The sequence below is a fragment of the Streptomyces sp. NPDC088812 genome, assembly GCF_044750285.1.
GTDB lineage: Bacteria > Actinomycetota > Actinomycetes > Streptomycetales > Streptomycetaceae > Streptomyces.
Map to the genome: position 1 here is coordinate 1 of NZ_JBIVJP010000017.1, position 57,101 is coordinate 57,101.

The following is a 57,101-nucleotide window of genomic DNA, read 5'->3' on the forward strand; positions in this document are numbered from 1 at the left end:
GAACCGAAAACCATCGGGCTCGCCGCATAACCGCGACGAGCCCGAACTACCCCAAACCCGACGAGGGTGCCTTGACGAAAGACATAGAGGCACCCCCCCCCAAAGCCCCCCGCCACAGGCGGCACGCGCCACCCAAAGCCCCCCGCCACAGGCGGCACGCGCCACCGAAGGCACCCCCGGGCGGGACGCGGCTCGAAAGGATCCGAACATGTCTTTACTCATGCGTTCCGCACGGCGATCTCGTGACAGGCGGGACTGTCCGCCGCCCGCGCCCCGCTGGAAGTCTCGTGGCCGGGCCACGAAGGGAGGACGCGATGGACACGCGGTACGAGGTGTACGCGCTGGCGGACGCGCACTTCTACGAGACGCCCGACCGGCTCGCCGGTGCCGGGGAGGCCGCGCCGCTGTACGCGACGGCGCGCCGGGCGGTGCCCGAGGGCTGGGAGTCGGCGCGGATCGGCGACTGGCTGGTGCTGACCCCGCTCGGCCCGGACGGGACACCGGCCCCGGCGCCGGCCCAGGGCTGGAAGATCCACGCGTCGGCCACCCGGGCGAACGCGGAGGAGATCGCGGCGGCCGTGTGGGACTACTGCGTGCCGCGTCGCGTCCCGTTCAAGTTCGTGCCGGGCCCGCACCTGCTGCACCTGCGCAACACCAAGTACGCGGCCCGTGACGGCAGCGGCAAGTTCGTCACCGTGTACCCGGCCGACGAGGAGCAGCTGCACACGGTGCTGGTCGAGCTCGGCGCGCTCCTGAAGGGTTTCGAGGGGCCGTACGTCCTCACCGATCTGCGCTGGGAGGACGGCCCGCTCTACGTCCGCTACGGCGCGTTCGCCCGGATGTTCGTCGTGGACGAGCGCGGCTCGCTGGTGCCCGCGGTGCGCGACGGCGGGGGACGGCTGGTGCCGGACCGGCGGGCGCCGTCCTTCCAGGTGCCCGAGTGGGTGACGCTGCCCGCGTTCCTGGAGCCGCACCTGGCGGCCCGCAACACCACGACCGTGGGCGAGCTGCCGTACCGCATCGAGAAGGCGCTGCACTTCTCCAACGGCGGCGGCGTCTACGCGGGCACCGACACCCGCGACGGGCGCAAGGTGGTGCTCAAGGAGGGGCGCCCGCACGCGGGGCTGGCCTCGGACGGCGCCGACGCGATCGCCCGGCTGGAGCGCGAGAGACAGGCGCTGGAGGCGGTCGCGGGAACCGGGGTGGTACCCGAGGTGCGGGACTGGTTCGCGCTCGGCGACCACCGCTTCCTGGTCATGGACTTCGTCGAGGGGCGGCCGCTCAACTCGTTCTTCGCCGAACGGCACCCGCTCCTCACACAGGACCCCGATCCCGCGGCCGTCGCCGCGTACACGGCGTGGGCGGTGCGCGTCCACCGGGCGGTGGAGCGGGCGGTGGAGAAGGTGCACGCACGGGGGATCGTCTTCAACGACCTGCACGTCTTCAACATCATGGTCGCCCCCGACGAGGAGTCGGTGTTCCTCATCGACTTCGAGGCGGCGGCCCCGGCCCACGAGCGGGGCCGCCAGGTGGTGGCGCACCCCGGCTTCTTCGCCCCGCCGGACCGCCGGGGCGCCGAGGTCGACCGGTACGCGCTGGCCTGTCTGCGGCTGGCCCTCTTCCTGCCGGTCACCACGTTGTTCGTGGTCGACCGGGGCAAGGCGGCGCACCTCGCCGAGGTGATCGCGCGTCAGTTCCCCGACGTGCCGGGGGACTTCCTGGCCGAGGCGGTCGCGGAGATCACCCGGGCACCGGCCGGCGGCGGGCCGGTCACGGGTACGCCCGCGGCCGGCGGACCGGTCACAGGTACACCCGCGGCCGGCGGACCGGTCACAGGTACACCCGCGGCCGGCGGACCGGTCACAGGTACACCCGCGGCCGGCGGACCGGTCACGGGTGCGCCCGCGGTCGGCGGACCCGCGTCGGCGGCGCCGGCCTCGCGGGTCGAGCCCGGTGACTGGCCGCGCAGCCGGGACTCCATGGTCGAGGCGATCCTCGCGTCGGCGACCCCGGACCGCGACGACCGGCTCTTCCCCGGGGACGTCGCCCAGTTCTCCGACGGCGGCGGGCTCGGGCTCGCCCACGGCGCCGCGGGCGTGCTGTACGCGCTCGCCGCGACCGGTTCCGCACGCTACGAGGAGGGCGAGCGCTGGCTCCTGAAGCGCACCGCGCCCGCCCCGGCGGGCACACCGCTCGGCCTGTACGACGGGCTCGCGGGCGTCGCCCACGTCCTGGAGCTGCTCGGCCACCGGCAGCGCGCCCTGGACCTGATCGAGGGCGTCCTGCGCGAGCGCTGGCAGCGCCTCTCCCCCGACCTGCACGGCGGGCTGGCCGGCCTCGGCCTGGTCCTCGGACACCTCGCGGACCGGACCGGCGAACCGGAGCTGCGTCAGCGGGCCGCCGACGCCGCCGCCATCCTCGTGGAACGCCTCGCCGAACCGGCCGCGCCCCGGCGCCGGGCCGGACTGCTGCGCGGCGCGAGCGGCCCCGCGCTGTTCCTGCTGCGGCAGTACGAGGCGACGGGGGACCGCGCGCTGCTGGACGCGGCGGCGGGCGCCCTGCGCCGGGACCTGGAACGCTGCGTGCGGCGCGACTGCGGTGCGCTGGAGGTCGACGAGGGGTGGCGGACCATGCCGTACCTCGGCGACGGCAGCGTGGGCGTGGGGGCGGTGCTCGACGAGTACCTCGCGCACGACGCGGACGCCGCGGACGGTTTCGCGCCGGACCGGGACGGCATCGTCACCGCCGCCACCTCGCGCTTCTACGCGCAGCCCGGTCTCTTCCAGGGCCGCGCCGGAATGATCCTGCACCTCGCCCGCACCACCGCGCCCGGCGCGACGCGGGACCGGCTGGACCGGCAGATCGAAGGGCTGGGCTGGCTCGCCATGACCTACCGGGGCCGGCTCGCCTTCCCCGGACACCAGATGATGCGGCTGTCCATGGACCTCGCCACCGGCACGGCCGGCTGCCTGCTCGCGCTCTCGGCCGCCCTCGACGAGGGCACCGGCGCCCACCTGCCCTTCCTCCCGCCGCCGCACCGGCGGCCCACCTGACGCGGCTCCGCTCCGACGGAGTCGTGACCCCACCCCGTCCCCACGGGACGATCATCCGATCGAACGGACGAAAGGAAACCCACCATGGCCCTGCTCGACCTTCAGACGATGGAATCCGACGAGCTCACCGGCAGCACCGACGCCAGCACCGTCAGCCTGCTGTCCTGCGTCAGCGCGGCGAGCATCCTGCTCTGTCTCTGACGGGCACCGCATGACCGGCGCCCCGGGCGGCTCCCCCGTGAGGGAGGGCCGCCCGGGGTCCGTCCGCCCGAGGAAGGACACCCCGGTGAAGCCGACCGAGCCGGCGAGGCCGACCACCACGCCGACCACCCGTGAGCTGCTCGGTGCGGCGACCCGGCACAGCGGGCCGCACTGCGTGGCCCTCTGCCTGGTGAGCGTGACGGCGACGGGTGCCGGACTGCTGCTGCCGACCGCCCTGGGCCGCGCTCTCGACCTGCTGCTCGCACACGGACCGGCGACCCGCTGGGTCCTGGCCTGCGCGGGCCTCGTCCTGCTGCTGACCCTGCTCGACGGGTGCGAGACCGTGCTCGGCGGCACCGTCGACGCCCGCAGCACCGCCTTCCTGCGCGGCCGGACGACCGGCCACGTCCTGGCCGTGGGGCCCCGCCTCACCCTCCGCTTCGGCTCCGGCGACCTCGTCGCCCGCCTCGTCGGCAACGCCGCCCAGGCCGGCACGGCGCCCACCGCCCGCGCGGCACTGCTGGCCTCGCTCGCCGGACCCGTCGGCGCGGTGGTGGCGCTGGCTCTGATCGACCCGTGGCTCGCGGCCGTGTTCCTCACCGGCGCCCCCGTCCTCGCCCTCCTGCTGCGCGGCCTCGCCCGCGACACCGCCTCCTGCGTGGCGGACTACCAGCGCGTCCAGGGCCGGATCGCGGCCGCGCTCGCCGAGGCGGTCGCCGGCGCGCGCACCATCCGCGCGGCCGGTACGGCGGACCGGGACACGGCACGTGTCCTGCGGCCGCTGCCCGAGCTGGGCCGGGCGGGCCGGCGCATGTGGCACGTGCAGGGGCGGGCGGCGGCGCAGGCCGTCGCCGTGGCCCCGCTGCTGCACCTCGGGGTCGTCGCGGTGGCAGGCCTCCTCCTCGCCCGGCACCGCGTCTCCGCGGGCGACGTCCTCGCCGCCTCCCGCTACGCCGTCCTCGCCACCGGCGTCGGCGTGCTGGTCGGCCGGGTCTCCGGCCTGGTCCGTGCCCGTACGGCGGCCGACCGCCTGGCCGAGGTACGGGCGCACCCGGCGCCCGGGTACGGCGAGCGGAGCCTCCCGCCGGGCGGGCCGGGCCGGCTGGAGCTGCGCGGTGTGACCGCCCGGCGCGGCGGGCGCACCGTGCTCGACTCCGTCGACCTCGTCGTGCCCGGCGGGACGACCCTGGCCGTCGTGGGCCGCTCCGGCTCGGGCAAGTCGCTGCTGGCGGCGCTGGCCGGCCGGCTCACCGACCCCGACGCCGGGGAGGTCCTGCTCGACGGCGTCCCCCTGCCGGCCCTCTCCCGGTCCGGCCTGCGCACCGCGATCGCCCACGCCTTCGACCGCCCCGCCCTCCTCGGCACGACCGTCGGGGACACCATCGGCCTCGGCCTGCCCCGCCCCTGCCCCGCCCGGGTCCGGGAGGCGGCGCGCACGGCCCGCGCGGACGACTTCGTCCGCCGCCTGCCCGACGGCTACGCCACCCCTCTCTCCCGGGCCCCGCACTCCGGCGGCGAGGCCCAACGCCTCGGTCTGGCCCGCGCCTTCGCGCAAGGAGGCCGTCTCCTGGTCCTCGACGACGCCCTCTCCAGCCTCGACACGGTCACCGAGCACCAGGTCACCGAGGCGGTGTTCGGCACCGCCGACGGCGGCACCCGGCTGGTGGTCGCCCACCGCGCGGCCACGGCCGCCCGCGCCGACGCGGTGGCCTGGCTGGACGGGGGACGGGTGCGGGCGGTCGGGCCGCACACGGAGCTGTGGCGGGACCCCGCCTACCGGGCGGTGTTCGGACCGGCCCCGGCGCAACCGGACGCCGCCGGGACAGCCGACGGTACGGAGGTGATCCGGTGAGGGCGCGGGGGACGGGCGACCGGACGCCCCGGGAGCCCAGCGGCGGCGCGGGCGCTCCGACACCAGGCGAGCCCCGCCACGCGGCGACAGCACCGCAGCAAATCCCCCACCCCGACACCCCGACACCGCAGCACGCGACCAGCGCGGGCACCCCGACACCACGGGAACCCCGCCACGCGGCGACAGCACCGCAGCAAATCCCCCACCCCGACACCCCGACACCGCAGCGTGCGCGCGGCGCGGGCGCCCCGGCGCCGCACGCGCCTCGTCCTCCGGCCACGGCACCGGAGGAATCACGCCCCGCGGACACGGCGGCGCGGGCTCACCCCGTGGCTGACCCCGCACCGCGCCGGACCGTTCCCCCCGGTCGCCGGACCGTTGCCTCCGGTCGCCGGACCGTTGCCTCCGGTCGCCGGACCGTTGCCCCCGGTCGCCGGACCGTTCCCCCCGGTCGTGGTGGCCGGGACGGCCCGCTCCGTCGCCGGGCGGTGCGGTTCCTGCGGGCCCGCCCCCGGGCGCTGCTGCGGCTCGCGGGCTGGTCCGTGCTGGAGGCCGGGCAGACGTTCCTGCTCGGGTACGCCCTGGCGCGGGCGCTGGACGACGGGTTCCTGAGCGGGCGGGCCGCCGTGGGGCTCGGCTGGCTGGCGGTGGCCGGCGCCGGGGCGCTGGTGGGCGCGTACGGGACCGGGCGGGTGTACCGGGCCGTCGCGGAGCTGGTGGAGCCGCTGCGGGACCGGCTCGTCACGCGAGTGGTGGGGCGCGGGGTGCGGGAAGGGCACGGCGGGGCACTGTCCGGCCTCACCCAGCAGGTGGAGATCGCCCGGGACACCTTCGCGGGCCTGGTGATGGTCTCCCGTTCGTTCCTCTTCACGTCGGCGGGCGCCCTGGCCGGCCTCTTCGCCCTCGCTCCCCCGCTGCTCCTGGTGGTCCTGCCCCCGCTCGCCGCCGGAGTCGGCCTGTTCGCGGCAACGCTCCGGCCACTCGCGCGACGCCAGGAGGAGTTCCTGGCCGCCGACGAGGCCCTCGCGGAGCGCCTGGGCGCCGTCTGTCCAGGGCTGCGGGACGTCTCGGCCGCGGGCGCGGAGGAACGGATCGCCGCGAACCTCGCCGAGGCGGCCGACGCCGAGCTGCGGGCGGCCCGCTCGCTGGCCCGCTGGGGCGTCACCCGTGTCGTGTGCCTGGCGCTCGGCGGCCACATGCCCGTCGTCCTGCTCCTGGCGGGCGCCCCTTGGCTCCTCGCCCACGGCACGACCCCCGGCGCCCTGGTCGGCGCCCTCGCCTACGTCACCCAGTCGCTCCTCCCGGCCCTCAGCGGCCTGATCCACGGCCTGGGCACGAGCGGCTCCCGGCTGACCGTGGTGCTCCGACGGCTGGCACCACCCGGTGAGCCGGCCGGATCCCCGGGCGAGCCGGCCGACCGCCCGCACGCTCTCCCCTCCCCGCGGCCGGCCGCCCCCGCGGACGTCACGCCCCCGCAGCCCGCCGCCCCCGCCCTCTCCCTCACCTCCGTCACCTTCGCCTTCGGCCCCGCCTCCGCGCCCGTCGTCGACGACGTGAGCCTCGAACTGCCGGCCGGCGGCCATCTGGCCGTCGTGGGGCCGAGCGGGAGCGGCAAGTCCACGCTGGCCGGGCTGGTCGCCGGGCTGCTGGAGCCGGGTCGGGGCGAGGTGAGGGTGGGAGGCCGGCCCGCGGCGGAGGCGGCCGGATGGCGGGTTCTGGTACCTCAGGAGGCGTACGTGTTCAGCGGGACCCTCGCCGAGAACCTCGCGTATCTGCGGGCGGACCCGGTGCCCCGGGACGAGATGGTGGCCGCGGCCGAGGCGGTGGGGCTCGCCCCGCTGCTGGAAGGGGTCGGCGGGACGCAAGGCGTCGTGGACCCGGCGGCGCTGTCCGCGGGCGAGCGCCAGTTGATCGCGCTGACCCGCGCCTATCTGTCGCACGCCCCGCTCACCCTGCTGGACGAGGCGACCTGTCACCTGGACCCGGAGGCGGAGGAACGGGCGGAGCGGGCCTTCGCCGGGCGGCCGGGCGGCACGCTCGTCGTCGTGGCGCACCGGATCAGCTCGGCGCGGCGCGCGGAGCGGGTGCTCGTCATGGACGGGCCGCGCTCGGCGTACGGGACGCACGCGCAGGTGCTGCGGCGGTCCGCGCTCTACCGTGAGCTGGTCGGCCGGTGGGAGCCCTCCTCACAGCCAGCCCTGGCCCTGCGAGATGCGGATGGCGTCGATGCGGTTGCGGGCCCCGGTCTTGCGGGTGATGGCCGCCATGTAGTTGCGTACGGTCCCGTGGGACAGGTGCAGGCTGCCGGCGATCTCCGCGACGGAGGCACCCTCGGCCGCGAGGGTTAGCACGCTCAGCTCCCGCCGGGTGAGCGGCATCTCGGCGGCCCTGAGGAAACCGAAGCCGAGCGACTCACTGACGAATCGTTTCCCCAGTGCGACCTCGCGGATGGCGCGCAGCAGCTCCTCCGGTGCGCCCGCCTTGTCGACGTAGCCGAGCGCCCCCGCTTCCAGGGCCCGTTTCAGCAGGCCGGGCCGGTTCGCGGTGGCGAGGACCAGCAGGCGCGGCACCGTCTGGCCGGTGCCGCGGGGACACAGGTCGCCCAGGGGCGGTATGCCGTACGTGTTTGGGCAGTCCAGGTCGGCCGCGCACAGATCGGGCCGCACGGACCGGACGCGGCCGGCCGCGCTGCGCCACGGTGTGTCGTCCACCCGCAGGTCGGGCTGCCCGGACAGCCACTGTGCGAGGACCGATCGCACCAGACACCCGTCGTGCACGAGAAGTAACCGGATCACTGCCCGTCCCTTCGCTCGGCTGTTCCGCCGGTTCCGTGGTGGTGTGAGCGTGCCCATTGTTGGGTCCCGGGACCGTTTCCCGGCTGCGGAGAACCGGCCACGGGGAGGCGCGGGGGCGCACGTACGGCGCCTTTACGCCGCCGCGCGCATCGATCAGGGGGGCATGATCGTCCTCGGACGGGGTACAGGTGGGCGCCGGTCGGGGGTCCGCTCGCCGTGCGTGCCGGGCCGTCCGGGGGCAGATTTGGTTCCTGGTACCGCGCGTCCGGGCGAGGAGGTGGTCGCCGTGTCCGACGGACAGCGGTCCGGGCCTCCACCCACACCCGTCGGGGCCTTTGCCGGCCGGCCTGTGATGTCGTCGGCGCTGACGGCGATGCTGAACGCCGTCGGGGCCCACTCGGGCGCCGTCTACCTCTGCCGCGGTGACGAACCGGTGCTGGAGATGGCGGTGATGGCGGGACTGGCCCGGTCGTTCGCGGCGCCCTGGGAACGCGTCGGGCTGAGCGCGCCGATCCCGGTCGCCGAGGCGGTGCGCGAGCGGCGGCTGGTCTGGGTGGGCGGCGAGGAGGAGATGGCCCGCCGCTATCCGCGGATCGCCGTCGTCCTGCCCTACCCCTTCGCGCTGGCCGCGCTGCCGGTGGCGACCGACGCGCAGGTGTACGGCGCGGTCTTCGTCACCTGGCCCGGCTCCCATTCCCCGGAGCTGTCCGACCGGGAGCGGCAGCGGCTGGAGGTGGCCTGCGACCGGCTCGCGCTGCGGCTGGAGCGGGCCGCGGCGCAGAACCGGCCGGTGCGCGCCGAGACCCGTCCGCTGGACACGGGGCCGGTCGGCGGCGTCGCCGACTCCCTGGGCTCGGTGGAGGCGGCGCGGATGGTGGCGCGGCTGCCGTACGGGCTGGTCTCGCTGGATCTGCACGGGCGGGTGGCGTTCGCCAACGCCGCCGCTGCCGACCTGCTGGGCGTTGCGGTGAGCGACCTGCTGGGCGTGCAGCTGTGGGCGTCCGTGCCGTGGCTCAACGATCCCACGTACGAGGAGCGGTACCGGGCGGCTCTGCTCAGCCAGGGCGTCACGTCGTTCGTGGCGCTGCGGCCGCCCTCCGAGTGGCTGTCGTTCCGGCTGTACCCGTCGACGACCGGCCTCAGCGTGCGGGTCAGCCGGGCGCGCGGGACGGCGCAGACGCGCCCGGCCGGACGCGGGCCGGGGGACGCGCCGGCCCGGCTGGTGTCGATGTCGCAGGCGCTGAGCCTGGCCGGGGCGCTCACCGAGACGGTGAGCGTGCAGGACGTGGTGCGCCTGGTGGCGGACGAGATCGCCCCGGCCGTGGGCTCCCGGGCGCTGGCCCTGCTCGCTGCGCGGGCGGGGCGTCTGCAGGTGCTGGGACACCACGGTTACCGCGACGCGCGGGTGGTGGAGCGGTTCGACGGGATGCCGCTGTCCGCCCCGGTGCCCAGCGCGCACGCCGTGTCGCACGGGGTGCCGGCGTTCTTCGACTCGCGGCAGCACTTGGAGCGCCTGTACCCGGCGCGGTACGCCACCCCCGACGGTTTCGCCGCCTGGGCCTATCTGCCGCTGATCGCCTCCGGCCGGCCGGTGGGGGTCTGTGTGCTGGCCTACGCCGAGCCGCGCACCTTCCCCACGCACGAGCGCGCGGTGCTGACCAGCATGGCCGGGCTGATCGCGCAGGCTCTGGACCGGGCACTGCTCTACGACGCCAAGCACCGGCTGGCCCACGGGCTCCAGGCGGCGCTGCTGCCGCACTCGCTGCCGCGGCTGCCCGGTATCGAGGCGGCCGCCCGCTATCTGCCCGCCACGCGCGGCATGGAGATCGGCGGCGACTTCTACGACCTGGTGCCCTCGCGGCCGCTCCCGGCGGCCGTGATCGGGGACGTCCAGGGCCACAACGTGACGGCGGCGGGACTGATGGGCCAGCTGCGGACCGCCGTACGCGCGTACACGACGGTGGGTCAGGAACCGGCGGAGGTCATGAGCAGCACCAACCGGCTGCTGACCGACCTGGGCGCCGACCTGTTCGCCAGCTGCCTCTACCTGCGGCTGGACCCCGGGCGCGGGCGGGCGGTGATGGCCAGGGCCGGGCATCCGCCGCCGTTGCTGCGGCGGCCGGACGGGCGGGTGCGCGTCCTCGACCTGGCGGGCGGTCCCCTGCTCGGCATCGACGGCGGGGCGACGTACACGACCACGGAGGTCGACCTCTCCCCCGGCTGTGTGCTCGCCCTTTACACGGACGGGCTGATCGAGTCACCGGGAGTGGACATCGAGGACGCGGTCGCCGGGCTGGGCCGACGGCTCGGCGAGGCCGGGGACCTGCCGCTGGAGGAGCTGGCCGACGGGCTCGTGGGGCACTACGCGGCGGCGGAGGAGCGGATCGACGACGTGGCACTGCTATTGCTGCGGGCGAGCGGGGACTGCTGACGGCGGGGGCCTGCCGCCCGGCAGAGCGACGGGAGGCCGGGCGCGGGGTGAGTGACGGGATGCCGGGCGGGGGGTGAGTCACGGGATGACAGGCAGCCCGGTGAGTGACGGGGTGTCAGGCGCCCGTAAACGCGCCGGTCCGGCCCTCCCGCCGGAGGGCCGGACCATGCCACCGATCGGCCGGGAACCGCTGGTGAGGCCGATCGGCGGTCCGTGCCGGGAGCCCGGAGCCGTGGGTCCACGCCGGAAGCCCAGAGCCGTGGGTCCACGCCGGAAGCCCAGAGCCGTGGGTCCACGCCGGAAGCCCAGAGCCGTGGGTCCACGCCGGGAGCCCGGTGCCGTGGCCGGTGCCTTGGACCAGCACCGGCGGCCTGGTGCCCGCGGCGAACCGCGAGGCCGGTGCCGTGGCTGCCGGACTCAGCGGTTCCGGCCCGGCCACCGGACTCCTACGGCCCCTGCGGTCGCCGGCCTCCGCGTCGCCCGCCCGGCCACCGGGCGGCCTCCGCGTCGCCCGCCCGGCCACCGGACTCGTACGGACCGGGCGGCCGCCGGCCGGACGCGGCGGCTCCCGCTCCGCTGCCGGGGTCAGTGGGTCTCGGTCAGCCCGGAGTCCCCGGCGCCGGCCTCCTCGTCGCCGGCCCCGTACCCGGTCTCCTGACCGGCTTCCTCGCCCGTCTCCTGACCGGCGTCCTCGCCGCCGGCCTCATCACCCGCTCCGGCCTCCTCACCGGCCCCGGCTTCCTCGCCGGCACCGGCCTCTTCCTCACCGGCGCCCGCACCGGCCTCGTCACCGGCACCGGCCTCCTCACCCGCGCCCGCTTCGTCGCCCGCGCCCGCGTCGTCGCCGGCGGCCGCGTCGCCGAGGGTGGCGCCGACCGCCTCCAGGGCGGTGGTCACCGGCTGGAAGAAGGTCTCGCCGCCGACCGTGCAGTCACCGCTGCCGCCCGAAGTGAGGCCTATCGCGAGGCCGTCCTGGGTGAAGAGGGAGCCGCCGCTGTCGCCGGGCTCGGCGCAGACGTCGGTCTGGATCAGTCCGGTGACGGTGCCCTCGGGGTAGTTGACGGTGGCGTCGAGTCCGAGCACCTGGCCGTTGGCGAGCCCGGTCGTGCTGCCCATGCGGAAGACCTCGGCACCGACCGTCGCCTCGGCGGCCTCGGTGATCTGCACCGTCTGCTCACCGATGTCGACCTCGCTCGGGGCGACCGTGGCGGGGTCGTCGTACTTCACCAGGGCGAAGTCGCCGTCACCGGGGAAGACCGCCTGGTCGACGGTGGCGATGGGCTCGCCGGCCTCGTCGTCGGACCACTGCTCGGCCGCCACCCCGCAGTGACCCGCCGTCAGGAAGGCCGGGGTGCCGTCGCCCGCGGTGACGTTGAAGCCGAGGGAACAGCGGGCTCCGCCGCCGAAGATGGCGTCGCCGCCGGAGGCGAACGTTTTGAAGGTGCCGGCCGACTTCTTGATGGTGGCCGTGTCCGCGCCGAGGCTCTGGACGGTGGTCTCGAGCTGGTCCCACTTGCCGCCGGTGACCGTGGAGTCGGCGGTGACGAGGATGCGGTTCGTCCGGGGGTCGACCGCCCACGAGGTGCCCGCGATGGTCGCCTCGGCCTTCAGGGTCTGGGCCGCCGACTCGAGTTCGGCGGTGCTGTTCTCCACCTCGCGGACCTTGGCGCCGGCCTTCTTGGCCTGGATGATCACGTTGTTGTCGTCGCCGGAGACGTTGACGACGTTGACGACGAGCTGCTGCTGGTCGGAGTCGTAGTACGAGCCGGCGAAGGCGTCGCCGAGCAGGTCCGCCAACTGCGCGGCGAGGTCGGAGGCGTCGGACGCCTTCAGGGTGGTGGGCGCCGCGGTGGCGCCGGTGTCGCCGTCCTGGGAGGCGTTGGCGTAGGGGATCAGGAGCGCCGCCGCTCCGAGCGCCGCGACGCCGCCCACCGCGAACGCGGCCTTGCGCTTCGGAATTCGCTTGTGACTCAAACTACTCGACCTCCTGGGGGACGGGGTCTGGCTGCCGGGGGTCGGCAGCTCCGTACAGCGGCGCCTGGTTGCCGGTTGGTACGCAGGGGGCGCGTGGCGCGTTCAACTCCGTGCGCCGGCTTCCGCTCGGTGGCCGTGAATCGGCCATGACCGGCTTCCGGGAGCCAAGTCCGGGGAAGAGTCGCCCATATGACGACTACGACCGCCGAAGCCCGCAAGATCCTTTCCATCGGCTTCGCGCCCCGGGGAGCCCACGCCGGACGGGCCGTCAAAGTCCCGGGCGGCGAGCGGGCGACGCCGCGTCCTCCCTGGTCACGGGGATGGACTCAGGGGCGGAGGGCTGTCGGGGCCGGGCGCCGCCAGCGGGCTGCCGATCCCATCGCCGTGATCGCCGGGCCGGCCGCCGGGGGGCGTTCGTGACGGTGACGGCGGTGCGGCGGTCCGCGCCGTCGCGGCGGGCGGCTTGGGCGCGGATGGCTTGATCGAAGCGGTCCCGGCGGCACCGGGCCGCCGGGCGGCGGGCGCGGACGGCGCGGCGGCGGTCGGGCGGCCGGGTGGTTCACCCGGCGCGGGCGGACACGGCCCGCGCCGGCGCCGGGCTGCTCACCGCCACCCCGCCGGCACGGTGAGTGACCGGTCGGCCGCGTTCCATGGCGCTCCGTAGCGGAATCCTCGCTTCAGCAAATCTGCACATCGACTGCCCGAGTGGGCCACGCGGAGCGGGGGTTCTGCACAACTGCGCGGGGCCGCGCACGTCATTGGGGCGGGAGTGTCTGATTCGCCTCGCCGGCCCCCGCCGGTCGTCCGGGCGAACCCCGCCCGTGGTGTGAAGAAGTCGCCGACAAGCCGTGCCGGAGCCTGCACGGTTTCCCTCGGCTGTGACGCAAGATGCCTGGTGGGACAGGTGAGTGACTGGATGTGTCGGCGTCGTACCTGCTTTGATCCATCGCACCGCAGGGCCGCGAAGGGCCGCCGGAGACGGCGCCCGGCAACCCGGCACCCGCGGGCCGCGGCCGTCATCTGTCCCCAGAGGGGGCCGCTCCCCCCTTGTGAGATATCCATATGAAGGGAAGTTCCACCATGAACTCCACCCCCCAGGTTGAGACCGTCGAGATCTCGGACGCGGACCTCGACAACGTCTCCGGCGGCCTGTCCGTGAACGCCCTGGGCACCGTCACCGGCCTGGTGGACGGCGTCGCCCCGGTCACCGGTCTGGTCGACGGGGTCGTCGGCACCGTCGAGGGTGTCACCGGCCTGAACACCGCCCCGGTCACCAACCTGGTCGCCGGTCTCTGATCGCACCTTCGTGATCCCCTTGAGTCCCGGAGCCGTCCCCCGGCTCCGGGACTCTCGGACGTTGAGGGAAGTCCCTTGCAGTTCCGCCAACAGGCCCTCGCCAAGCTCCAGTCGCCGGAGGAACTCGACCTGCCGGTGCGTTTCGCCCGCCCCCAGGGCTGGCTGGTGCTGTCCGTGACCGTGGCCGCCCTCGCGGCGGCGTCCGTGTGGGCCGTGACCGGCTCGGTGGCGTCCACGGTGAGCGCACCGGCCGTCCTCACCCACGGCGAGGGCAGCTACATTCTGCAGAGCCCCGCGGCCGGCCAGGTCACCGCGGTCCTCGCCGAGGAGGGCGAGCGGCTGGCCGCCGGCTCCCCCGTGCTGAAGGTCCGGACCGCCGAGGGCGACACCGTGGTGCGCACGGTCGCCGCGGGCCGGATCACCGCGCTCGCCGCCAGCATCGGGCAGATCATCTCCACCGGCACGAACGTCGCCGCCGTGGAGAAGGTCGCCCACGCCGACGACCCGCTGTACGCGACGGTGTACGTCCCCGCGCAGAACGCCGCCTCGATCCCCGAGGACGCGGCCGTCGACCTGACGGTGCAGACCGTGCCGTCACAGCAGTACGGCGTGTTGCGCGGCCATGTGGAGTCGGTGGACCGCGCCGCCCAGTCGGCGCAGCAGATCGCCGCGTTCCTGGGCGACAGCCAGCTCGGCGAGCAGTTCACCGAGGACGGCCGCCCGGTGGCCGTCCTGGTCCGCCTCGACACCTCCGCGTCGACCAAGAGCGGTTACCGCTGGTCCTCGGCGGACGGGCCGCCGTACGCCCTCACCTCCATGACCATGGCCACGGGTTCGATCCGGCTGGCCGATCAGCGTCCCGTCGATTGGCTGCTCCCGTGACCACCGCCCAGGACACCCCGCCCCGTGGCAGGCGCCGGGCCGCGCCGCCGCGGCGTACCGTCCCCAAGGGGCGGGCGAAGACCGTCCGCACGCCCACGGTGCTCCAGATGGAGGCCGTGGAGTGCGGGGCCGCCTCCCTCTCCATGGTCCTCGCCCACTACGGCCGGCACGTCCCCCTGGAGGAACTGCGGATCGCCTGCGGCGTCTCCCGGGACGGCTCGCGCGCGAGCAACCTGCTGAAGGCGGCCCGCAGTTACGGTCTGACGGCCAAGGGCATGCAGATGGACCTGGCCGCCCTCGCCGGGGTGCGGGCACCCGCCATCCTCTTCTGGGAGTTCAACCACTACGTCGTCTACGACGGCATGGGCCGCCGCTTCGGCCGCCGGGGCGTCTTCGTCAACGACCCCGGCAAGGGCCGCCGGTTCGTGTCCGTGGAGGACTTCGACGGCAGCTTCACCGGCGTGGTGCTGGTGCTGGAGCCGGACGAGGGCTTCGAGCGGGGCGGACGCCGGCCGGGTGTGCTGGGCGCGATGCCGGCCCGGCTGCGCGGCACCGCGGGCACCCTGCCGGCCGCCGTCCTGGCGAGTCTGCTGCTCGTCCTGGTGGGCGCGGCCGTCCCGGCGCTGAGCCGCACCTACATCGACATGTTCCTGATCGGCGGCCAGACCTCGCTGCTGGACGTGCTGTTCACGTCCATGGGCGCGTGCGTGCTGTTCACGGTCGCCCTGACCTGGCTCCAGCAGGCCAACCTCCACCACGGCCGGATCATCTCCTCGACGCTGTCCAGCGCCCGCTTCCTGCGCCACCTGCTGCGGCTGCCGGTGACCTTCTTCTCCCAGCGCAGCCCGGCCGACCTGGTGCAGCGCCTCCAGTCGAACGACGCCGTCGCCGAGACCCTGGCCCGCGACCTGGCGTCGGCGGGCGTGGACGCGGTGGTCGTCGTGCTGTACGCCGTGCTCCTCTACACCTACGACCCGGACCTGACGTTCGTCGGCATCGGCGTGGCCCTGCTCAACATCGCCGCCATGCGCATCGTCATCCGGCTGCGCGCGACCCGTACCGCCAAGCTGCGCGCGGACAACGCGCGGCTGACCAACACGGCGTACACCGGGCTCCAGCTGATCGAGACGATGAAGGCGACCGGCGGTGAGGACGGCTACTTCCGCAAGTGGGCCGGGCAGCACGCGACCACGCTGGAGGAGCAGCAGCGGCTCGGGGTGCCGAGCGCCTGGCTGGGCGTGGTCGCGCCGACGCTCGCCACGCTGAACAGCGCGCTGATCCTGTGGATCGGCGGGGTCCGGGCGATCGAGGGGCACATCTCGGTGGGCCTGCTGGTCGCCTTCCAGGCCCTCGTCACCCGGTTCACCGCTCCGCTGACCCGCCTCAACGGCGTCGCGGGCCGCATCCAGGACTTCGCGGCGGACGTGGCCCGGCTGAAGGACGTGGAGAACTTCCGCACCGACCCGCTGTACGAGCGCCGGACCGGCGCCGACTCCACGCGCCGGCTGCACGGCCACATCGAGCTCCAGGACGTCACCTTCGGCTACAGCCCCCTCGACAAGCCCCTGCTGACCGGCTTCGACCTGAGCGTCGGGCCCGGACGGCAGGTGGCGCTGGTCGGCGGCTCGGGCAGCGGCAAGTCGACGGTGTCCCGGCTGATCTCCGGGCTGTACACGCCGTGGGAGGGGGTGATCCGCATCGACGGACAGCGGCTGGAGGACATTCCCCGCGGGGCCCTCGCGGCCTCCGTCTCCTTCGTCGACCAGGAGGTGTTCCTCTTCGAGGGCAGCGTCCGCGACAACGTGGCGCTGTGGGACCCGTCCGTCCCGGACGACGCCGTCGTCGACGCGCTGCGGGACGCGGCCCTCTACGACGTCGTCATGCGCCGGCCGGGCGGCATCCACAGCAGGGTCGAGCAGGACGGCCGCAACTTCTCCGGCGGGCAGCGCCAGCGCCTGGAGATCGCGCGGGCGCTGGTGCGCCGGCCCAGCATCCTCGTCCTCGACGAGGTCACCAGCGCGCTCGACGCGGAGACCGAGCTGGTGGTCATGGACAACCTGCGCCGGCGCGGCTGCGCCTGCGTGGTGATCGCCCACCGGCTCAGCACGGTGCGCGACAGCGACGAGATCGTCGTCCTCCAGCACGGCACGGTCGTGGAGCGCGGACGGCACCAGGAACTCGTCGCACGGGGCGGCGCGTACGCGGCGCTGGTCAGGGAGCGGTGAGATGACGTCCATCGACGAAGGCGACATAGTGCTCGCCGCGCTGGGGCAGCTGGGCACGCGGCTGGACCTGGCCGGCTCCGGCCGCCTGGAGCTGGAGGGTCCGCAGGTGCTGTGGCTGGTCGCGGCCGGGGCGCTGGACCTGTTCGCGGTGGACGCCGGGCAGCAGGGCCACTGGCACCACCTCGGCCGGCTGGAGGCGGGCGCGCTGCTGCTCGGCCCGGTGACGGGAGCGCAGCACACGCTGGTGGCGCGCCCGGTCCGGGACTGCGTGGTGCACCGCATCGGGCTGCGCGAGCTGTACCAGCCGGCGCACACCCAGACCTGGTCGTACGACGAGTACGGCACCCCGCAGTACGTACCGCCGGCCACCAGCCCGCTGGAGTACGCGCTCGCGCTGGGCGTCGGCCGCGGGCTGTCGGTCCTCTTCCAGGCGCCGGCCGCCGGCGAGCAGGCCGCGCAGACGACCGACGACGACGTGTTCTGGATGCAGGTGCCGCCCGGCAGCGTCCAGTACGGCTCGCTGTACGGCGCCGAGGCCGCCGCCGACCTGTTGATGGACCCGGCGGTGTGGCAGTCCATGGTCGACCAGCAGTACCGCCTGCTGACCACGCTGGACCGCTGGATCGAGCAGCTGGAGCGCACCCACGAGACCCGGACGGCCGCCGGGATCAAGGCCGGCGAGGCGGTCCGCGCCCAGGCCGACCGGACCCTGCTGGCGTCGATCGGCCGCAAGGGGGGTCCGCGCGCGACGGCCGCGGACGTGGACGCCACCTACGCCGCGTGCCGTCTGGTCGCCCGGGCCGCCGGGATCGCCCTGGTGGAGCCCACGCGGTCCGGCGCCGGCCACGACCGGCTGGACCCGGTCGAGCAGGTCGCCCTCGCCTCCCGGGTGCGCACCCGCGCCGTCCGCCTGGACGGCCGCTGGTGGCGGGACGACGTCGGCCCGCTGGTGGGTCACCGGGCGTTGTCGGGGGCGCCGGTCGCGCTGCTGTGGCGGCGCGGCGGCTATGTCGCCGTCCATCCCGCGACCGGGCGGGAGACGCCCGTCGAGAAGGCCAACGCGGAGGAGTTCGAGCCGCGGGCGGTCATGTTCTACCGGCCGCTGCCCGAGCGGAGCCTCGGGCCGCTCGGGCTGCTGCGGTTCAGCATCCGCGGCACCGGCGGCGACCTGGCGAAACTGCTGCTCAGCGGGATCGTCACGGTGGCGATCGGGGCGCTGGTGCCGATCGCCACCGGCAAGGTGCTCGGCGAGTACGTGCCGAAGGCCCAGGAGGGCCCGATCGTGCAGGTCTGTCTGGCCGTCATGGTCAGCGCCGTGGTGACGGCGGCGTTCCTGCTGTTGCAGAACCTGACCATCCTGCGCCTCGAAGGGCGCATCGAGGCGACGTTGCAGCCGGCCGTGTGGGACCGGCTGCTCAGGCTGCCGACGAAGTTCTTCACCGAGCGCTCCACCGGTGAACTGGCCGGCGCGGCCATGGGCATCAGCGCGATCCGCCGTCTGCTGGCGGGCCTCGGTCCGTCGGTGGCGCAGTCGGTGACCGTCGGGGCCGTGAACCTGGGGCTGCTGCTGTGGTACAGCGTGCCGATGGCGCTGGCGGCGATCGGGATGCTGGTGGTGGTCGCCACGGTGTTCCTGGGACTGGGGCTGTGGCAGGTGCGCTGGCAGCGGCGGCTGGTGACGCTCTCCAACAAGCTGAACAACCAGGCGTTCCAGACCCTGCGGGGCCTGCCGAAGCTGCGGGTGGCGGCCGCCGAGAACTACGCCTACGCGGCCTGGGCCGAGCGGTTCGCCCGCAGCCGTGAGCTCCAGCAGCGGCTCGGCCGGATCAAGAACCTCAACAGTGTGCTGGGCTCGGTCTACCTGCCGCTGTGCTCGCTGCTGATGTTCATGCTGCTGGCCGGCCCGGCGCGCGGGGCGCTGTCGGCGGCGGAGTTCCTCACCTTCAACACCTCGGTGACGATGCTGCTCACCTCGGTCACCTCGCTGACCGGCGCGTTCGTGTCGGCGGTGGCCGCGCTGCCGCTGTTCGAGGAGATCCGTCCCGTGCTGGAGGCGACGCCCGAGGTGCGTGCGGCGAGCACCCGGCCGGGCCCGCTGTCCGGCGCGGTCGAGGCCCGGCGGCTGTCGTTCCGCTACTCCGACGACGGCCCGCTGGTCCTGGACGACGTGTCCTTCGAGGTGCGCCCGGGCGAGTTCGTGGCGATCGTCGGGCCGAGCGGCTGCGGCAAGTCCACCCTGCTGCGGCTCCTTATCGGCTTCGACCGGCCGGTCTCGGGGAGCGTGCTGTACGACGGGCAGGACCTGGCGGCCCTCGACCAGTCGGCCGTGCGCCGCCAGTGCGGGGTCGTCCTCCAGCACGCGCAGCCGTTCACCGGTTCGATCCTGGACGTCATCTGCGGCACGGGGGCGTACACGCCGGAGGAGGCGATGGCGGCGGCCGAGATGGCGGGGCTCGCGGAGGACATCAAGCGGATGCCGATGGGCCTGCACACGATCGTCGCGGGCAGCGGATCGGTCTCGGGCGGCCAGCGCCAGCGGCTGATGATCGCCCAGGCGCTGATCCGCCGGCCGCGCATCCTCTTCTTCGACGAGGCGACCAGCGCCCTGGACAACGACACCCAGCGCACGGTCATCGAGAGCACCCGTAAGCTGCACGCCACCCGGATCGTGATCGCCCACCGGCTGTCGACGGTCATGGACGCCGACCGGGTCGTCGTCATGGAGAACGGCAAGGTCGCCGAGCAGGGCCCGCCCGCGCAGCTGCTCGCCGACGCGGGCGGGCGGCTGCACGAGCTGGTGCGGCGGCAGCTGACCTGAGCCGGCGCCGACGGCCGCCGCGCACCCGCCGGGCCGCGCGCGTCCGCCCGCCCCGGGACCGTTCGCGGAACGGCTCCCGCAGGGCGGCGTGCGCCCCCCGGCGCGGCGTGCGCCCCCCGCGCGCGCGGGAATGAGGGCGCGCCCCTGGGTACTCGCCCGTCCATGAGAATCAGCGTGCTGGACGTGGGATCCAACACTGTGCGGCTGGTCGTCGCCGACGCCGAGGACGGCGTGCCGTTGCCGGTGCACACGGCCAAGTGGCGGCTGCGGCTGTCCGAGCAGGTCAAGCCGGGCGAGCCCATTCCCGAGGAGGCCGTCGACCAGCTCGTGGGGGCGGTCGCCGCCGCGAGCCGCACCGCGGTCCGGTGGGGGGCGAGCAGCCCGCTGGCGTTCGCGACCGCCATGGTGCGCAACGCGCCGAACCGGCGGCAGGTGCTGCGCACCGTCCGCGCGGGCACCGGTGTGCCGCTGTGCACCCTGCCGGGCGAGGTGGAGGCCGAGCTGAGCTTCCTCGGCGCCCGGCGCTGGATGGGCTGGCGTTCGGGGCCGCTCGCGCTCATGGACATCGGGGGCGGCTCGTTCGAGGTGGCGTTCGGCCGCGGCCGGCTGCCTGACTTCGTGGCCTCGCTGCCGCTCGGGGCCGCCCGGCTGACCCACGAGTTCTTCGGGGACCAGGACCCGCCGGCCCCCGAGCAGGTGCGTGCGCTGCGCCGCAGGGTGCGCCACCAGCTGCGGGACGTGGCCGCCCGGATCCGCTGGGAGGGGCCACGCACCGCGGTGGTCACCTCGCGCACGTTCCAGCAGCTGGGGCGGCTGTGCGGGGCCCCGCCCGGACGCCACGGCCCGTTCGTCGCCCGCACGCTGGACAGCCGCGACCTGGGCCGGGCGGTCGAACAGCTCGCCGCGCTGCCCGCGGCGGAGCGGGCCCGGCTGCCCGGCATCTCCGCGCCGCGGGCCGCGCAGAGCCTGGCGGGCGCGCTGGTCGGGCACACGGCGATGAAGCTGATCGGCCTGCGGACGGTCACCGTCTGCCCCTGGGCGATCCGCGAGGGCGTGATGCTGCGCCACATCGAGGACGGCGCGTCCTGGTGGGCGGAGGTCGCCCGGCTCGGCGAGGAGGCCGCTCCACCGGATCCGGTGCCCCTGCTCGTCGCCGCCGCCCACTGATCCGGCGTACCACCGGTACCGAAACCTGTGAGGAAGGGAGCCACCATGTCCGACGACTCCGAGCGCCACCACGACCGTCCCGCGACCGCACTCCAAGAGGTGATGCGGGAGATCGAGGAGGCCGAACTCCGCGCCGACGACCCCCGGGCCGAGCACCGCCCGCGCGGCGAGGCCGGCGAGGCCATCACGCCCAACACACGCGCGGAGGAGGAGTCCCAGGGGGAGTGATCCTGGGGTGACTACGGGGACCGGCCCCGGGGCTGGACAGATGCCCCGGGGCCGGTCCCGACCGGGTCCCGACCGTAGGGGGGCGCAGGGGGCTGTAGCAGGGGGCTGTAGGGGGCTGACGTTCGACCGTACGAGGTCAGATTGCGACCATGCGGAGGCCGGATTTTGACCGTACAACGGCCGCGAGGCCGCGAGGCCGCAGGGCCGCAGGGCCGCAGGGCCGCGAGGCGCCTCACCCGGGCGGCGCGCCCAGCGGCCGTTCGGACAGGGCGCGTGCCACGCCCAGCAGATTGGCGGCCATGGCGCGGCCGGTGCGGTGGGACCAGTCCCGGCCGCGTTCCTCGTCGAGGTAGTCCGGGCCGGCTCCGGGGCCCAGGTGCCAGTACGTCCAGGCCTGGCCGGGGATGGTGTAGCCGATGTCGGCGAGGGCGCGAGCGGTGGTACGGCCGGGGATGGCCCGCTCACCTCGGGGTACACGGCGCGCATGGCATACGAAGGACCACGACTGCCGGCCGCCCGGGGCCCGCTCTCCGGGGCCGTCCGGGCCCACCTGCTGGGCACCGGTCTGCTGCCGCCCGCCGAGGCGGCCGCGGACGCGCACCCGTACGGCGACGACCTCCAGCTGGCCCTGTACCTCTGCTACGAGCTGCACTACCGCGGGTTCGCCGGGGTGGGCGCCGACCTGGAGTGGGACCCGGCGCTGCTCGGCGTGCGGGCGGCGCTGGAGCGGCGCTTCCTGGCCGCCCTGCGCGCCGACACCCCGGTGCACGACAGCGTCGACGACGCGCTCGCGGAGCTCCTCGTCGAGCCCGTGGAGGGCAGCGGCGTGTCGCACTTCCTGCGGGACGAGGGTGAGTTGTGGCAGGTGCGTGAATACGCGGCGCAGCGCTCCCTCTACCACCTCAAGGAGGCCGACCCGCACGCGTGGGTGCTGCCCCGGCTGTGGGGCCGGGCGAAGGCCGCCATGGCGGCGGTGGAGTTCGACGAGTACGGCGGCGGCCGCCCCGACCGCGTCCACGCCCGCCTCTTCGCGAACCTGATGACGGACCTGGGCCTGGACACCGCCTACGGCCGCTATCTCGACGCCGCGTGCACCGAGACGCTGGCCACGGTCAACCTCATGTCCCTGCTCGGCCTGCACCGCTCCCTGCGGGGCGCTCTCGTGGGGCACTTCGCGGCGGTCGAGATCACCTCCTCCCCCGGCTCCCGGCGGCTCGCCGAGGCGATGCGCCGCACCGGCGCCGGTCCCGCCGCGGCGTACTTCTACGACGAGCACGTCGAGGCCGACGCGGTGCACGAACAGGTCGTCCGGCACGAGGTGATCGCGGGCCTGCTGGACGAGGAGCCGCAGCTGGCCCCCGACGTCGCCTTCGGCATCGACGTCACCGGCCTGCTGGAGGACCGCCTCGCCGCACGTCTGCTCGCGGCCTGGCGCTCGGGACGCTCCTCTCTCCGCACCCCCCTCAACGCCGAAATGGCCCATATTTCCTGATTGTCAGGGTACTTGGTCGTCGTGAATCCGCTGGTACTTCCGGGCGTGTACGCCCCTCAGGAGGACACCGACCTGCTGGCCGGGGCGCTGTCCGAAGAACCGCTCGTGTCGGGTGCGGACGTCCTCGACGTGGGGACCGGATCCGGTGCGCTCGCGCTGGAGGCGGCCCGGCGCGGGGGCCGCGTGACCGCCGTCGACGTGTCGTGGCGGGCGGTGTGCGCGACCCGCTGCAACGCGTGGCGGGCCCGGCTGCCGGTGCGCGTGCGGCACGGCAGCCTCTTCGAGCCCGTCCGCGACCTGTCCTTCGACCTGATCCTGACGAACCCGCCGTACGTGCCGGCGCCGTCCGGCGGCCGTGCGCCGCGGGGCTCGGCACGAGCCTGGGACGCGGGCGGGGACGGCCGGCTGGTGGTGGACCGGATCTGCCGGGAGGCGCCCGCGCTGCTGCGGCCCGGCGGGGTGCTGCTGATGGTGCACTCCGCACTGAGCGACCCCGACCGCACCCTCGCCCACCTGCGCGCGACGGGCCTCAAGGCCGCGGTGACCCGGCGTCGCCGCATCCCCTTCGGGCCGGTCCTGCGCTCACGCGCGGACTGGCTGCGCGAGCGGGGACTGCTGTCCGCCGGCGAGAACGACGAGGAACTGGTGGTGGTCCGTGCAGAACTCCCCCGCTGAGCCGGGCCCGACGACCGCGCCCGGCTCCCCCGCCGAGCCACACCCGACGACCGGACAGCCCCCACTCACCGCACCGCACGCAGAGGCCGGGCCGCGCCCACTCACCGCACCGCACGCACCGGCCGAGCCGGGCCCACTCACCACACCGCACACAGAGGCCGGGCCGCGCCCGCGCACGCCACCGCACGCACCGGCCGAGCCGGGCCCACTCACCACACCGCACACAGAGGCCGGGCCGCGCCCGCGCACGGCACCGCACGCACCGGCCGGTGGGCAGCACCCACCGGCGGCCCCGCACGGACCGGCCCGGCAGGGCCCGCCCACCGAGCGCCACCCACCGGCCGGGCCGCCCCCGGCGGATGAGTCGTCCCCGCCCGGCGAGCCGCTCCCGGCGAGCGCCACACCGCTCCCGGCCGAGAAGCCGCCCCCCGCCGACGGGCCCGACCCGACCGAGGAGCCGCCCCCCGCCGACGGGCCCGTCCCGGCGGACGAGCCGCCGCCTGCCGACGGGCCCGTCCCGGCGGACGAGCCGCCGCCTGCCGGCGAGCAGCGCTCCTCCGCCGCCCCGCCCCGCCGGATCACCATGCGACGCCGGGGGCCCCTGCTCGTGGAGGGGCCGGTGGAGGTGGAGCTGGAGGACGGCTCCACGGTCGCCTCCGACCGGTTCCGGGTGGCGCTGTGCACCTGCCGGCGCAGCCGCCGGTATCCATGGTGCGACACCAGCCATCGGGACCGGGCCTGACGCCGCACCCCGGGCGGCGCACGCCCCGCCAGCCGCGGCCGTACCAGCCCCGCGCCCGCGGTGATGCGCGGGCGCGGGGCGGTTCCAGGGGCCGGCGGGTGGCCCCACTCCGCCCGGCCGGCCCCTGGTGCGAGATCACGGTGGTCCCGTGTCAGTGGCCCGCGCTCCCCACGTCACGGGCCTGTCGCGGCGTCCACGGGGCCACGCGATCCCGGTCTTCAGAACGCGAAGAGAGCGCTCCCGGAGGAGTTCTTCACGCACTCGTTGGCGAACAGGCGCTCGTAGGAGACGCGCTTGCCGTTCCAGACCCCGTCGACGGTGACGACCACGGGGTCGTAACGCTTGGTGCACATCGCGTCGCCCGGGACCGTCAGGGCCTCCAGGTCCCCGTCGGTGGCGTGCAGTTCGGCGCAGGCCGGGGCCGGCGCCGGATGGCTGCCGGAGGGTGTCGGCGCGCAGGTGAGGGTGACGGCACGGGCCGGGCTGACGGCGGCGGCCCTCTCTCCGTGCGCCAGCGTCAGCACCAGGGCCGACGGGGCGTAGAGCGAGGCCGGGGCGGCCGGGGCGGCGAGCGCGGACCCGGCCAGGGGTCCGCAGACGGTGGCGGCCGTGAGGCCGAGGGTCGCCGCCCAGCGCGCGGTGTTCCGCATTGTGTGCATCCTTCCGCTCGATTCGGGGTGGCCGCTCCGGCGCGATCGGAGCCGGGCGCGGCGAGGGCGAGTCTGCCGACTCCGCGCCCGGAACTCACCTCGACCCCACGCGTTTCGGTAACCTTGCGTGTTGAATCAGTGGCGCGAAGTCACGGAGTTCGAACGTTCCGACGCCGCAAGCAAGCGCTTCATGATCCGCCGCTCCGCCGGAGTGACCGATTCTCATAGGCTCGGCAATCGTCCGGAAACATTCCGCTTCCGCGTCGCGTCCCACTCCGCAGGGCCGGTGCCATTCACCCGACGGCCGCCTCCCGCTGGCGGATGTGTCCTCCGTCCGGGGCACGGAGGCGGCCGAGCCGCCGTTGTCACACCCCCCGGCTACGGTGCGGGCATGACTCGATTCGTGTTGGTGGCGGGGGCCTGGCTCGGTGCGTGGGCGTGGGACGAGGTGGCGGCCGAACTGCGCGCCGCCGGCGACGACGCCCATCCGCTGACGCTGTCCGGGCTCGCCGACCGGCGGGGCGCCGCGGCGGGCCTGGAGACGCATGTCGGCGATGTCGTCGACGAGGTCGGCCGGCTGGGCCTGACGGACGTGGTGCTGGTCGGTCACAGCTACTCCGGGATCCCGGTCGGACTGGCGGCCGAGCGCATCGGCGAGCGGCTGCGGCGGGTGGTGTTCGTCGACGGGAACGTGCCCGTCGCCGGGGAGTCGTTCCTGTCGGGCTGGCCGAGCGACCCGGTGCGGGCGTCGATCGCGGCCCACGCCGGTTTCTGGCCCCCGCTCACCGCCGAGGAGTTCGCGGGCCAGGGCCTGACGGACGAGCAGATCCGCCGGATCGTCGACGGCGCGACCCCGCACCCGGGCGCCACGCTCACCGAAGCGGCGGCCCCGCGGCGCTCGCCCGCCGAGCTGCCGGCGACGTACGTCAAGTGCCTGCTGGACGGGGAGGAACCCCTGCCCGCCGTCGCGCAGCTGCTCCGGAGCGACCGGTGGGAGCTGGTGGAGCTGGACACCGGCCACTGGCCGATGTTCTCGCGGCCGCGCGACCTGGCCCGCGTCCTGCGCGCGTCGGCCGCTGACCGCTGACCGCTGACCGCTGACCGGCCCTACCGGCCGGTAGGGTCGCCGTGCGGTGTACGGACCGACGACGCCCGACGGGACGAGGAGAGGCGGCGGGACGAGGAGAGGCGGCGGGACGGATGGCGAAGCACTGGGCGGACTTCCAGTACGAGATCTACCTGAACGGGATGACGGGAGCCGTCCCCCGGATGCCCACCGACCTCACCCGGCTGGAGGAGCTGACCGAGCGCCGGCTGGCACCGGGGCCGGTCGGCTATGTGGCGGGCGGCGCGGGCGACGGCAGCACGGTGCGCGCCAACCGGGCGGCGCTGGAGCGCCGCCGGATCGTGCCGCGGATGCTGCGGGACGTCCAGGAGCGCGACCTGTCGGTCGAGGTGCTGGTCGAGGTGCTCGGCCGGTCCCTGCCCGCCCCGCTGGCCCTGGCGCCGGTCGGAGTGCTGTCGATCGTGCATCCGGAGGGCGAGGCCGGGGCGGCCCGCGCCGCGGCCGCGCAGGGCGTGCCGTTCGTGCTGTCGTCGGCGTCCAGCACCCCCATGGAGGAGGTGGCGGAGGTGATGGGGGACGCCGAGCGCTGGTTCCAGCTGTACTGGTCCAAGGACCGCGAGGTGACCCGCAGCTTCCTCGGCCGGGCGCGGGCGAGCGGGTTCACGGTGCTCGTCGTCACCCTGGACACCCCGCTGCTGGCGTGGCGGCCGAGCGACCTCGACCAGGCGTACCTGCCCTTCCTGCACGGCGTGGGTACCGCCAACCACTTCACCGACCCGGCGTTCCGGGCGGGCCTGGCCAAGCCGGTCCACGAGGATCCGAACGCGGCCGTGCTGCACTTCGTGAACCTCTTCGCGGACCCGGGCAGGACCTGGCCGGACCTGGCGTTCCTGCGGGAGCACTGGGACGGGCCGATCGTCCTGAAGGGCGTCCTGCACCCGGACGACGCCCGGCAGGCCGCGGACGCCGGGATGGACGGCGTGGTGGTGTCCAACCACGGCGGCCGCCAGGTCGCCGGATCGGTCGCGGCCGCCGACGCGCTGCCCCGCGTCGCGTCGGCGGCCGGCGACCGGCTGACCGTGCTGTTCGACAGCGGGATACGCACCGGTGCCGACGTGTTCAAGGCCCTGGCCCTCGGCGCCCGCGCGGTCCTGCTGGGACGGCCCTACGTCTACGGCCTCGGCCTGGACGGACGCCCCGGCGTGGAGCACGTGATCCGCTGCCTGCTCGCCGAGTTCGACCTCACCCTGGCCCTCTCCGGTCACGCCACCCCGGCGACCGTGGGCCCGCACGACCTCGTCGAGGACACGGTCTGACGGTCCCGCGGGCGGTGGGCGGCGCCCACCGCGCCGGTCGGCCCGCCGGCCCGCGCACCGGTACGGGCCGGCCGCACCCCGCCGGTTCGGCTGCCGGTCGGTCCGTGGGCGGGCCGGCGACTGAGCGGACCCCTCCCCCTTTGCGCCCGGACCACCCCGCCGGGAGGGCGGGGTGACCGTCCGTCGGGGCGGCGGCCCGTCAGGCCGTGCGGTCGGACAGGCCCGCGGGGCGCGCCGGGAGGATCTCCTGGCCGGCGATCTCCCGGGAACCGGTGCCGGCCGTGGCGGCGTCGGTCAGCCACCGCTGGCCGGCGGAGCGGTCCCGGGCCTTGACGACGACGTCGGCGCCCGGATCCTCGCCCGTGGAGGCGAGCGCGAGCGTGCCGTCCCAGCGGGGCAGCAACTCGCCCTGCACGGTCAGGTCGTAGCGGACGTCGTCGGCACGGGAGCCGGCCGGCGCGGCGCACTGGCCGAGGATGACGATCCCGGCGTCCGCGTGCGAGTCCACGCACAGTCCGGGGGAGGCGACGCTGCGCAGCTGGCCGTCGTCCGCGTACGACCACAGCTGGGCCGGCTCGGCGGAGCACTCCGCCAGCTCGACGGCGGCACCCGGCCGCACCTCGCCCCGGACGTCCAGGCACAGGTCGGCGGCGGCGTTGCGCAGCCGGGCCCGGGACGGCACGGCCGGCAGTCGGGCGGTGTCCGGGACCGAGGGCGTCGCGGTGGGCCCGGCCTGCGCACCGGTGCGGGAGGCGGCGCCGCCCTCGGCACCGGCGGAGGCGGCCGGTCCGGCGCCGTCGTCCGACCACACTCCGGCCGCGAGCAGGGTGGTGAGCAGACCGGCCGAGGCGAGGCCGACGCCCGTCACCAACGACCGCGGCGAGCGCGGCAAGGGGCCGCCCGGGCGGCGGCGCGGGGACGGGACGAGGTCGAACAAGGTGGTGCGGAGCGTGCCGGGGGAGCCCCTGCCGCGGCGCCGGCGCGCCCTCTTGAGCCGTGCGCCCTGCCGGACCGCGCGGCCGGGGCGGGAGTCGACGTAGCGGCGGGCGCCCCAGCCGAGGACCGCCTCGGCCAGCAGCATCCCCAGGTCGCCCTCGAAGTGGCCGAGTTGTTCGGCGGCCGACCGGCAGTAGCGGCAGGCGTCCAGGTGCCGGCGGACGTCCGGCAGGAGGTCGCCCCCACGGCGCATGGGCACGTCGAGGAGCCGGTTGTGGAAGCGGCAGTCCTTGCCGGGCGCCAGCTCCCGGTGGGCGCGCACGCAGCCCTCGCGCAGCTGGTCCCGGGCGTGTTCGTGCAGGGCCGTGACCACGTCGGCGTCCATGCCCAGCAGGCCGGCGACGACGTCGACCGGTTCGGCCTCGACCTCGAGGTGCCACAGGACGCAGCGGGCGGCTTCCGGCAGGCTCTGGAAGGAGCGTTCCGTGAGCACCCGGTTCTCGGGGGTCAGGGACTGGGCGGCGCGCATCCCCCGGGCGCCCGCGGGTTTGCGCAGCTCCGGCACGGCCCCGGCCAGCGCCGCGTCGGCGGCCCACAGCCGGATCGTGTCCCGCACGGTGACCAGCAGGCGGGGGCGGAGCGCGGCGCCCGGCTCACCCAGCTTCAGCCGGTCGAAGACCTGGTGGAACGCGGCCGTGGCGACCATGGACGCGACGTGCGCGGGGGAGGCGAGACAGATGACCGCGTACTCGTGCACCGGCTGCCAGTGTCGCGCGATCAGCAGCGCGGTGGACCGGCCGACCTCGTTGTCCGTGCCACCGCGCACCCCCGCGGCGAGCAGCTCGTCGGATTCCCCGGGTCCCGCGCCGGGCGGGGGGTGGGGAGGGCGAGGAGGAGGGGAGGTGAGCACTGAGCGGCTTCCTTCGGTGCGTACGTGTTCGGCGCGTCGGGGGGCGCGTTCGCCTCCGCCGGCGATCCACGGGGCACACCGGCCCGGGCCTCGGCCCCCCGCACGAGTGGCTCACCATTGCACAACCGAGTCGTGCACAACAAGCTGCCGAGGACAGGGGGCCGTTGTTGAAGGAATGTCGATGACGCGGGCCCGGTTCCTCGTGTGATGTCCCGTTCCGTGCAAGCGTGTTGGCCATCCGGCGTGGGGTTCCCGCGCTCCGCGCACGCCCGTGCCGGCGGCCCCGGAGTCGCGGCAGGGCCCCGGGCCGGCGCCGTCAGATCTGCCAGGACCGCAGCCGGTCCGCGGCACCGTACACGTCGGTCCTGCCGTCGATCAGATCCCGGGCCAGGTCGACGAGGGCGCCGTAGGGCGGGTCGATGCCGACGCCGCTGACGAACATGTACGCCACCGCCGTGGCGCAGGCGAAGCGCGCGTTGGCCGACGGCAGGGGTTTGAGCAGCGCGAGGGTGTGCAGCAGCGCGGCGGCCCGCCAGGCAGGGTCGGAGTCCACGCCGAGGCGGGGCGGGTCGACCCGGTGCCGGGCGACGGCGGCGACCAGCGCGGAGAAGTCGTTGACGGTCGGCTGGTCGGGCAGGACCTCTTCGTGGCGCTGGAGCAGCCAGGGCACGTCGATGTGGATGACGGGCGTCATCGGTCAGGCGACCCGCCCCTCACGCCTGAGGGGTGATTCGTCCTCGGGGAAGGCGGCCGCGAACTCGTCCGCGTGGGACGCGAAGAACCGTCGGAACGCCTCCGCCCCCTCCTGGAGTGCCCGGTGGCGCGCGATGTCGGCCGCGGCGGCCTCCCGGACGAGCGCCTTCATCGACGTACCGCGTTCCTTGGCGATCTGCCGCAGGTCCTCCAGCTCGCGATCGCTGAACTCCACATTGAGGGCTGGCATGCCCTTCACGGTACCGCTCGGGTACTCATGCGTAAATAGCCGCAGGTCACACCGTTGGCGGGGCGGTACCGCGAAGGGGCTTGGGCTATCCCTGGTCGGCGGCGAAGGACGCCATCCGCGCCAGTGCCGCGTTCCAGTTGACCGTGGTCTCGTTCGTCGACCAGGACTGGATGTCGTCGATGTAGCAGAACTGTCCGACGCAGCCCTTCAGCAGGGACTGGGCGAGGGGGTCCTGGATGCTGGAGTTGGGGCCGCCCGCGAGGGTGCCGGCCGGCGGTGCGGGGAGGGCCGGGTCGAGCTGCTGCGCGTACCAGCGACTGTGCTGCCGGTGGGCGTGGACCTCGCCGTAGCCGGTGACGTAGGAGATGTTGAGCGCGTTGCGGCCGAGGACGTAGTCCAGGCTCTCCAGGGCGCCGTCGCGGTACTTCGCGGCGCCGGTGATGTCGTGGGCGGTGGCGACGACGACGGCGTTGTTGAGGACCTGGTGGGCGGAGCCCCAGTCGTAGCGGTTGCCGTCGGGGGCGTAGGGCATGCCGTAGGGGTGGGCCCGCAGGGTGGCGAGGTAGGTGTCGGCGCCGGCGACCACGGAGCGGCGGACCGCGTCGCGGCCGGGCAGCGCGCTGGGGACGGTCGCGAGGTCGAGGCGGCCCGCGGCGGCGGTCCTGGACCAGTCGAAGCCGTAGGGGCCGAAGATGTCGGCCGTGTGCACCGGCGAGGCGAGGACGTGGTCGGCGAACCGCTTCTCGCCGGTGGTGAGGTAGAGCTCGGCGGCGGCCCAGTAGAACTCGTCGGTGACGTCGTCGTCGTCGTAGGCGCCGCCGCCGGTGGCGTCGGCGGGGTCGGCGTAGACGGCGGGGTGGGCGAGGGCCGCCGTCCAGGCCGTGCGGGCGGCCGTCAGGGCGCGGGCGGCGAAGGCCTTGTCGTAGGGCCGGTACAGGCGGGCCGCCTGGGCGGCGGCCGCCGCCAGGTTGAGGGTCGCCGCGGTGGTCGGCGGGTGCAGTTCGCGCTTCTGCGGGTCGTCGTCGGGCAGCAGCGGCAGGCCGGTCCACTGTGCGTCGTGGACCTTGTGATGGGCCATACCCGCCAGCGGCTGTCCGTCCGGGACCTGCATCTTCAGCAGGAACTCCAGCTCCCAGCGGGCCTCGTCGAGGACGTCGGGCACGCCGTTGCCGCTCTCGGGCAGGGCGAGCGTGCCGTCACCGAGCTTCGCCGGCCGGCCGGTGCGCGCATGCAGGGAGCGTTCGTAGGTGCTGAGGAGTTCCCAGGTGGCGATACCGCCGTTGACGACGTACTTGCCGTGGTCGCCGGCGTCGTACCAGCCGCCGCTGACGTCGAGGGTGTAGTCGCACACGCCGGACTGGCAGGGGACGGACGTGTCGCCCTGGTTGGGGGCGACGCCGAGGTGGCCGGCGGCCCGCGCGTAGCCGGGGCGCAGGTCGTCGCGGATCGCGGTGCCGCTGCGCTGGGTGTAGTAGTACTTGACCGCGTCCAGCCGCAGTCGCTCGTAGGCGGCCGTGCCGATGTCGAAGGGGTGGCTGGTCTCGCCGTCCGCGACGAGCGTGAGGCCGGTGCCCCGGGTGCGGTACGCGCCGAAGTCGATGGAGTGCACGTTCTGGCCGGAGGAGGCGTCGACACCGCGCGGCACGGTGCGGCCCCGCGCGACGGCGTCCCCCACGGCGTCGCGCAGTTCCCAGGGCAGGGCGGTGGTTGCGTCGGTGACGAGGGTGGCGTTCTTCGGCCCGGCGGGCAGGTAGCCGACCTGGTTGACGCGGACGCGCGGCCCGGTGTCCGGCTCGTACACCTCCGGCGGCACCCCGCCCAGCAGGGACACGTCGTCGAGGCAGAACCGCCAGGGGTCCGCGGCCCCGCCGACCTGGAAGGCGACCTGGCCCTCGGCGGAGTCGACCGGCGAGGTGAAGGTGTAGGAGTACGAGCCGGCCGACTCGGTGAGCACGGGGCTCGCCTCGTACCAGGTCTCGTACGGCGTGACCGACCGGCCCACGATCGCCCGGACCACGTGTCCCTCGGGGAGGCCGGACGCCGTGAAGGCGAACCGGTAGGTCTCCCCCTTCACCAGGGTGATGCCGTCCTGGCCGACGGCGGAGTCCCAGCGGTCGGTGGTGCCGCCCGGTACGTCCGCGCACAGCCGGCCGTCGGAGGGGGCGGCGCCGGCGTTGCTGCTCCACCAGCCGTCGAGGGTGGTGTCGAAGGTGCCGTTCCTGACCTGCTCGACCTCCTCGGCGGCGGCGGGCCCCGCGGGCAGCGCGGTGAGCGCCGAGCCCAGCAGGGCCGCCGCCAGGGTCAGCAGGGTGGTTCTGCGTCGTGTCACGTCCGGTCTCCTGGGCGACTCGGGGAAGCACACCTCACAGGCCTCATGGGAGCGCTCCCAAAGGACGGTCGCGGGACATGCTGGCCGGACTCATGACACTCCGTCAACGGTTCGGACGGACCCGGCCGGCCGGAAGCCGCTGACGGCCCTTCGGGCGGCCCGGCGCACGGAATGCTCACCGAGCGTGTTCGTCGGGCGCGCGCCGGGGGGTCGGCACCCCACCCCGCGCTGCCGCCCCCATGCGCTTCCATGCGCTTCCACGCGCCTCACGACGCCCGGTTCGCTCCCGTTCGTCATCCGATGGGAGGGCCGGAACAGTTCCGCTCCGCGCCGGGGCCGCAAGCACTAAGGTGGAACGCACGTGACGTGTCTGTTCACTGTGAGTGTCCGCGATGGAGTGGAACGATGAGCCCGGACTACCCGTTCGACGACGCCTCGACGGCGCGGGCGGTCATCCACGAGGACGGCACGCTGGCCCGGTGGAGCGAGGGAGCGCGCCGCCTGCTGGGCTACGAGCCCGCCGAGGTCGTCGGCCGGCCCGCCGCCGTCCTCCTGGCCGACGACGGCGCCCGGCCCCCCTGCCCCGGTGACCAGCGCTGGAGCGGCACGGTGGCGCTGCGGCACCGCGAGGGCCACACCGTGTCCGTCTGGCTGCTCGCCCGCCGCAGACCGCCGGAGGACGGCGGCCCGGTCACCTGGCTCGCCGTGAGCCCGCTGCCCGCCGCATACCCGGCGCCGGAGGACGACGAGCTGCTGCGGGCGGCCCTGACCCAGTCGCCGTGCGCCACGGTGGTCTTCGACGACCGGATGCGCCTGCGCGCCGTCAACGACGCCATGGCCGAGCTGATCGAGCTGCCCGCCGGCCGCGTCCGCGGTCTGCGCGCCGGCGACGTCGGCCCCGCGCCGCAGGGCCAGGAGGTCGAGGCGTACGTGCGCCGGGTCCTGGCCACCGGCGAGCGCCATGAGATGCAGACCTTCATGAAGGCCACGGGCGAGGAGCGGCCGCACGCCTGGCTCATGCGACTGGCGCCGCTCACCGATCCCTCGGGACGGGTGCGGGGCGTCTGTATGACCCTCCACGACTTCACCGGGCACTTCCTCGCCCGGGAGCGGCTCCAGCTGGTCAACGAGGCGAGCGTGCGCATCGGCAGCACCCTCGACGTCACCCGGACCGCCCAGGAACTGGCCGAGGTGTGCGTGCCGGCCCTGGCCGACTTCGTCAGCGTCGACCTGCTCGACCCGCAGGAGCCCGGCGAGGAGACGACCGGCCCGCTGACCGCGCCGGTCCACCTTCGGCGGACGGCGCACCACTCCATCACCCCCGGCGCCCCGGAGGCCGTGGCCGAGCCCGGCCGGCTCGACTTCTACCCCGCGGCCTCCCCGCAGGCCGCCTCCCTGCTCGTGGGGCGCAGCGTCGTGACCCCGGTGCCGTCCGGCGACCTGGACGCCTGGCGTTCCTGGGACGCGCGGCGGGTGGACCGGGTGACGGAGTACGGCATCCACTCCACGATGTCCGTGCCGATCCGGGCCCGGGGCACCACCCTCGGCGTCGTCGTCTTCACCCGCTACCGGCGCCAGGACCCCTTCTCGCCCGACGACGTGCTGCTGGCCGAGGAGGTCACGGCCCGCGCCGCCGTCTGCATCGACAACGCCCGCCGCTACTCCCGGGAACGCGAGACCGCCCTGGCCCTCCAGCGCAGTCTGCTCCCGCGCTCCCTGCCCCGCACCGCCGCCGTCGACGCCGCCTCCCGCTATCTGCCGGCCGCCCGGGCGGGGGTGGGCGGCGACTGGTTCGACGTGATCCCGCTGTCCGGGTTGCGGGTCGCGATGGTGGTGGGCGACGTCGTGGGGCACGGCATCCAGGCCTCGGCCACCATGGGCCGGCTGCGCACCGCCGTGCGGACCCTCGCCGACATCGACCTCGCGCCCGACGAGCTCCTCACCCACCTCGACGACCTGGTCGTCCGGCTCTCCGAGGAGGCGGGCGGCGACGGCAGCACCGGCGAGGTCGGCGCGACCTGCCTGTACGCGGTGTACGACCCCGTCTCACGGCGTTGCAGCATGGCCCGGGCCGGGCACCCGACGCCCCTGCTGCTGCCGCCGGACGGCGCCCCGCGTCAGGTGGAGCTGCCCGCGGGTCCCCCGCTGGGCCTGGGCGGGCTGCCGTTCGAGTCGGCCGAGCTGGAGCTCGCCGAGGGCTCGGTGCTGGCCTTCTACACCGACGGTCTGATCGCATCCCGGGAGCGGGACGCGGACGCCGGTCACCAGGTGCTGCGCGACGCGCTGGCCGCGTACTCGGCCTCCCTCGACGAGACCTGCGACCGCGTCCTGCACTCCCTGCTCCCGCAGGGCGGTGCCTCGGACGACGTGGCTCTGCTGCTCGCCCGCACCCGGGGGCTGCCCGCTTCCCAGGTCGCGACGTGGGACATCCCCCCGGACCCCGCGCTCGTCGCGCCGGTCCGCAAGCAGGTCGTCGACCAGCTGGAGCGCTGGCACCTGGTCGAGGCGTCCTTCACGGCCGAGCTGGTGGTGAGCGAGCTGGTCACCAACGCCATCCGGTACGGCGCCCGCCCCATCCGGCTCCGGCTGATCCACGACGCCTCCACGCTGATCTGCGAGGTCTCCGACACCAACCACACCGCCCCGCACCTGCGCCGGGCGAAGACCTTCGACGAGGGGGGCCGGGGACTGCTGCTGGTCGCCCAGCTCACCCAGCGGTGGGGCAGCCGGCACACCGCCGAGGGGAAGACCATCTGGGCCGAACTCGGGCTGTTCGAGGAGGAGTAGGGGGCGGGGGGCCGGGTGGCGGGGGGAGCGGCGGTGCCTGCCCCGCCCAGGGGCCCGTCTTGGGGGCCCATCTTGGGGGCCTCCCGGGGCCCATCCCGGGGGCCGTCCCGGAGGCCCGTCCCGGGGGGCCGTGCCGGGGGGGGGCCGTTCCGGGGGCCCGTCCCAGGGGCCCGTCCCAGGGGGCGGTCCCGGGGGGCCGTCCCAGGGGGCGGTCCCAGGGGGCGGTCCCGTGGGGGCCGTCCCAGGGGGCGGTCCCGTGGGGGCCGTCCCAGGGGGCGGTCCCGTGGGGGCCGTCCCGGAGGCCCGTCCCAGGGGCCCGTCCCAGGGGCCCGTCCCGGAGACCCATCCCGGGGGCCCGTCCCGGGAGCCCGTCCCGGAGACCCATCCCGGGGGCCCGTCCCGGAGGCCCGTCCCGGGAGCCCATCCCGGGGGCCCGTCCCGGGAGCCCATCCCGGGGGCCCGTCCCGGGAGCCCATCCCGGGGGCCCGTCCCGGGGGCCCATCCCGGGGGCCCGTCCCGGAAGCCGGCCGGTCGGCTCCGCGTCCGGGGCGGCGGACGACCCCGGTCAGCGGCGCCCGCCGCCGGAACCCGCGCCGCCGTCGCTCCCTCGCCCGCCGTCGGCCGATCCTCCGGGGGAATCCGGCTCGCCGTCCCGCGCGCAGGAGGACGAGGAGCCGGGCGTGCAGGAGGACGTGTCGGTGCCGGGTGCGGAGCTGGTGGCCGACGGGACCGGAGCCGTCGGCGTGGCGGACGGCTCGGAGGCGGGCGTGGCGGTGGCCGGCTGCGCGGACTCGGAGGCGGGGGCGGGGGTGGCCTCCACGGTGGCGTCGGCGCCCCAGTTGACGAACTGGAGCTGGGGATCGGGCTGCGAGGTGTCGATCACCCAGCGCTGGGCCGCGCCCTCGTCACGGTTCTTCAGGACGACGGCGCCCGAGCCGTCGGTGGCGGCGGGGGCGAGCGCCAGGTCCTGGCTCCCCCGCGGGACCAGCGTGCCCTGGAGCGTGAAGTCGTAGCGGACGTACGTGCCGCCCTCCGTGCAGGGCGCGAGCCGCACCGAGTAGCCGAGCCGCGAGTCGGCGCAGAGATCGGGCTCCTCTGCGCTGCGCAACAGCCCGTCCGTCTCGTACGACCACTGCTGCCCGGCGGCGGAGGAGCAGGTGGCGAGCTGGGCCTCGGCGCCCTGGACGGCCTTTCCGCCGGCGATGCCGACGCAGAGCCCGGATGCGACGTTGTGCAGACGGCCGCGCAGGGTGCCCTGGGTCTCCGAGCCCGCGCCCGTCCAGGACGGGCCGGAGGTGTCCGTGGTCGGACCGGGGGTCCGTCGGGCCGCTTCACCGGTGGCGGTGTCCGCGCCGTCGCCGGAGCCGAGGACGGACCACAGCACGAGCGGGGCGACGATCAGCCCGCTGACGGTGAGGACGGCGGCGGCCACATTGCGGCGACGGGCGCGGCGGGCGGCCTTCTGGGCGGCACGGCGCGACACGGGACGGGCACCGGTGGCGGGGCGCGCCCCCGAGGTGCCGGGATGCGGCTCCGCCGCGTCGAGGTCCGGTTCCGCCGCAGCGGGGCCCGGTTCCGTCGTGGCGGGGGCCGGTTCCGTCGTGGCGGGGCCCGGTCCCGTCGTGGCGGGGCCGGCGTGCGGTTCGGCGTCCGGGCCGGTACGGGGTGCGGTGCCGGGGGCGCCGTGGCGTGCTGTGCCGGAGGCGTGGTGCGGGGCGGTCCGGGGGCGGGCGCCCCGGCGGGTGCGGGGTCCGGTGGCGGAGCGGGTGCCGGCCGGTACGGCAGTGTCGGGGACGGGCGTCTCGTCGGTGAACGCCTCGCCCGGCGCCGCCCCGCCTCCGTCGGCCGGGGCGTCCGCCGAGGCGTCGGCGGAGGGGTCGGCGGAGGGGCCGGTGCCGGCCGCCCGGACCGCCATGTACGCCGCGGCGTTCCAGCCCAGCACGCCCTCGGCGAGGGCGACGCCGAAGTGGGCGTCGAACTGGTTCAGCTGGTCGGCGGTGTGCGCGCAGTGCCGGCACTGGTCGAGGTGGGCGCGCAGATCGGGGTCGACGTCGGCGCCGCCCCGGCGGCAGGTGGCGTCGAGGAGCCGGTGGTACCGGTGGCACTCCTCGTCGACGGCGAGCTCGCGGTGGAGCTGGAGGCACTCCTCGCGCAGCCGTTCGCGGGCCCGGCGCAGTTCGACCCGGGCGCCCTCGTCCTCCATGCCGAGCAGACCGGCGGGGACGGCGAGGGGCTCGGTCTCGACCTCGATGTGCCACAGCAGGCAGCGGGCCGTCTGGGGCAGCCGCTGGAACCCCCGGGACAGCAGGCGCCGGTTCACGGGCGGGAGCAGGCGGGCGGCCAGGCGGTCGGTGTCGCCCTCCGCGGCGCGCAGGTCGGGGTGGAGCAGGTCGCGGCGGCCGTCGGAGTCCCACTCCGCGACGATGCGGCGCACGGTGACCAGCAGATGGGGGCGCCAGGCGGCGGTCGGGCCGTTCTGCCGCAGGGTCTCCCCGAAGAGCCGGGTGAACGCCGCCGTGGTGAGCATGCCGGCCGCGCGCTCCCCGTGGGCGCACAGCCGCGCGTAGGCGAAGACCGCTTCCCAGTGCCGGTCGAGGAGTTCGCCGACGGGGTGCAGCGCGGGCGACGCTCCCGTCCAGTTCTTCAGCTCGGCACCCAGCTGTTCGTCCGTCACCTCGGAACGGCGCGCCGAAGGGGAATTCGACATGCCTGCGTCTTTCACGGCTGCATTCCTTCCGGGGACTGCGGCTTGAAGTCCATACCTACCGGTATGCGGATCTCTCGGCGCACGGCCGAAGGGATCCTCTCGCACAGTGTTCGACACCTCGAACGTCCGGGGGGAGCAGCTCTTTTGAAGCGTGGGGGGTCTGAACGTGAGGCGTCTCGTGCGCACAGCGGGGGAATTGATGTCCGTGCGCCGACAAGGCCCACCCTGGCACAGGCGCACCAGGCGGAACAAGGGATGCCGCGCTTTCGCGCCGGGCACTGTCCCCGTGAACTATTGACGAATCGTCAATCCAATGTCGCGACACCAGAGGTTCGGGGGATGCGTGCGGAGATCGCCGCCTTTCCGGGGGCGGTCCCGGAGAGGGGGGCGGTCCGTGCGGCACGGAAGCCTCTCACCGCACGGACCGCGCTTCCCGGGCATCCCGCGCTGCCCGGTGCCGGGGGTGTCTCAGTGGCCGGAGACCGGGTGGGGGGCGTAGGGCTGCTGGAGTTCCTCCAGTTCCTTGTCGCTCAGCGTCAGGTCCACGGCCGCCGCGGCGTCCTCGATGTGGTGCGGCTTGGACGCGCCGATGATCGGAGCCGTCACCGTGTCCTGGTGCAGCAGCCAGGCCAGGGCCACCCGGGCGCGGGGGACGCCCCGGTCGTTCGCGATGCGGGTGACGGCCTCGACGATCGAGCGGTCGCCCTCCAGGTAGAGACGGCTGCCGAAGTCGTCCTGGGTGCTGCGCTCGGTGACGGTGCCCCAGTCACGGGTGAGGCGGCCCCGGGCCAGCGGGCTCCAGGGCAGGACACCGACGCCCCGGTCGGCGCAGAGCGGGAGCATCTCGCGCTCCTCCTCGCGGTAGAGGAGGTTGTAGTGGTTCTGCATGGACACGAACCGCGTCCAGCCGTGCAGCTCGGCGGTGTACTGCATCTTGGAGAACTGCCAGGCGTACATCGAACTCGCCCCGATGTAGCGCACTTTGCCCGCCTTCACCAGGTCGTGCAGCGCCTCCATCGTCTCCTCGACCGGGGTGTGCGGGTCGAAGCGGTGGATCTGGTAGAGGTCGACGTAGTCGGTGCCGAGGCGGGTGAGGCTGTGGTCGATCTCGGTGAGGATCGCCTTGCGGGACAGGCCGCCGCCGTTGGGGCCGGGACGCATCCGCCCGTGCACCTTCGTGGCGAGGACGATCTCGTCGCGGCGGGCGAAGTCGCGCAGCGCCCTGCCGACGATCTCCTCACTGGTGCCGTCGGAGTAGACGTTGGCGGTGTCGAAGAAGGTGATGCCGGCGTCCAGCGCCTGCCGGATGAGCGGACGGGACGCCTCCTCGTCGAGGGTCCACTCGTGCGTGCCCCGGTCGGGGACTCCGTAGGTCATGCACCCCAGACAGATCCGTGACACGTCCAGACCCGTCGAACCGAGCTTCACGTACTGCATCGTCGCTGCTCCTGACGTCGTGTGGGCTACCGACGGGAGCCTACGTCGTGGTCCTGACACACGGCTGCGGACGCCGGCCCCGGCACAGCATGGGCACGGCCGGGTGCCCGGCGTCATGCGTCCCCGACGTCCCCGGCGTCCCCGGCGTCCGCGGCGTCCGCGGCGTCCGGCTCATTCGATCAGGTCCAGCACCCGTTCCCATCCGAACTCCTCCCCCGGCGCACCCGAGGAGGGGTACCCGAACCGCACGCCCGTGCCGCGCAGCCGGATCAGGCTCTCCTGGTAGGCGGGGTGGGCCGCCAGCGCGTCGGCCACGCAGGGCAGGACGCCGACGGGGACACCCAGGCCGGACACCTCGCACAGGGTGGCCAGGGCGAGGGTGTCGGCGATGCCGGCCGCCCACTTGTTGATGGTGTTGAAGGTGGCCGGGGCGACCACGACGGCGTCGGGCTGCGGGAAGGGGCGCGGGTCGCCCGGGCGCCGCCACGCGGAGCGGATCGGGCGGCCGGTCTGCGCCTCGACGGCGGCGGTGTCGAAGAAGCCGTTCATGGCGAGGGGGGTGGCGATGACACCGACGTGCCAGTGCCGTTCCTGCGCGGCGGTGATCAGCCTGCCGACGTCGGCGGCGATGCCCGCGGCACAGACGACGACGTAGAGGAAGGGTGGCTTCTCGTCCTGTTCGGTCACGCGGGAACCCTACTCAACAGGGGTGGGCGGTCGGCCTCGGAGGAGGCGGATGGTCCCCCTCGAAGGGGTGTGGGGGGTGGTCCGCGCTCGCGGGCGGCCGGTGACGGCACTCGTGTCGAGCGGGGTGACGAGGGCGGTGGCGGTGAGGATGGTGGTGCGGGCGCGGGCGACGGGCGCCGTGTGGATGAAACCCGCGCGCGACCGTGTTGAAGCTGCGTGCGGCGAGGACGGCGACGTTCCGGCACCAGGACGGCCACATGACGATGAAGGGGATGGATGCCATGCCTCTCGAGGGCGAGTACGAACCCAGCCCGACCCAGTGGGTGCGCGAGCAGGTGGAGCTGTACGAGAGCTCCGGCGGCACGCGGGGGACGACGCTGCGGGACACGGGCCTGCCCGTGGTCCTGCTGACGACCCTGGGTGCGAAGAGCGGGAAGATCCGCAAGACGCCGCTGATGCGGGTCGAGGACGGCGGCCGGTACGCCGTGGTCGCCTCCCAGGGCGGGGCGCCCACGCACCCCGTCTGGTACCACAACCTCAAGGCCGACCCCCGCGTGGAGCTCCAGGACGGGCCGGTGCGCCAGGACATGACGGCCCGTGAGGTCACCGGTGAGGAGAAGGCCGCGTGGTGGAAGCGGGCGGTCGCCGCGTTCCCGCCGTACGCGGACTACCAGGAGAAGACCGACCGGGAGATCCCCGTCTTCGTCCTGGAGCCGGTCGACCGCCACTGAACCACGCGGACAGGCACCACGGTGTCCGGTCCGGGGGCCGCCCGGCCTGCGGTTCTCCGGTTCTCCGGGGCTCCGGGGCTCCAGGGCTCCAGGGCTCCAGGAGCCCCGGGGGCGCGGCCTCCGGGAAGCTGTGGGGCCGCGGGCCCCGCGCAAGAACGCGTAGAAAAATCTGCCCGCCCGGCGCATGGCCGCCCCGGGTCCGGGCACCTGAACGTCAGGCCCCGCCGCGTTCCCCCGTCGCGGCGGGGCTTTCCCGTGCCTCCTGCGCCGGGCGGTCGGTCACGTCGAGGAAGATCCGGTCGGCCTCGGGGACGATGCCGGCGATCGAACGCTTGATGCGGACGGCGACCTCCTCCACCCGCTCGCTGTCCATGCCGGGCGCGAGGTCGACCCGGGCCGCCACGAGGACGGAGTCGATGCCCGTCTTCATCGTGAACAGCGCCTCCACGCTGTCGATCTCCGGCTGGGCCGCCAGCAGCGCCTGGATGCGCCGGTCGATCTCGGGGTCGGCGGCCTCGCCGATCAGCTGGTCGCGGGCCTCGCGGCCGAGGCGGTAGGCGACGTAGACGAGCAGCGCTCCGATCGCGAGCGAGGCGCCGGCCTCCCACACGATCTGTCCGGTGACCATGTGCAGGGCCATGCCGGCCGCGGCGAGCGTGACGCCGAGCACGGCGGTGCCGTCCTCCGCGACGACCGTGCGCAGGGCGGGGTCGCGCAGGCCGGCCGTCCCGCCCTGGCGGTGCACCTGGTGCAGGGCCCGGGCGAGGGAGGCCCCCTCGGCGAGGAAGGCGACGCCGAGCACGACCAGGCCGGCCACGTAACCGCCGAACGACTCCTCACCGCCCGTCCGCAGGGCCTCGACGCCCTGGAAGAAGGAGAAGCAGCCGCCCATGACGAAGATGCCGACGGCCGCGAGGAGCGACCAGAAGAAGCGTTCCTTGCCGTAGCCGAAGGGGTGGCGGCGGTCGGCCGGGCGGCGGCTGCGGCGCAGCGCGGCGAGGAGGAACACCTCGTTGAGGCTGTCGGCCACGGAGTGCGCCGCCTCCGACAGCAGGGCGGGCGAATGCGCCAGCAGGCCCCCCACCGCCTTGGCCACGGCGATGACCAGGTTGGCCGCGAGCGCCACCAGCACGGTGACGCGTGTCCTGCGGTCCGCCGCGCTCCCGGCGCCCCCGCCCCCGTCCGTCGCCGCTTGCTCTCCGGTGCTTCGTCGCGTGGTGCGTTCCGAGGATGTCCCGGTCGATGTCCCAGTCACCTTCCGGCGAATGCCCCGGCCGGTCGCCCTCACACCGTGCCGTCGGCGGAAAACGGGGAACGCGTTGTGTGCGGGACACCCATGCACCACCAGCGGGAGGAAGGGACCATGAACGGCGGGAGGAACGCACGACGGCGCGGCGGGAGGAAGGGACCATGAGCGGCGGGAGCGACGGCAACCGCGCCTACGGCCACACGGCGTTCAAACGCTCCGGGAGTCATTTCGCCGACCGGATCACCGCGGACGGCCGGGACGGCTGGCCGGCGGAGGCCGGCCGCTACCGCCTGGTGGTCAGCCGTGCCTGCCCGTGGGCGAGCCGGGCGGTGATCTCCCGGCGGCTGCTCGGGCTGGAGGACGCCCTGTCGATGGCGATCGCCGATCCGGTCCAGGACGACCGCAGCTGGCGCTTCACCCTCGACCCCGGCGGCCGCGACCCGGTCCTCGGCATCCGGTACCTCGCCGAGGCGTACGACGCGCGGGAGACCGGCTACCCGGGCGGGGTGAGCGTGCCGGCCGTCGTGGACGTGCCCAGCGGCAGGCTGGTCACCAACGACTACCAGCGGATCACCCTCGACCTCGCCACCGAGTGGACCGGCCTGCACCGCCCCGGCGCGCCCGACCTGTACCCGGACCGGCGGCGCGACGAGATCGACACGGTCATGGCCGAGGTGTACGAGGACCTCAACAACGGCGTGTACCGGGCCGGTTTCGCCCACGAGCAGGGCGCGTACGAGGAGGCCTGCGCGGGTGTCTTCCGGCGCCTGGAGCAGTTGTCGTCCCGGCTGGCCGACCGGCGTTACCTCGTCGGCGACACCCTCACCGAGGCGGACATCCGGCTGTTCACCACGCTGGTGCGCTTCGACGCCGTGTACCACGGCCACTTCAAGTGCAACCGCCGGAAGCTGACGGAGGACCGGGTCCTGTGGGCGTACGCCCGGGATCTGTTCCAGACGCCCGGTTTCGGGGACACGGTCGACTTCGACCACATCAAGCGGCACTACTACCAGGTGCACACCGGGATCAACCCCACCCGGATCGTCCCTCTCGGGCCCGACCTGTCGGGCTGGCTGACCCCGCACCACCGGGAGGAACTCGGCGGGCGCCCGTTCGGCGAGGGGACACCGCCGGGCCCGGTGCGCCCCGGCGAGGAGGTCCCGTCCCCGGGCCGGCCCTGACGTCTCCTCGTCTTCCCTCCCCCTCCCTCCCTTCTCCCCTACCCCTTCTCCCCTACGCACAAGGAGGCCCACATGAGCAAGAAGAGGAAACTCCCCCTCGTCTACCAGCCCGTCGGATTCGTGGTCGGCTGGGCGAGCGGAGCGCTGGCCGGCATGGCCTTCCGCAAGGTCTGGAAGGCGGTGCGGCACGAGGACGACGCGCCCGACGCGCTGGACAAGGACCGCGGCTGGGGGGAGGTCCTGCTGGCCGCGGCGATCCAGGGCGCGATCTTCGCCGCGGTGCGCAGCGCGGCGGACCGCACGGGGGCGAAGGCGATCGAACGGTCCACGGGGGTGTGGCCGGCCAAGGAGAAGGGGGGCCGGGACTAGAAGGATCCCCGCCCGGGCTCCGGCCCGGCCCGGGCGGACTTCTATCCGGCCCGGGCGGACTTCTGTCCGGCCCGGGCCGGGCGGACTCCTGCCGGGGCCGGGCGGGCGACGGCCCTGGGGCCGTCGGCGTCGGCGAGCGGGTGCGGAGTCCCTCACCCCTGCTTCGGGGCCGTGGACGGCAGCCGCCGCAGGGTGAAGGAGTGCCCGGCCGGGTCGGCGTAGCCGCGCTCCTCGTACGGTCCGTCGGCGCCCCTGGTGTCCAGGGGGCGGCCGCCGAGGCCGACGATCAGCCGTTCCACCTCGTCCAGGTCGTCGACGAGGAAGTCCAGGTGGGCCTGGAGGGAGTTCTCGGGGCGGGGCCAGCTGGGCGGGGTCGCGTTGACGTCGCGCCGGAAGGCGAGCCGTGTTCCGCCGGCCCCCTCGATCTCCACCCGGTTGGCGGTGACGTCGGTCTCCCGGCCGTCCAGCAGTTCCTTGTAGAACTCGGCGAGCCTCTCGGGCTCGGCGCAGTCGAGCACCACGACGCCCGCGTTCACCAGTGCCATGTCTCCTCCGCAGTTCGGTCCGCCGGGGACGGACCGGCACCGCCCCCGGACCTTGCGGATACCCCGGTTTCAGTCGCCCACCAGCCACTGCCCGTCCCCCATCAGCTCGCGTCCCTCGAACTCGCCCGCCGCACGCCAGGCCTGGATCCGGCGGGGCAGGATGCGGAAGTACAGATAGGGCGCGGTCAGCCGGCGCGGGTCGAAGCCGGTCTTCCCGGCGAAGATCTCCGCGTCCTCCTCGGGCAGTTCGGCGGGCGGTACGGCCACCGCGGTGCCCTCGACCATGACGACGTCGTCCGTCGGACCGATCCCCAGACGGGTGACGCCGGTGCTGCTCAGGTTGCGGCCGGTGGGGCTGGTGGCCGGGGTGGCGACGAGGAAGGTGGCGCCGTCCCAGACGAAGGAGAGCGGGACCAGCCAGGGGGCGGCGCCGCCCTCGGCGGCCGTGGCGACCCAGGCGTCGACGTCGTGTTCCAGCCGGTGCAGGGTGTCCTGCTTGCGCTGCTGCGGTGAGCGTGCGGGTGCTGAGGTCATGTCTCCAGTGTGGGTGCGCGTGCGTCGAGGCGCAGGGGGCGCCGTCCGGAGGCCGGCGCCGCCCCGGGCCGGGTGCCGCCCCGGGGGGGCGGCTGGCGTACGGCCCGCGCGGGGGTGAGCGGGTGGGGGCCGCGGACGCGGGACCGGTCCCGCCGGGCGCCGTCGGACGACCTGAGGGTCACATGCAGGCGATGGTGCTCTTCGCCAGTGGCCAGGCCTCCACGCCGTCGGGCGTGCGCACGTACACCGCCGACGGATCGTCCCGCAGCCACAACTCCCGGCCGCGGTGGCGGTATCCGGTGTCGTGGGCGTCCGGAGGCAGACGGGCGTCCCCGTCGTAGGGCGCGCTGAGCAGTCCGGCGTCGAGCACCCCCTCGGGGTCGCGGACGTACTGGCGGCTGTCCTCGCCCCGGCCCAGCACCAGGAAGTGCGCCGACCGCCAGTCGCAGTGGTCCGGGCCGGCGTGGCTGCTGAGGGTGGCGACCGGTACCCGCCCGCCGTCCGCGTCGGTCCAGATCTCGTACTCCCGGGAGTCGGTGAACGCCGCCGGGAGCTCGGCCGGGTCGCAGGAGGCGCTGGTCTCCGGTCCCCAGCCGGGCCGGCCCTTCCGGTCCTCGGCGACCACGACGGCGACCTTGGTCCGGCCATCGACGTCGAAGGAGTACAGGACGCGACCGTTCTCCGTCCGTTCGGCACGGTAGCCGGAGCGGGGGACGTCCGGCTGCTCGATGGCGAAGTACAGCCGCAGGCCGTCCTCCGGGGTCGCGCCGGCGTCGCTCGCGCTCCAGGTCTCGCCGTGGCTGCCCGAGTAGGCCTCGCCGTCGCACTCCAGCGCCCGCCCGGCGGCGCCCGACGTGGCGAGCACGGCCTGCTCGCCGTCCTCGTCCACGTCCTTCACGGGGACGTACAGCGGTCCGCCGTACGGCGTGACCGGTGCGGTGCCCGCCACGACCACGTCCGCGTCCTCCTCCCCCGCGCCGCAGCCCACGACGGCCGCCGCCACCGACGCCGTCACCGCCACGAGCGCTCCGAGCCCCCTCAGACCTGTGAGCCGCCTCGATCCTGCGCGCATCCCCGCCCCCTCGTTCCGTCACGGCTGTTCCGTGACGGCTGTTCCGTCACGACCGTCTCCCCCGCGCTTCTGCGACGCGGCAGCGGCCCGGAACGTTCGGTGGGCGGGTTCGGTGGGCGGTTCGGTGGGCGGGGCGGGACCCGCTGGGCCGGGAGGGCCGCGGGTTCAGGAGGCCGCCTGGAAGGTCCTGCGGTACGCCTGGGGCGACACGCCGATCGAGGCGTGCAGATGCTGGCGCAGCGAGGCGCCCGTGGCGAAGCCGACCCGGCCCGCGATCTGGTCCACCGTCAGGTCCGTGGACTCCAGCAGGCGCCGGGCGTGCACCACGCGCTGCTGGACGATCCAGCGGCCGGGGCTGAGGCCGACCTCGTCGTGGAAGCGGCGGGCGAAGGTGCGCAGACTCATCCGGGCGTGCGCGGCGAGGTCGGCCAGGGCGAGGGGTTCGTCGAGGCGTTCGAGTGCCCAGGCGCGGGTGGCGGCCGTGCTCGCGGCGCCGGTCTCGGGCACCGGCTGTTCGATGTACTGGGCCTGGCCGCCGTCCCGGAAGGGCGGGACGACGCAGCGGCGGGCCACCTTGTTGGCGAGGTCGCTGCCGTGGTCCTTGCGCAGCAGGTGCAGGCAGACGTCGACACCGGAGGCGGCTCCGGCCGAGGTCAGCACCCGGCCGTCGTCGACGAACAACACGTCCGGGTCGAGGTCCACGTGCGGGAACATTCGGCAGAAGTGCTCGGCGAGCTGCCAGTGCGTGGTGGCCCGGCGGCCTTCGAGCAGGCCGGCGGAGGCCAGGACGAAGGCGCCGGTGCAGATGGAGACGATGCGCGCGTCGGGGCGGATCCGGGCGAGCGCGGCCGCGACGGCGGCGGGGAGCTCGGCGGTGACCCGGGCGGGTGTGACGGGGGCGATGACCACGGTGTCGGCCGTCTCCAGGATCTCGGGGCCGTGCTCGACACCGATCGTGAAGTCGGCGGCCGTGGGGACCGGCCGGCCGTCCACCGTGCAGGTCAGGACCTCGTAGCGGCCGTCGGCCGCGCCGAGGATGCGGCTCGGGATACCCAGTTCGAAGGGGTAGACGCCGTCGAGGGCCAGGACGACGACACGCTCCGGGCGCTGCTGACCACCATGCATGGCACGATCTTATCGGAGAGTGGCCATCGTGCCACTTATCGGGGCTGTCCGCCGCTGGCAGGGTGTGGTGGCATGAGCACTGAGCGCACCATGCGCGTCATCACACAAGACGTCCTAGGCGGTCCCGAGGTCCTGCGGGAGGCCGTGGTCGAACGGCCCCGGCCGCGTCCCAACGAGGTGCTGGTCCGGGTCCGCGCCGCCGGCGTCAACCCGACCGACTGGAAGCACCGCGCGAACGGCGGCTTCCTCGGCCGGCCCCCGTTCGTCCTGGGCTGGGACGTCTCCGGCACGGTCGAGGAGGTGGGCGTCGGGGTCGCCGCCTTCCGGCCCGGGGACGACGTCTTCGGCATGCTGCCCTACCCGCACGGCCACGGCTCGCACGCCGAGTACGTCGTCGCGCCCGTCCGCGCCCTCTGGCACAAGCCGGCCGGGGTCGACCACGTCCAGGCGGCCGCGCTGCCGCTGGTCTCGCTGACCGCGCTCCAGGCGCTGGGCGAGGTCGCCGACGTCCGGGCGGGACAGCGGGTCCTCGTCCACGCGGCGGCCGGCGGTGTCGGGCACGTGGCCGTGCAGATCGCCAAGGCGCGCGGCGCGTACGTGATCGGCACGGCGAGCGCGGGCAAGCACGGCTTCCTGCGGGAGCTCGGCGCCGACGAGGTGATCGACTACCGGGAGACGGACTTCACCGAGGCCGTGAAGGACGTCGACGTGGTGCTGGACACCCTCGGGGGGAGCACGTCCACGGACTCCCTGCGCGTCCTCCGTCCGGGCGGTGTCGTGGTGTCGATCCTGCCGGTCGGATCGCGGGAGTTCTTCGACCGGGCCGAGGCGCTCGGCGTCCGCGCGGTGCGCCTGCTCGTCGACGCCGACCGGACCGGGATGCGCACGGTCGCCGAGATGGTCCAGGCGGGCACGCTGCGCGCCACGATCGCCGGGACGTTCCCGCTGGCCGAGGCGGCCGAGGCCCACCGGCTCGGGGACACCGGCCGGACCACCGGGAAACTGGTCCTGACCGTCGACTGAGGGCCCCGCCGACGCACCACCGGCATCCGACCGGCACCCCGCCGAAGCCCCGCGGACGCCCGCACCGGCACCCCGCCCGAGCCCCACAGACGCCCGCACCGGCGCCCGCCGCAGCCCGCCCGCCCCGCCGCCGTGCGGGGCGGGCGGGCTGCCGCCGCCGGTCGGGCTGAGCGCGCGCCCCCTTCGCTCACGATGCGAAAAAACTCGATCGAGACACGACTTCAATTCAAAGACATATGTCAATCGAACATGCTGGAATTCACTCCATCGGGGGTAACTTGCTGGGGCGGGGAACTGGCTTGCGCCGCCCCGCCGTTGAAGGCTCCCGACCGGTGGCGACCGGTGGAGCGGGTTGGAGGCGATGTCGTCGTGCAGCAGGAAGCCGCCGCGGACACCCCGCACCTGCGCGTCCACCAGAAGCGCGGGTACACGGTGCTGGAGTTCCACGGCGAGATCGACATCGTCGCGGCGGCGGAGATCGCCCCGCACCTCGACCACGCCACGGCGGGCCCCTCCCCGCGGATCGTGCTCGACCTCGGCGCCATCGACTTCTTCGACTGCTCCGGACTGCGCCTGCTCTACCGGGCCCGGGGCCGGGCCCTGGCGCACGGCGGCCACGTCCACCTCGTCTGCACCCACCCGCTGGCGCTGCGCGTCCTGCGCGCCACCGGACTGTCCCGCCTGCTGCCGCCCGCCCCGACGCTGGACGCGGCCCTGGCCCAGCCCGAGGCCGCCTCCGGCTCGTTGTGACCGCGCTCCGGCGGTGCCGTGCGCGCGGCACGGCGGCCGGGACAGGGCAACCCCGGCGCGGACCGCGCGACCGGCCCGGCGCGCAGTGTCACAGGTCGCCGTGCCACAGGTCGCCGTGCCACAGGTCGCCGTGCCACAGGTCGCCGTGCCACAGGTCGCCGTGTCACAGGTCGTCAACAAGGCGGTCTGGCACCGGGTTCGGCGGGAATCCGGTCAGCAGGAAGGAGGACCGTCGACATGACGACTTCCATCAAGCGCCTCCCCCGGCGCCTGCCCGGGTGGGCCAAGGTGCTCACCGCCGTCGTGCTGGTGCTCGTCGTGCTGTTCGCCGGGATCCGGCTGAGCCTGCTGCCGGGCCTGCGCGACGTCTTCGGCACCGAGACCCGTGACCGTTCGGGCCCGGCGCTGCTCGAGTCCATCCAGGACATGAGCCGCTACGACGCCGCCTCCGGCAACTTCCAGGTCGTCGTGGACCTGGAGAAGGACGCCGAATACCTCCCCGACGCGCTGCGCGGCACCCGCACCCTGTACGTGGGGGCGGGCACCGTCGACGCCTACGTCGACCTCGGTCAGGTCGGCGAGAAGGACGTGACGGTCGACGAGGACCGCACGTCGGCCACCCTCAGGCTGCCGCACGCGCGGCTCGGCACCCCGGCGCTGGACCCCGACCGCTCCTACGCGGTCTCCAAGCAGCGCGGCCTCCTCGACCGCCTCGGCGACCTCTTCTCGGACAACCCCAACGGAGAGCAGGCGGTGCAGAAGCTCGCCGTCCGGCACATCGGCGACGCGGCGAAGGACAGCGAACTGACCGCGCGCGCCGAGACCAACACCACGCACATGCTCCAGGGCCTGCTGCGCTCCCTCGGATTCGAGGAGGTGCGCGTGACCTACGGCAGCTGACCGGGCGCCGCTCCCCCGACCGCATCCTCCGATCGTTCGCGGGTAACCGCCCTACTACTCGGGGAAGTTGAGAACTGGAGGACAGCATGGCCCGTGCAGACCTGCGTCCGCGTACCGCCGCCCTGCGCGCACGCGTCTTCGGCCCGCGCACGGCCGGGCCGGAGGAACCGGCGTCCGCCGCGCCTCCGGCACCGCCGGAGAAGGACGCACACCGGCCGCGGACCGGGCGCCGGCCGCTGCCGTTCCCGCTGCGGGCGCTGGCGATGCTGCTGGCCTTCGCGTTCATGGTGGGATTCGCCGTCGTACTGGCCCGGCTGACCCTGGAGCCGTCCCCCGCCTCCGAGGCGCTGGTCCACTCCAACCTGCGGCCGGGCCGCTCGCTCCAGGCCTACCTGGACCAGCCCGAACTGCGGGACGCCGTCAAGCAGATCGGCGGCAACATCCTGCTGGGCGTGCCGTTCGGCGTCCTGGTGCCGGTGGTCGCGCCGCGGGCCCGCGGGATGCTGGGCGTCCTGCTGCTGACGGCGTCCGTCATGCTGCTGGTGGAGTTCGCCCAGGGGGCGCTGGTGACCGGGCGCGCCTTCGACATCGACGACGTCATCCTCAACACGGCGGGAGCGCTGATCGGCTACCTGATCGTGGGCCGCCGGATGAGCCGCGCGGTCCACGCGCGCGCACGACGGGCGTGACGACGCGAAACGGCCGCGGGCAGGACGCCGGGAGCGGAGTGGTTACCGGCGGGACGCCGGGAGCGGAGTGGTTACCGGCGGGACGCCGGGAGCGGAGTGGTTACCGGCGGGACGCCGGGAGCTGAGTGGTTACCGGCGGGACGCCGGGAGCGGCTACGGGCGGGACGTCGGTGCGGCAGCGGCCGCCGCGTGACAGCGGCGGCCGCTGCCGCACGCGCGTGCGGGCCCTGCCGCGCCCGCGCGGGCGGCCCGGCGCGGTGACGACAGGACCTAGCGGGGGCGCCAGGTGTACCGGTCACCGCCCACCCAGCGCACCACGTCGGGGTCGTCGAGGTCGTGGACCGTGATGCCGAAGGAGGCGGCTGCCTGGAGGACGTCGGTGACGTCCCGCGCCTCGCCGACCACTTCGCCGTCGATTTCCACGATGCGGAAGGGCGACGTGCCCGGCTGCACCCCGAGCACCGTGATCCGCGGGTGGGAGATGTAAGGGCTCGCGATTTCGGTCATGTCATAGAGCGTAGAACGCAACCGCCAGTTACGAATCTCCCGGTTCATCCCGTTCCGTCGGCGCCGCTGGCGCCGCTTACCGTCCGCTCGCCGTCCGCTCGCCGTCGAGCAGTTCCAGCACCGCCGCCTCCACCGCGCCCTGGGTGGCGGGGCGCCCGAAGTTCCCGTGCTCCCCGAGCCGGGTGAGCACGGGGGCGATGGTGCGTCCCTGCTCGAAGAGCTCGAAGACACGGGGGTCAATGTAGGAGCTCCGGCACACCGCGGGGGTGTTGCCCAGATAGCGGCTGACCTCGCGGACCGCCCGGCCGGCCTGCCGACGGCGGGCGGCGGCGGTGGCGCGGGCCTCCTTCGTGGTGACGGAGAGGGCGACCGCGGCCAGCACGGTGGCGTGCCAGGTGCGGAAGTCCTTGGCGGTGATGTCGGTGCCGGCCAGCCGCCGCAGGGCCTCGCTGAGATCACCGCCGTGCAGGTCGTGCCAGACGCCGCGCTCCCGGTAGACCAGCAGCCGTTCTCCGCCGCGCCGCCGCCGCAGCTGGGCGCGCACCACGGCGTGGGCCTGGTCGTCCACCAGCGCGCGGACGGTCTCGGTGCCGCCCTTGGCCGGGAAGTGGAACGCGAGTTCGCCGCGGCCGCAGGTGACGTGCTCGCGGAGCATGGTCGTCAGGCGTACGTCTCGCTGGTCCTGGTGTGCCGGTCGCTGCCGATGCGGAAGAAGCCGAGGTCCAGCAGGCGTACCGCGCACGCGGTGACACGGGCCCGGCCCAGGCCGCGCGCGGTGAGGTCGGCGGAGATCCGGGCGCGCAGGTCGGGCAGGGCGCGGGCGACCTCGCGGACGTGCTCGTGCTTGCACTGCTCCTGCCGGGCCCGGAAGAGCTCGTGGTAGAGGTACTGGCGGCGACCGGCGTCGTCGGTCCCGACGGCCTGGAGGTGGCCGTTGGGCCAGGGGCAGATCCACACGTCGCGCCAGGCGGGCGGAATGGTCAGGGCCCGGATCCGGGCGAGCTGCCCGGGGTCGGTGAGCGGCTCGCCGTGCTGGTCCCGGTAGCGGAAGCCCCGGCCGGAGCGGACGCGGGTGAAGCCGGGCAGGTCCCAGGAGCTCGTCCGCAGCCTCCGCATCGGGCTCACGGACGGCGCCAGCCGTCGTCGGGGAGGTGCGAGCCGGCCTGCGGGCCCATCCTCAGCATGCCGCCGTCGACGCTCCAGGAGGCGCCGGTGACGTACGAGGCGTCCGGCCCGGCCAGGAAGGCGATCACCGCGGCGACCTCACGGGCGTCGCCGGGCCGGCCCAGCGGGATGCCGGGGCGGTCGACGGTCCGTACGTCGGTGTCCTCCTGCCCGGTCATGGGCGTGGCGATCTCACCGGGCGCCACGGCGTTGACGGTGATCCCGTACTCGGCGAGTTCCAGCGCCATGACCTGGGTGAGCAGGCCGAGACCGCCCTTGGCCGCGCAGTACGGCGCGGCACCGACGCGCGGCTGGTGCTCGTGCACGGAGGTGACGTTGACGATCCGGCCCCCGTCGCCCTGCCGGATCATGTGCCGCGCCGCCTTCTGCCCGCACAGGAACGGGCCGAACAGGTCGACGTCCAGCACCCGGCGCACGTCGTCCGGCTCCAGGTCGAGGAACGGCGTCATGGTGCCCGTACCCGCGTTGTTGACCAGCACGTCGAGGCGGCCCAACCGGTCGCACAGCTCGTCGACGGTGTCGGCGGCGGCGGGCAGCCGGGTGAGGTCCAGGTGCGCGACGGCGGCCCGCCGGCCGTGCGCGCGGACCTCCTCGGCGGTCTCCTCGGCGCCCTTCTCGTCGGTGTGCCAGGTGATGCCGATGTCCATCCCGGCCTCGGCGAGGCGTACGGCGGTGGCGCGGCCGATGCCGGAGTCGGCACCCGTGACCAGGGCCACCTCGGGGCGGCGGGCGGTGGGGGCGGACATCGATGGGCCTCCTCGTGACGGGCGAGGGTGGTGGGACGTCGCAGTACCCCGGCGCACGGCGGACAAACCGTCCGACGGGATGCCGGGCGAACCCCAGGGCGGACCCCGGGGCGAACCGCGGGGCGAACCGTCGGACTGCCCGCCGGGGGAGCCACCGGGCGCAGGACCGGGTGGGGCGCCGGACGGATCGTCGCCCCGCCGTGCGGGTCGCGCCGTGCTGGGGAACTCTGGAGCGAGCGAGGAGGTGGCGATGGATCCCGTCGAAGCCCTGGAGCGGATCGCCTTCCTGCTGGAGCGGTCGCTGGCGCCGACGTACCGGGTGCGCGCCTTCCGTACCGCGGCCCGGGTGCTGGGGCGGCTGCCGGCGGCGGAGGTCGAGGAACGGGCGGCCAGGGGCACGCTGGAGTCGCTCAAGGGCGTCGGCCCGAAGACGGCCCAGGTGGCGCGTGAGGCGCTCGCCGGGCGCGTCCCGGCCTACCTGGAGAAGCTGGAGGGCGAGGCCGGGCAGCCGCCCGTGGACGACGGTGGGCGGCTGCGGGCGCTGCTGCGCGGCGACTGCCATGTGCACTCCGACTGGTCCGACGGCGGCAGCCCGATCGAGGAGATGGGCCGCACGGCGGCCGCGCTCGGCCACGAGTGGGCGGCGCTCACCGACCACTCGCCGCGCCTGACGGTGGCCCGCGGACTCTCCCCGGACCGGCTGCGCCGCCAGCTGGAGGTGGTCGAGGAGCTGAACGCGGCCTGGGCGCCGTTCCGGCTGCTGACCGGCATCGAGTGCGACATCCTCGACGACGGCTCCCTCGACCAGGAGCCGGAGCTGCTGGAGCGGCTCGACGTCGTGGTGGTGTCCGTCCACTCCAAGCTGCGCATGGACTCCCGGGCGATGACCCGCCGCATGGTGCGGGCCGTCCGCGATCCGCACGCCGACGTGCTCGGTCACTGCACCGGGCGGCTGGTGACCGGGCGGGGGCGGCCGGAGTCGCAGTTCGACGCCGACGAGGTGTTCGCGGCGTGCGCGGAGTCGGGCACCGCCGTGGAGATCAACAGCCGGCCCGAGCGGCTCGACCCGCCCCGGCGGCTGCTGCGCCGGGCCGTCGAGGCCGGAGTCCTCTTCTCCGTCGACACCGACGCGCACGCGCCCGGCCAGCTGGACTGGCAGATCCTCGGCTGCGCACGCGCCGAGGAGTGCGCCGTGCCCGCCGAGCGGGTGGTCACCACCTGGCCGGTGACGGACCTGCTGGCCTGGACGCGGGAGGGCCGGATTCCGGCGGGCGTGGCGGGCGCCTGACGTGGTACCCGGGCCACGGCCCCCGTCAGGTGCGGGGAGCACGAGCACCCGAGCGTACGGGCGTCCCGGCGACCGGCCGACCGGGCACGGCGGACGGCAGCGCCCCGGACGTACGCCACGGTGCCGGACGCCGACGCCGTCTGCCGGGCCGGGTCACCCGAGGGCCCGGGGCTCGTCGTGCGTCCGGACCCGGGCGCCCGCGAGAGAAAGGACCACGGATGGAACGCGCCGCCGTCTTCGACGTCGACGGCACCCTCGTCGACACCAACCACCTGCACGTCGTGACCTGGTGGGAGGCGTTGCGCCAGGCCGGGCACCGGGTGCCGATGCACGCCGTGCACCGGGCGATCGGCCTCGGGTCCGCCGACCTGATCGCCCATCTGCTGGGCGAGGACCGCGACCGCGACGAGGACGCCGGGCTGAGCGCCGCCCACAAAACCCTCTACGGCCAGTACTTCGACCGCCTGCCCGCCCTGCGCGACGCCGGACCGCTGCTGAAGCGGCTGCACGGCGACGGCTGGACGGTCGTGCTCGCCACCTCGGCGAGCGGGGCGGAGCTGTCGGCGCTGCGGCGCGCCCTCGACGCCGACGAGGCGATCACGGCCACGGCCAGCGCGGACGACGTGGAACGGGGCAAGCCGGCACCGGAGCCCGTCGAGCACGCCCTGGAGCTGGCCGGGGTGCCCGCCGAGCGGGCCGTCCTGGTCGGCGACACCGTCTGGGACATGCGGGCCGGCCGCCGGGCCGGCGTGCGCTGCGTGGGCGTCCTGTGCGGCGGCATCCCGCGCGCCGACCTGGAGGAGGCGGGCGCGCAGGCGGTCTACGCCGACCCGGCCGACCTGCTGGCCTCCCTGGGGGACAGCCCACTGGCATGAGCGACCCGGCCGAGACGAGCAGGACGGAAGGAACCGGGGCCCGCTGGGCCGGGACGCTGCGCCGGGAGGCGGGCGCCGCCGGCCGTGCGGTGCGGGCGGCCTGGAGCGGCCCCGGACGGGAGCGCGACCTGGTCGTGCAGTCGCTCAAGGCGACGCTGGCGGCGGTGCTCGCCTGGTTCGTGGCGAGCGACTGGCTGAGCGATCCGATGGCCCTGATGGCGCCCTGGGTGGCGCTGGTGCTGGTGCGGACCACGGTGTACGGCTCGCTGCGGCAGGCCGCCCAGCAGTGGACGGCGATCTGCGCGGGCACGCTGCTCGCGTCGGCGGCGCAGGCCCTGACCGGGGACACCCTGGGCGCGCTCGCCCTGTGCGTGCCGCCGCTGACGCTGCTGGCGCACTGGCCCCGCTTCGGCGACCAGGGCGTCTACGCGGCGACCACGGCGGTGTTCACCCTGGCGTCGGGCGCGGTGTCGGGGCCGGCGGTGGGGCACCGGGTGGGGCAGGCGGCGCTCGGCGCGGTGATCGGCGTGGCCGTGAACGCGCTCGTGCTGCCGCCGGTGCACCTGCGGGACGTACGGGAGAACCTCGCGGCGCTGGCCCGGGAGGCGGGCGGGACGCTGCACGCGGTCGCCGCCGGGCTGGCGGACGGCGACTGGGACGCGGCCACGGCCGCCGACTGGTCGCGCGCCGCCGACCGGCTGGAGCGGCGGCACGAGGGGCTGCGGTCGGCACGGGGCTGGAGCCGGGAGAGCCTGCGGCTGACCACCGGACCGCTGCGCGCGCTGCACCGGGTGCCGCTCGATGTGCCACCGGAGTCGGAGGACGCCCGCTGGGGCCGGGTGACGGGCCATGTCGCGGCCCTCACCCGCACCCTCGCGGTCGCCGCCGACGACGACCGTACGCCCGCCCCGCCGCAGGCGGCGGCCCTGCGGATCTACGCCCGGCTGCTGCACCTGATCGGCGACGCCTCCGAGGCCGAGGGCGAGCGGTTCCTGCCGGCGGGCATCGGCGGGCACCCGGCCGACGGCAGCCGGGCGGGGACGAAGCGGGAGACGGAGCGGGAGACGGGGACGGAGCAGGAGACGGAGACGGAGCGGGAGACGGGGACGGAGCGGGAGATGGAGGAGCTGCGGGCCCGGCTGCAGGACAGTCTGCGCGACCACGCCGGGCAGGGCGCGGCGCACACGGCCGTTCTCGCGACGCTGCTGCTCCAGGCGGAGAACCTCTGGGTCGAGGTCCTGCCGGGCGCCCGCCGGAGAAGCCGGGCGGGGTGACGCGGATCACCACGGAGACGGGCGGAAGGAGGGAACAGCCGCCGGTGGTTCACCGTTGAACAGCGCGTGGGTGCGGAGGGGACAGTGTCCCCGGGCCTCACCTTTTGCCCACAGGGACGATCGTTCGGCTGAAGCCCTGTGGAGTCTTTCGCCGAGAGGCGACCGCCCTCCGCACCCACCACCGAGCCGCCCCGACCGTGATCCCCCGTCCGGTCGGGGCTTTCTCATACCCTCCGGTCGCCCGCCCTCCCCCTGATCGCCTCTCCCCCGATCGCCTCCCCCGGATCCGTCCGTCTCCTGGTCCGTCCGTTCGCGGTTCTGTCCGTTCGCGGTTCTGTCCGTTCGCGGTTCTGTCCGTTCGCGGTTCCGTCCGTTCGCGGTTCCGCCGGTGCCGCGGCGTGGGGCTTGACTTCGAGGGCGCTCCAATTCGTAGCGTTCCGGTCATGAACACCGCACAGCACGCGATCGGTTCGGGATTCGGCGCCCGGAGCACCGCCGACGACGTCCTCGCCGGCCTCGACCTGACCGGGCGGCTCGCCCTCGTCACCGGCGGCTACTCGGGCCTCGGTCTGGAGACCACCCGGGCGCTGGCGAAGGCCGGTGCCCGGGTCGTGGTCCCCGCCCGCCGCCCGGCCACCGCCGAGGAGAACCTGGCCGGCGTCGACGGCGTCGAGGTGGACGAACTGGACCTGGGCGACCTGGACAGCGTCCGCGCCTTCGCCGACCGCTTCCTCGCCTCGGGCCGCGGTCTCGACCTCGTCATCGGCAACGCGGGCATCATGGCCTGCCCCGAGACCCGGGTCGGACCGGGCTGGGAGGCCCAGTTCGCCACGAACCACCTCGGTCACTTCGCCCTCGTCAACCGGCTCTGGCCGGCGATCGAGCCCGGCGGCGCCCGCGTGGTCTCCGTCTCCTCCCGCGGCCACCACTTCTCCGGCATGCGCTGGGACGACGTCCACTGGCGGCAGGGCTACGACAAGTGGCAGGCGTACGGTCAGGCGAAGACGGCGAACGTCCTGTTCGCCGTCCACCTCGACCGGCTGGCCCGGGACCGGGGCGTGCGCGCCTTCGCCCTCCACCCCGGCGGCATCCTCACCCCTCTCCAGCGGCACCTGCCGAAGGAGGAGATGGTGGCGAACGGCTGGATCGACGAGGCCGGCAACCCGCTGAACCCCGAGGGCTTCAAGTCGCCGCAGCAGGGGGCGGCCACCCAGGTGTGGGCGGCGACCTCGCCCCGGCTGGCCGGGATGGGCGGGGTCTACCTGGAGGACTGCGACATCGCCGAGCCCGCCCGCCCGGGGGACGGCGCGCGCTCCGGTGTCAAGGACTGGGCACGGGACCCGGAGCAGGCCGCCCGGCTGTGGGCGCTGTCGGCGGAGCTGACGGGGGTGGACGCCTTCGCCCGGCCCTGACCACCGTCGCGGAACACCGTCGCGGAACACCGTCGCGCGACCGCCGT

At 74.9% G+C, this 57,101-nt stretch carries 44 protein-coding genes and 3 pseudogenes; 28 read left to right on the top strand and 19 right to left on the bottom strand.

Annotation, left to right across the window (positions count from 1 at the left end):
• Positions 1-314 precede the first annotated feature (314 nt).
• From lanKC to ACIP67_RS27270, 4 genes are all read left to right on the top strand, one after another.
• Positions 315-3,053, top strand: a complete 2,739-nt coding sequence (gene lanKC, locus ACIP67_RS27255) for a class III lanthionine synthetase LanKC (protein ID WP_401695470.1) — start codon at positions 315-317, stop codon at positions 3,051-3,053.
• A gap of 84 nt (positions 3,054-3,137) precedes the next feature.
• On the top strand, positions 3,138-3,254 hold the full coding sequence (locus tag ACIP67_RS27260) for a SapB/AmfS family lanthipeptide (RefSeq protein WP_401695472.1): 117 nt from the start codon (positions 3,138-3,140) through the stop codon (positions 3,252-3,254).
• Between the two features lie 10 nt (positions 3,255-3,264).
• Entirely contained in the window at positions 3,265-5,106 is a 1,842-nt protein-coding gene (locus ACIP67_RS27265) for an ATP-binding cassette domain-containing protein (protein WP_401695473.1), read from the top strand.
• A 488-nt stretch (positions 5,107-5,594) separates the two neighbouring features.
• Positions 5,595-7,454 (top strand): ATP-binding cassette domain-containing protein, encoded by a 1,860-nt coding sequence (locus tag ACIP67_RS27270; protein WP_401695474.1) that lies wholly within the window; start codon positions 5,595-5,597, stop codon positions 7,452-7,454.
• On the opposite strand, the pseudogene ACIP67_RS27275 reads toward ACIP67_RS27270, so the two are convergent.
• Positions 7,377-7,958, bottom strand: a pseudogene (locus ACIP67_RS27275) (LuxR C-terminal-related transcriptional regulator); the annotation flags it as partial. The gene ACIP67_RS27270 and the pseudogene ACIP67_RS27275 overlap by 78 nt on opposite strands.
• A 220-nt stretch (positions 7,959-8,178) precedes the next feature.
• Between ACIP67_RS27275 and ACIP67_RS27280 the strand changes: the two are divergent.
• Positions 8,179-10,332 (top strand): PP2C family protein-serine/threonine phosphatase, encoded by a 2,154-nt coding sequence (locus tag ACIP67_RS27280; protein WP_401695475.1) that lies wholly within the window; start codon positions 8,179-8,181, stop codon positions 10,330-10,332.
• A gap of 585 nt (positions 10,333-10,917) precedes the next feature.
• Here ACIP67_RS27280 and ACIP67_RS27285 read toward each other — a convergent pair.
• Complete coding sequence (locus ACIP67_RS27285) at positions 10,918-12,306, bottom strand: S1 family peptidase (protein ID WP_401695476.1); 1,389 nt, start codon at positions 12,304-12,306, stop codon at positions 10,918-10,920.
• Between the two features lie 1,080 nt (positions 12,307-13,386).
• On the opposite strand from ACIP67_RS27285, the gene ACIP67_RS27290 reads away from it, so the two are divergent.
• The 6 genes from ACIP67_RS27290 to ACIP67_RS27315 all read left to right on the top strand — a co-directional run bounded on the left by ACIP67_RS27290 (position 13,387) and on the right by ACIP67_RS27315 (position 20,922).
• Positions 13,387-13,602: a type A2 lantipeptide gene (locus ACIP67_RS27290; protein WP_401695477.1), complete on the top strand. Its 216-nt coding sequence runs from the start codon at positions 13,387-13,389 to the stop codon at positions 13,600-13,602.
• Positions 13,603-13,677: 75 nt separating this feature from the next.
• Positions 13,678-14,484: an HlyD family efflux transporter periplasmic adaptor subunit gene (locus tag ACIP67_RS27295; protein ID WP_401695478.1), complete on the top strand. Its 807-nt coding sequence runs from the start codon at positions 13,678-13,680 to the stop codon at positions 14,482-14,484.
• Complete coding sequence (locus tag ACIP67_RS27300) at positions 14,481-16,709, top strand: NHLP family bacteriocin export ABC transporter peptidase/permease/ATPase subunit (RefSeq protein ID WP_401695479.1); 2,229 nt, start codon at positions 14,481-14,483, stop codon at positions 16,707-16,709. The genes ACIP67_RS27295 and ACIP67_RS27300 overlap by 4 nt, the downstream gene beginning before the upstream one ends.
• A 1-nt stretch (position 16,710) precedes the next feature.
• The gene (locus ACIP67_RS27305) at positions 16,711-19,527 is read left to right on the top strand and encodes an NHLP bacteriocin export ABC transporter permease/ATPase subunit (protein ID WP_401695480.1); all 2,817 of its coding nucleotides are present in this window, start codon (positions 16,711-16,713) and stop codon (positions 19,525-19,527) included.
• 162 nt (positions 19,528-19,689) lie between these two features.
• Complete coding sequence (locus tag ACIP67_RS27310; RefSeq protein WP_401695482.1) at positions 19,690-20,694, top strand: Ppx/GppA family phosphatase; 1,005 nt, start codon at positions 19,690-19,692, stop codon at positions 20,692-20,694.
• Positions 20,695-20,739: 45 nt separating this feature from the next.
• A complete protein-coding gene (locus tag ACIP67_RS27315) occupies positions 20,740-20,922 on the top strand; it encodes a hypothetical protein (protein ID WP_401695484.1) in 183 nt (60 codons plus the stop codon).
• Between the two features lie 232 nt (positions 20,923-21,154).
• Here the strand turns inward: ACIP67_RS27315 and ACIP67_RS27320 are convergent.
• A pseudogene (locus ACIP67_RS27320) lies at positions 21,155-21,352 on the bottom strand (flavodoxin family protein); the annotation flags it as partial.
• Positions 21,353-21,406: 54 nt separating this feature from the next.
• On the opposite strand from ACIP67_RS27320, the gene ACIP67_RS27325 reads away from it, so the two are divergent.
• The 3 genes from ACIP67_RS27325 (at position 21,407) to ACIP67_RS27335 (ending at position 23,831) form a co-directional block, all read left to right on the top strand.
• Positions 21,407-22,414: an iron-containing redox enzyme family protein gene (locus ACIP67_RS27325; RefSeq protein ID WP_401695485.1), complete on the top strand. Its 1,008-nt coding sequence runs from the start codon at positions 21,407-21,409 to the stop codon at positions 22,412-22,414.
• 21 nt (positions 22,415-22,435) lie between these two features.
• Entirely contained in the window at positions 22,436-23,089 is a 654-nt protein-coding gene (locus tag ACIP67_RS27330; protein ID WP_401695486.1) for a HemK2/MTQ2 family protein methyltransferase, read from the top strand.
• Positions 23,090-23,672: 583 nt separating this feature from the next.
• Positions 23,673-23,831: a CDGSH iron-sulfur domain-containing protein gene (locus ACIP67_RS27335; protein WP_401695488.1), complete on the top strand. Its 159-nt coding sequence runs from the start codon at positions 23,673-23,675 to the stop codon at positions 23,829-23,831.
• Between the two features lie 218 nt (positions 23,832-24,049).
• Here the strand turns inward: ACIP67_RS27335 and ACIP67_RS27340 are convergent, their stop codons facing one another.
• Positions 24,050-24,481 carry a subtilase-type protease inhibitor gene (locus tag ACIP67_RS27340; RefSeq protein ID WP_401695489.1) on the bottom strand — a complete coding sequence of 144 codons (432 nt, stop codon included), beginning with the start codon at positions 24,479-24,481 and terminating at the stop codon, positions 24,050-24,052.
• 391 nt (positions 24,482-24,872) lie between these two features.
• On the opposite strand from ACIP67_RS27340, the gene ACIP67_RS27345 reads away from it, so the two are divergent.
• Complete coding sequence (locus ACIP67_RS27345; protein WP_401695490.1) at positions 24,873-25,568, top strand: alpha/beta fold hydrolase; 696 nt, start codon at positions 24,873-24,875, stop codon at positions 25,566-25,568.
• Between the two features lie 113 nt (positions 25,569-25,681).
• Positions 25,682-26,863, top strand: a complete 1,182-nt coding sequence (locus ACIP67_RS27350) for a lactate 2-monooxygenase (RefSeq protein WP_401695491.1) — start codon at positions 25,682-25,684, stop codon at positions 26,861-26,863.
• A 199-nt stretch (positions 26,864-27,062) separates the two neighbouring features.
• Here ACIP67_RS27350 and ACIP67_RS27355 read toward each other — a convergent pair whose 3' ends face one another.
• From ACIP67_RS27355 to ACIP67_RS27370, 4 genes are all read right to left on the bottom strand, one after another.
• Entirely contained in the window at positions 27,063-28,709 is a 1,647-nt protein-coding gene (locus ACIP67_RS27355) for an RICIN domain-containing protein (RefSeq protein ID WP_401695492.1), read from the bottom strand.
• Between the two features lie 316 nt (positions 28,710-29,025).
• Positions 29,026-29,403, bottom strand: a complete 378-nt coding sequence (locus ACIP67_RS27360; RefSeq protein WP_401695493.1) for a toxin Doc — start codon at positions 29,401-29,403, stop codon at positions 29,026-29,028.
• A 3-nt stretch (positions 29,404-29,406) separates the two neighbouring features.
• Complete coding sequence (locus ACIP67_RS27365) at positions 29,407-29,652, bottom strand: hypothetical protein (protein WP_401695494.1); 246 nt, start codon at positions 29,650-29,652, stop codon at positions 29,407-29,409.
• Positions 29,653-29,737: 85 nt separating this feature from the next.
• Positions 29,738-31,981 carry a glycoside hydrolase family 9 protein gene (locus ACIP67_RS27370; protein WP_401695495.1) on the bottom strand — a complete coding sequence of 748 codons (2,244 nt, stop codon included), beginning with the start codon at positions 31,979-31,981 and terminating at the stop codon, positions 29,738-29,740.
• Between the two features lie 405 nt (positions 31,982-32,386).
• On the opposite strand from ACIP67_RS27370, the gene ACIP67_RS27375 reads away from it, so the two are divergent.
• Positions 32,387-34,768: a SpoIIE family protein phosphatase gene (locus ACIP67_RS27375; RefSeq protein WP_401695496.1), complete on the top strand. Its 2,382-nt coding sequence runs from the start codon at positions 32,387-32,389 to the stop codon at positions 34,766-34,768.
• Positions 34,769-35,333: 565 nt separating this feature from the next.
• Here the strand turns inward: ACIP67_RS27375 and ACIP67_RS27380 are convergent.
• From ACIP67_RS27380 to ACIP67_RS27390, 3 genes are all read right to left on the bottom strand, one after another.
• Positions 35,334-37,475 (bottom strand): ricin-type beta-trefoil lectin domain protein, encoded by a 2,142-nt coding sequence (locus ACIP67_RS27380; RefSeq protein ID WP_401695497.1) that lies wholly within the window; start codon positions 37,473-37,475, stop codon positions 35,334-35,336.
• 468 nt (positions 37,476-37,943) lie between these two features.
• Positions 37,944-38,912: an aldo/keto reductase gene (locus tag ACIP67_RS27385; RefSeq protein ID WP_401695498.1), complete on the bottom strand. Its 969-nt coding sequence runs from the start codon at positions 38,910-38,912 to the stop codon at positions 37,944-37,946.
• A 171-nt stretch (positions 38,913-39,083) separates the two neighbouring features.
• On the bottom strand, positions 39,084-39,599 hold the full coding sequence (locus ACIP67_RS27390) for a flavoprotein (protein WP_401695499.1): 516 nt from the start codon (positions 39,597-39,599) through the stop codon (positions 39,084-39,086).
• 281 nt (positions 39,600-39,880) lie between these two features.
• Here ACIP67_RS27390 and ACIP67_RS27395 point away from each other — a divergent pair, with 281 nt between their 5' ends.
• A complete protein-coding gene (locus ACIP67_RS27395; RefSeq protein WP_401695669.1) occupies positions 39,881-40,330 on the top strand; it encodes a nitroreductase family deazaflavin-dependent oxidoreductase in 450 nt (149 codons plus the stop codon).
• Between the two features lie 214 nt (positions 40,331-40,544).
• Here the strand turns inward: ACIP67_RS27395 and ACIP67_RS27400 are convergent, their stop codons facing one another.
• Positions 40,545-41,585, bottom strand: coding sequence for a cation diffusion facilitator family transporter (locus ACIP67_RS27400; protein ID WP_401695500.1), 1,041 nt, complete (start codon positions 41,583-41,585; stop codon positions 40,545-40,547).
• A 155-nt stretch (positions 41,586-41,740) separates the two neighbouring features.
• Here ACIP67_RS27400 and ACIP67_RS27405 point away from each other — a divergent pair, with 155 nt between their 5' ends.
• Together ACIP67_RS27405 and ACIP67_RS27410 are read left to right on the top strand one after the other, a co-directional pair.
• Positions 41,741-42,760 (top strand): glutathione S-transferase family protein, encoded by a 1,020-nt coding sequence (locus tag ACIP67_RS27405; RefSeq protein ID WP_401695502.1) that lies wholly within the window; start codon positions 41,741-41,743, stop codon positions 42,758-42,760.
• Between the two features lie 72 nt (positions 42,761-42,832).
• Positions 42,833-43,129: a DUF4235 domain-containing protein gene (locus ACIP67_RS27410; protein ID WP_401695503.1), complete on the top strand. Its 297-nt coding sequence runs from the start codon at positions 42,833-42,835 to the stop codon at positions 43,127-43,129.
• 152 nt (positions 43,130-43,281) lie between these two features.
• On the opposite strand, the gene ACIP67_RS27415 is transcribed toward ACIP67_RS27410, so the two are convergent.
• The 4 genes from ACIP67_RS27415 to ACIP67_RS27430 form a co-directional block, all read right to left on the bottom strand.
• Entirely contained in the window at positions 43,282-43,674 is a 393-nt protein-coding gene (locus ACIP67_RS27415) for a VOC family protein (protein WP_401695504.1), read from the bottom strand.
• Between the two features lie 69 nt (positions 43,675-43,743).
• Entirely contained in the window at positions 43,744-44,208 is a 465-nt protein-coding gene (locus ACIP67_RS27420) for a pyridoxamine 5'-phosphate oxidase family protein (RefSeq protein WP_401695505.1), read from the bottom strand.
• Positions 44,209-44,386: 178 nt separating this feature from the next.
• On the bottom strand, positions 44,387-45,280 hold the full coding sequence (locus tag ACIP67_RS27425) for a hypothetical protein (RefSeq protein WP_401695506.1): 894 nt from the start codon (positions 45,278-45,280) through the stop codon (positions 44,387-44,389).
• A 165-nt stretch (positions 45,281-45,445) separates the two neighbouring features.
• Positions 45,446-46,405 carry a GlxA family transcriptional regulator gene (locus tag ACIP67_RS27430; RefSeq protein ID WP_401695508.1) on the bottom strand — a complete coding sequence of 320 codons (960 nt, stop codon included), beginning with the start codon at positions 46,403-46,405 and terminating at the stop codon, positions 45,446-45,448.
• Between the two features lie 72 nt (positions 46,406-46,477).
• Here ACIP67_RS27430 and ACIP67_RS27435 point away from each other — a divergent pair, with 72 nt between their 5' ends.
• From ACIP67_RS27435 to ACIP67_RS27450, 4 genes are all read left to right on the top strand, one after another.
• Positions 46,478-47,428: an NADP-dependent oxidoreductase gene (locus ACIP67_RS27435; RefSeq protein ID WP_401695509.1), complete on the top strand. Its 951-nt coding sequence runs from the start codon at positions 46,478-46,480 to the stop codon at positions 47,426-47,428.
• A gap of 369 nt (positions 47,429-47,797) precedes the next feature.
• Positions 47,798-48,178 carry an anti-sigma factor antagonist gene (locus tag ACIP67_RS27440; protein ID WP_401695510.1) on the top strand — a complete coding sequence of 127 codons (381 nt, stop codon included), beginning with the start codon at positions 47,798-47,800 and terminating at the stop codon, positions 48,176-48,178.
• Between the two features lie 237 nt (positions 48,179-48,415).
• Entirely contained in the window at positions 48,416-49,078 is a 663-nt protein-coding gene (locus ACIP67_RS27445) for a DUF4230 domain-containing protein (RefSeq protein WP_401695511.1), read from the top strand.
• A gap of 86 nt (positions 49,079-49,164) precedes the next feature.
• Entirely contained in the window at positions 49,165-49,767 is a 603-nt protein-coding gene (locus ACIP67_RS27450; protein WP_401695512.1) for a VanZ family protein, read from the top strand.
• 270 nt (positions 49,768-50,037) lie between these two features.
• On the opposite strand, the gene ACIP67_RS27455 is transcribed toward ACIP67_RS27450, so the two are convergent.
• The 3 genes and pseudogenes from ACIP67_RS27455 to ACIP67_RS27465 form a co-directional block, all read right to left on the bottom strand.
• Positions 50,038-50,274: a hypothetical protein gene (locus tag ACIP67_RS27455; protein ID WP_401695514.1), complete on the bottom strand. Its 237-nt coding sequence runs from the start codon at positions 50,272-50,274 to the stop codon at positions 50,038-50,040.
• Positions 50,275-50,350: 76 nt separating this feature from the next.
• Positions 50,351-51,390 (bottom strand): annotated as a pseudogene (locus ACIP67_RS27460) (DNA topoisomerase IB).
• Between the two features lie 5 nt (positions 51,391-51,395).
• Positions 51,396-52,205 carry an SDR family oxidoreductase gene (locus tag ACIP67_RS27465; protein WP_401695515.1) on the bottom strand — a complete coding sequence of 270 codons (810 nt, stop codon included), beginning with the start codon at positions 52,203-52,205 and terminating at the stop codon, positions 51,396-51,398.
• Between the two features lie 250 nt (positions 52,206-52,455).
• On the opposite strand from ACIP67_RS27465, the gene ACIP67_RS27470 reads away from it, so the two are divergent.
• The 4 genes from ACIP67_RS27470 (at position 52,456) to ACIP67_RS27485 (ending at position 57,054) form a co-directional block, all read left to right on the top strand.
• Complete coding sequence (locus ACIP67_RS27470; RefSeq protein WP_401695517.1) at positions 52,456-53,493, top strand: PHP domain-containing protein; 1,038 nt, start codon at positions 52,456-52,458, stop codon at positions 53,491-53,493.
• A gap of 218 nt (positions 53,494-53,711) precedes the next feature.
• On the top strand, positions 53,712-54,368 hold the full coding sequence (locus ACIP67_RS27475; protein WP_401695518.1) for an HAD family hydrolase: 657 nt from the start codon (positions 53,712-53,714) through the stop codon (positions 54,366-54,368).
• A complete protein-coding gene (locus ACIP67_RS27480) occupies positions 54,365-55,642 on the top strand; it encodes an aromatic acid exporter family protein (protein ID WP_401695519.1) in 1,278 nt (425 codons plus the stop codon). The genes ACIP67_RS27475 and ACIP67_RS27480 overlap by 4 nt, the downstream gene beginning before the upstream one ends.
• Before the next feature lie 443 nt (positions 55,643-56,085).
• Positions 56,086-57,054, top strand: a complete 969-nt coding sequence (locus ACIP67_RS27485; RefSeq protein ID WP_401695520.1) for an SDR family NAD(P)-dependent oxidoreductase — start codon at positions 56,086-56,088, stop codon at positions 57,052-57,054.
• Positions 57,055-57,101 lie beyond the last annotated feature (47 nt).

What these genes read in the sequence shown, in the direction of transcription:
- ACIP67_RS27290 (WP_401695477.1), top strand. Translation starts at nt 13,387, where the DNA reads ATGAACTCCACCCCCCAGGTTGAGACCGTCGAGATCTCGGACGCGGAC.
- ACIP67_RS27385 (WP_401695498.1), bottom strand. Translation starts at nt 38,912, where the DNA reads ATGCAGTACGTGAAGCTCGGTTCGACGGGTCTGGACGTGTCACGGATC.
- ACIP67_RS27360 (WP_401695493.1), bottom strand. Translation starts at nt 29,403, where the DNA reads ATGACGCCCGTCATCCACATCGACGTGCCCTGGCTGCTCCAGCGCCAC.
- ACIP67_RS27475 (WP_401695518.1), top strand. Translation starts at nt 53,712, where the DNA reads ATGGAACGCGCCGCCGTCTTCGACGTCGACGGCACCCTCGTCGACACC.
- ACIP67_RS27425 (WP_401695506.1), bottom strand. Translation starts at nt 45,280, where the DNA reads ATGCGCGCAGGATCGAGGCGGCTCACAGGTCTGAGGGGGCTCGGAGCG.
- ACIP67_RS27470 (WP_401695517.1), top strand. Translation starts at nt 52,456, where the DNA reads ATGGATCCCGTCGAAGCCCTGGAGCGGATCGCCTTCCTGCTGGAGCGG.
- ACIP67_RS27345 (WP_401695490.1), top strand. Translation starts at nt 24,873, where the DNA reads ATGACTCGATTCGTGTTGGTGGCGGGGGCCTGGCTCGGTGCGTGGGCG.
- ACIP67_RS27430 (WP_401695508.1), bottom strand. Translation starts at nt 46,405, where the DNA reads ATGCATGGTGGTCAGCAGCGCCCGGAGCGTGTCGTCGTCCTGGCCCTC.
- ACIP67_RS27450 (WP_401695512.1), top strand. Translation starts at nt 49,165, where the DNA reads ATGGCCCGTGCAGACCTGCGTCCGCGTACCGCCGCCCTGCGCGCACGC.
- ACIP67_RS27305 (WP_401695480.1), top strand. Translation starts at nt 16,711, where the DNA reads ATGACGTCCATCGACGAAGGCGACATAGTGCTCGCCGCGCTGGGGCAG.
- ACIP67_RS27405 (WP_401695502.1), top strand. Translation starts at nt 41,741, where the DNA reads ATGAGCGGCGGGAGCGACGGCAACCGCGCCTACGGCCACACGGCGTTC.
- ACIP67_RS27395 (WP_401695669.1), top strand. Translation starts at nt 39,881, where the DNA reads ATGCCTCTCGAGGGCGAGTACGAACCCAGCCCGACCCAGTGGGTGCGC.
- ACIP67_RS27265 (WP_401695473.1), top strand. Translation starts at nt 3,265, where the DNA reads ATGACCGGCGCCCCGGGCGGCTCCCCCGTGAGGGAGGGCCGCCCGGGG.
- ACIP67_RS27480 (WP_401695519.1), top strand. Translation starts at nt 54,365, where the DNA reads ATGAGCGACCCGGCCGAGACGAGCAGGACGGAAGGAACCGGGGCCCGC.
- ACIP67_RS27455 (WP_401695514.1), bottom strand. Translation starts at nt 50,274, where the DNA reads ATGACCGAAATCGCGAGCCCTTACATCTCCCACCCGCGGATCACGGTG.
- ACIP67_RS27375 (WP_401695496.1), top strand. Translation starts at nt 32,387, where the DNA reads ATGAGCCCGGACTACCCGTTCGACGACGCCTCGACGGCGCGGGCGGTC.
- ACIP67_RS27445 (WP_401695511.1), top strand. Translation starts at nt 48,416, where the DNA reads ATGACGACTTCCATCAAGCGCCTCCCCCGGCGCCTGCCCGGGTGGGCC.
- ACIP67_RS27350 (WP_401695491.1), top strand. Translation starts at nt 25,682, where the DNA reads ATGGCGAAGCACTGGGCGGACTTCCAGTACGAGATCTACCTGAACGGG.
- ACIP67_RS27410 (WP_401695503.1), top strand. Translation starts at nt 42,833, where the DNA reads ATGAGCAAGAAGAGGAAACTCCCCCTCGTCTACCAGCCCGTCGGATTC.
- ACIP67_RS27325 (WP_401695485.1), top strand. Translation starts at nt 21,407, where the DNA reads ATGGCATACGAAGGACCACGACTGCCGGCCGCCCGGGGCCCGCTCTCC.
- ACIP67_RS27260 (WP_401695472.1), top strand. Translation starts at nt 3,138, where the DNA reads ATGGCCCTGCTCGACCTTCAGACGATGGAATCCGACGAGCTCACCGGC.
- ACIP67_RS27420 (WP_401695505.1), bottom strand. Translation starts at nt 44,208, where the DNA reads ATGACCTCAGCACCCGCACGCTCACCGCAGCAGCGCAAGCAGGACACC.
- ACIP67_RS27365 (WP_401695494.1), bottom strand. Translation starts at nt 29,652, where the DNA reads ATGCCAGCCCTCAATGTGGAGTTCAGCGATCGCGAGCTGGAGGACCTG.
- ACIP67_RS27315 (WP_401695484.1), top strand. Translation starts at nt 20,740, where the DNA reads ATGTCCGACGACTCCGAGCGCCACCACGACCGTCCCGCGACCGCACTC.
- ACIP67_RS27465 (WP_401695515.1), bottom strand. Translation starts at nt 52,205, where the DNA reads ATGTCCGCCCCCACCGCCCGCCGCCCCGAGGTGGCCCTGGTCACGGGT.
- ACIP67_RS27335 (WP_401695488.1), top strand. Translation starts at nt 23,673, where the DNA reads ATGCGACGCCGGGGGCCCCTGCTCGTGGAGGGGCCGGTGGAGGTGGAG.
- ACIP67_RS27485 (WP_401695520.1), top strand. Translation starts at nt 56,086, where the DNA reads ATGAACACCGCACAGCACGCGATCGGTTCGGGATTCGGCGCCCGGAGC.
- ACIP67_RS27435 (WP_401695509.1), top strand. Translation starts at nt 46,478, where the DNA reads ATGAGCACTGAGCGCACCATGCGCGTCATCACACAAGACGTCCTAGGC.
- lanKC (WP_401695470.1), top strand. Translation starts at nt 315, where the DNA reads ATGGACACGCGGTACGAGGTGTACGCGCTGGCGGACGCGCACTTCTAC.
- ACIP67_RS27380 (WP_401695497.1), bottom strand. Translation starts at nt 37,475, where the DNA reads ATGTCGAATTCCCCTTCGGCGCGCCGTTCCGAGGTGACGGACGAACAG.
- ACIP67_RS27340 (WP_401695489.1), bottom strand. Translation starts at nt 24,481, where the DNA reads ATGCGGAACACCGCGCGCTGGGCGGCGACCCTCGGCCTCACGGCCGCC.
- ACIP67_RS27310 (WP_401695482.1), top strand. Translation starts at nt 19,690, where the DNA reads ATGAGAATCAGCGTGCTGGACGTGGGATCCAACACTGTGCGGCTGGTC.
- ACIP67_RS27415 (WP_401695504.1), bottom strand. Translation starts at nt 43,674, where the DNA reads ATGGCACTGGTGAACGCGGGCGTCGTGGTGCTCGACTGCGCCGAGCCC.